Origin of the sequence: Bifidobacterium choloepi (genome assembly GCF_010667615.1) — a bacterium.
GTDB lineage: Bacteria > Actinomycetota > Actinomycetes > Actinomycetales > Bifidobacteriaceae > Bifidobacterium > Bifidobacterium choloepi.
On record NZ_VYSG01000003.1, the window covers coordinates 173,015 to 230,685 of the forward strand.

At 65.6% G+C, this 57,671-nt stretch carries 28 protein-coding genes (2 of these 28 running past the window's edge); 25 read left to right on the top strand and 3 right to left on the bottom strand.

The window, feature by feature from the left end; translation table 11 throughout:
- The 6 genes from F6S87_RS07240 to F6S87_RS07265 all read left to right on the top strand — a co-directional run.
- On the top strand, positions 1-907 hold the 3' portion of the coding sequence (locus F6S87_RS07240) for a prealbumin-like fold domain-containing protein (protein WP_163227984.1). The gene continues 3,557 nt to the left of window position 1, outside the view; 907 of the gene's 4,464 nt are visible here — the last part of the coding sequence; its start codon lies off the left edge, out of view; it ends in the stop codon at positions 905-907.
- A 373-nt stretch (positions 908-1,280) separates the two neighbouring features.
- A complete protein-coding gene (locus F6S87_RS07245; RefSeq protein WP_163227985.1) occupies positions 1,281-6,137 on the top strand; it encodes a SpaA isopeptide-forming pilin-related protein in 4,857 nt (1,618 codons plus the stop codon).
- Between the two features lie 787 nt (positions 6,138-6,924).
- The gene (locus tag F6S87_RS07250; protein WP_231129436.1) at positions 6,925-8,133 is read left to right on the top strand and encodes a class C sortase; all 1,209 of its coding nucleotides are present in this window, start codon (positions 6,925-6,927) and stop codon (positions 8,131-8,133) included.
- A gap of 170 nt (positions 8,134-8,303) precedes the next feature.
- Positions 8,304-8,576, top strand: a complete 273-nt coding sequence (locus F6S87_RS07255) for an ACT domain-containing protein (protein ID WP_163227986.1) — start codon at positions 8,304-8,306, stop codon at positions 8,574-8,576.
- A 69-nt stretch (positions 8,577-8,645) separates the two neighbouring features.
- On the top strand, positions 8,646-10,010 hold the full coding sequence (locus tag F6S87_RS07260) for a PFL family protein (protein ID WP_163227987.1): 1,365 nt from the start codon (positions 8,646-8,648) through the stop codon (positions 10,008-10,010).
- A gap of 326 nt (positions 10,011-10,336) precedes the next feature.
- Positions 10,337-10,972 (top strand): tRNA (cytidine(34)-2'-O)-methyltransferase, encoded by a 636-nt coding sequence (locus F6S87_RS07265; RefSeq protein ID WP_163228071.1) that lies wholly within the window; start codon positions 10,337-10,339, stop codon positions 10,970-10,972.
- 314 nt (positions 10,973-11,286) lie between these two features.
- Here the strand turns inward: F6S87_RS07265 and F6S87_RS07270 are convergent, their stop codons facing one another.
- Entirely contained in the window at positions 11,287-14,028 is a 2,742-nt protein-coding gene (locus F6S87_RS07270; protein ID WP_163227988.1) for a glycosyl hydrolase, read from the bottom strand.
- Between F6S87_RS07270 and F6S87_RS07275 the strand changes: the two genes are divergently transcribed.
- The 9 genes from F6S87_RS07275 (at position 14,027) to F6S87_RS07315 (ending at position 38,253) form a co-directional block, all read left to right on the top strand.
- Positions 14,027-14,242 carry a hypothetical protein gene (locus tag F6S87_RS07275; RefSeq protein ID WP_163227989.1) on the top strand — a complete coding sequence of 72 codons (216 nt, stop codon included), beginning with the start codon at positions 14,027-14,029 and terminating at the stop codon, positions 14,240-14,242. The two genes, F6S87_RS07270 and F6S87_RS07275, sit on opposite strands and share 2 nt — an antisense overlap.
- Positions 14,243-14,871: 629 nt before the next feature.
- Positions 14,872-16,056: an HhH-GPD family protein gene (locus tag F6S87_RS07280; RefSeq protein WP_231129437.1), complete on the top strand. Its 1,185-nt coding sequence runs from the start codon at positions 14,872-14,874 to the stop codon at positions 16,054-16,056.
- Between the two features lie 232 nt (positions 16,057-16,288).
- Positions 16,289-17,122, top strand: a complete 834-nt coding sequence (locus tag F6S87_RS07285) for a hypothetical protein (protein WP_163227991.1) — start codon at positions 16,289-16,291, stop codon at positions 17,120-17,122.
- A 373-nt stretch (positions 17,123-17,495) separates the two neighbouring features.
- The gene (rpoB, locus tag F6S87_RS07290; RefSeq protein ID WP_163227992.1) at positions 17,496-21,062 is read left to right on the top strand and encodes a DNA-directed RNA polymerase subunit beta; all 3,567 of its coding nucleotides are present in this window, start codon (positions 17,496-17,498) and stop codon (positions 21,060-21,062) included.
- Between the two features lie 100 nt (positions 21,063-21,162).
- Positions 21,163-25,218: a DNA-directed RNA polymerase subunit beta' gene (locus tag F6S87_RS07295; RefSeq protein WP_163227993.1), complete on the top strand. Its 4,056-nt coding sequence runs from the start codon at positions 21,163-21,165 to the stop codon at positions 25,216-25,218.
- A 478-nt stretch (positions 25,219-25,696) separates the two neighbouring features.
- Positions 25,697-30,559: a PD-(D/E)XK nuclease family protein gene (locus tag F6S87_RS07300; RefSeq protein WP_163227994.1), complete on the top strand. Its 4,863-nt coding sequence runs from the start codon at positions 25,697-25,699 to the stop codon at positions 30,557-30,559.
- 106 nt (positions 30,560-30,665) lie between these two features.
- The gene (locus F6S87_RS07305; RefSeq protein WP_163227995.1) at positions 30,666-35,366 is read left to right on the top strand and encodes a UvrD-helicase domain-containing protein; all 4,701 of its coding nucleotides are present in this window, start codon (positions 30,666-30,668) and stop codon (positions 35,364-35,366) included.
- 388 nt (positions 35,367-35,754) lie between these two features.
- Complete coding sequence (locus F6S87_RS07310; RefSeq protein ID WP_163227996.1) at positions 35,755-36,537, top strand: GNAT family N-acetyltransferase; 783 nt, start codon at positions 35,755-35,757, stop codon at positions 36,535-36,537.
- 219 nt (positions 36,538-36,756) lie between these two features.
- The gene (locus tag F6S87_RS07315; protein ID WP_407925117.1) at positions 36,757-38,253 is read left to right on the top strand and encodes an MFS transporter; all 1,497 of its coding nucleotides are present in this window, start codon (positions 36,757-36,759) and stop codon (positions 38,251-38,253) included.
- A gap of 171 nt (positions 38,254-38,424) precedes the next feature.
- Here the strand turns inward: F6S87_RS07315 and dapB are convergent, their stop codons facing one another.
- On the bottom strand, positions 38,425-39,180 hold the full coding sequence (dapB, locus tag F6S87_RS07320) for a 4-hydroxy-tetrahydrodipicolinate reductase (RefSeq protein ID WP_163227997.1): 756 nt from the start codon (positions 39,178-39,180) through the stop codon (positions 38,425-38,427).
- Positions 39,181-39,369: 189 nt separating this feature from the next.
- On the opposite strand from dapB, the gene dapA reads away from it, so the two are divergent.
- The 9 genes from dapA to F6S87_RS07365 all read left to right on the top strand — a co-directional run bounded on the left by dapA (position 39,370) and on the right by F6S87_RS07365 (position 55,693).
- Positions 39,370-40,275, top strand: a complete 906-nt coding sequence (gene dapA, locus F6S87_RS07325) for a 4-hydroxy-tetrahydrodipicolinate synthase (RefSeq protein WP_163227998.1) — start codon at positions 39,370-39,372, stop codon at positions 40,273-40,275.
- A 285-nt stretch (positions 40,276-40,560) separates the two neighbouring features.
- Complete coding sequence (locus tag F6S87_RS07330) at positions 40,561-42,678, top strand: ribonuclease J (RefSeq protein WP_231129438.1); 2,118 nt, start codon at positions 40,561-40,563, stop codon at positions 42,676-42,678.
- An 86-nt stretch (positions 42,679-42,764) separates the two neighbouring features.
- Positions 42,765-45,404, top strand: a complete 2,640-nt coding sequence (gene pepN, locus F6S87_RS07335; protein WP_163227999.1) for an aminopeptidase N — start codon at positions 42,765-42,767, stop codon at positions 45,402-45,404.
- A gap of 538 nt (positions 45,405-45,942) precedes the next feature.
- Positions 45,943-47,328 (top strand): phosphoglucosamine mutase, encoded by a 1,386-nt coding sequence (gene glmM, locus F6S87_RS07340; RefSeq protein WP_163228000.1) that lies wholly within the window; start codon positions 45,943-45,945, stop codon positions 47,326-47,328.
- Between the two features lie 148 nt (positions 47,329-47,476).
- The gene (locus tag F6S87_RS07345) at positions 47,477-48,139 is read left to right on the top strand and encodes a peptide deformylase (protein WP_163228001.1); all 663 of its coding nucleotides are present in this window, start codon (positions 47,477-47,479) and stop codon (positions 48,137-48,139) included.
- A gap of 413 nt (positions 48,140-48,552) precedes the next feature.
- Positions 48,553-50,019 carry a C45 family autoproteolytic acyltransferase/hydolase gene (locus F6S87_RS07350; RefSeq protein WP_163228002.1) on the top strand — a complete coding sequence of 489 codons (1,467 nt, stop codon included), beginning with the start codon at positions 48,553-48,555 and terminating at the stop codon, positions 50,017-50,019.
- A gap of 90 nt (positions 50,020-50,109) precedes the next feature.
- A complete protein-coding gene (locus tag F6S87_RS07355; protein WP_163228003.1) occupies positions 50,110-51,465 on the top strand; it encodes a C1 family peptidase in 1,356 nt (451 codons plus the stop codon).
- Positions 51,466-51,695: 230 nt separating this feature from the next.
- A complete protein-coding gene (locus tag F6S87_RS07360) occupies positions 51,696-53,945 on the top strand; it encodes an APC family permease (protein WP_163228004.1) in 2,250 nt (749 codons plus the stop codon).
- Positions 53,946-54,169: 224 nt separating this feature from the next.
- Positions 54,170-55,693 carry a S10 family peptidase gene (locus tag F6S87_RS07365; RefSeq protein WP_163228005.1) on the top strand — a complete coding sequence of 508 codons (1,524 nt, stop codon included), beginning with the start codon at positions 54,170-54,172 and terminating at the stop codon, positions 55,691-55,693.
- Between the two features lie 81 nt (positions 55,694-55,774).
- Here the strand turns inward: F6S87_RS07365 and F6S87_RS07370 are convergent, their stop codons facing one another.
- Complete coding sequence (locus F6S87_RS07370) at positions 55,775-57,355, bottom strand: hypothetical protein (RefSeq protein WP_407925118.1); 1,581 nt, start codon at positions 57,353-57,355, stop codon at positions 55,775-55,777.
- A 188-nt stretch (positions 57,356-57,543) separates the two neighbouring features.
- On the opposite strand from F6S87_RS07370, the gene F6S87_RS07375 reads away from it, so the two are divergent.
- Positions 57,544-57,671, top strand: partial view of a hypothetical protein gene (locus tag F6S87_RS07375; RefSeq protein ID WP_163228006.1) — the start only. It continues 1,588 nt past the right edge of the window; the window shows 128 of its 1,716 coding nt (coding positions 1-128); it begins with the start codon at positions 57,544-57,546; its stop codon lies beyond the right edge, outside the window.

Genomic DNA, 57,671 nt, shown 5'->3' on the forward strand with positions numbered 1-57,671 from the left:
CGCCTGCGAGCTCGACGACGACGGCGCCTGCGTGACGGACATCGACGGCACTCCGGTGAAGGTGGAGGTCGTGCCGTCGTCCGGCAGCGTGGACGTGGAGGTGACCAGGACGAAGCAGGTGTTCAACGTCACCGACCTCGAATACGTCTCCTATGCGGTGAGCACGGACAACTACTATTCACGGGGCTACGCCGTCTCGACGGTGGACAGCGGCACGACTGTCGCCGGGTCGACGATGACGATCAGCTTCTCGCGGACGACATACAACCCCAGCTGGAACTCGGCGTACCAGTACTTCATCGCCGTCAACGACGGCAACGGCTACCAGACCGTCGCCGAGGGTGCGTTCGACGCGTCGGCCAACGGGCTCGTCACGATGGAGGCGACGATTGACCTGACGGCCGACACCGAGGTCCTCGTCTATACTCCGGACGGTAGCTGGTCGGCCGGGGAACTCGCCGTCACGGTCGATTCGCCAGATGTGGGTGGTCAGACCGTCGAGCCGGACGAATCGTTCAGCCAGACGATCACGATCGACGCGGCGCACGGCTGGACGACGCTGCTCGAGACGCTGCCGCTTCTCGAAGTCGACGAGGACGCCGGCACGACGACGTACTACACGTACACGTTCGCGGAGATCGACGAGTCGGCGCTCGTGCGGTACGTCGACAACGAGAATGTCGTCGGCGGCACGGTGCAGATCATCAATTATTGGAACGATTCGCCCGACACTCCCGATACCCCGGACTCGGCCGCCTTCACGTTGCCGTTCGCCGGCGGCAACGGCGGCGACCTATGGCTGAGGTCGCTGGCGCTCGCCGGCATCGGCTTCACTGTCCTGCTGCTGGAACGCTACGTGCACGGCGAGCCCGCGGGCAGGCATGCCGCGGGGCGCGTACGGGCGTAACTGTTCCATCACACTCCCTCTTTAGAGGGAGTCGAAAACGCGCAGCGTTTTCGGTGGGAGTTCCCAGACCATATGTGGAATGCACTGAAGTCTGGTCACTCCCACCGGCTCGCCTGCGGCTCGCCGACTCCCTCTGAAGAGGGAGTTGTTGCGACAGTATTACTTATGTTGTCCACATGGCGCGCGAATTGTTTGCTTATGGTGAAAACGGGGGTATCTTGAAAACCATCACGGACCACGGGAGGTCGTGGTCAATCGTGTCTTTGGGTAGAGAAAACAGCGGCGCCGGATGGGGCTGACGAGAGCTGTCCAATGGGGAGCAGCGCCCGGATGTTCGGTGCCGTGAAGGGCTGAACTCGGGGGAGGCGTCACGATGAGGGGTGATAACGATTTCTTCCATGGGAATTTCTTCCGCAAGCCAACCGCAATGCATGCCGTGTCGGTGCTCACCGTCATTGCCATGACGCTGGCGGTGCTTGTCGGATTGCCGGTGGACGGGAAGGCTTACGCGGCAGAGACTACGACGGACCTGTCCAACATGATTACGCAGTTGAAAGTCAATGGACAGGATGTCACGAATTCGGCCACCTTCGATGTCACCAGCGGCCAAACCGTCACGATCGAGTTCACATTTGCCGAAAGTAACAGCTATCAGTTCAAGAACGGTGCTGTACTTACCTACGCGCTGCCGGAAGGATTCGTGCCGACTGATACCGACCTCCATCCCATGACGCTGGAAGTCACTTCGGATAAGGTTTCAATGTATGGCAGCACATGGCAGTTTGTGCAGCAGGATGATGGAACATGGGTGCTCGAAGTCACCATTGCCGACGAAAGTGGCTCGTTGCTTGACGACTGGGAAAGAGCCAACGACGCCGAGTTTTCCATCGAGGCCACCTTCACGCTGTCCGGTAGTGGGGGCGCCATTGACCTAGGTGGTGGCAAGACCGTCACCTTCAATGCCCAAGCGGGTACGCTGACCGGTACGAAGAACGCGTGGTATGACGCCGAGACCGGCATGGTGACGTATACGGTGGACGTGACCGTCAAGGGCGATGTCACGGATGTCGAAATCGTCGACACCATGCAGGGAACCGTGCTGAGTTACAACGGTGACGTGACTGTCGAGCCGGCTGGCGCAGTTACCTGTTCCGGTGATCAGGGATCTTCCACCATTACCTGCACTGCGGATTCGCTGTCCGACGGCGACACCTTCACGCTGACGTATACGGCCACTCTCGATAAGGAGGCGTATGCGCAGGCTCTTCAGGAGAATGATGGGTCGTCGTATGCAGTGTCACAGGCCAATGCCAATACAGTGACATTCACTTCCGACGATAATGAAGGAAATGTCGCGGAAAAGTGGTTGCCGGATGTCAATATTTCCTCGTCGGTTTCGAAATATGGCACGGTGGCATCGCAAGACGGGTCGACGTACACGATCGAATGGCAGGCCACCGTCAACAAGGAGATGCAGCTTTCGCTTGGCGGCACGACGATTACCGATACGCTGGCCAAGGGCACGCTTGCCAGCGATTTCACGATTGTCGTCACGGACGAGAACGGTACGACAATCAGGACCGATGATGCCAGTTCCGTGACGGTCTCCGGCAACACGTTTACCTATGACGTGCCCGAAGACGATGGAAACTACACCTATACGATTACCTATGCGTCGACGGTCGACGTCAAGGATGTCATTGGCAATGTCAAGGTGGAAAACACCATCGAAACCGATTACAGCCAGACCACTTCTTCCGTCGATGTCTCGAGCGATATCACGGTGAGCGATAACTGGGCTACGAAGAGTGGCGAACAAGATGGCGACACCATTGTCTGGACGATCTCGGTGGAGGTGCCATCGGCCAATGTCAACTCAGTCACGATCACTGACACGCTGCCGTTCCAGAGCGTGACAGCCTATGATGTCGTCGCGGAGACTCCTACCGTGACGTTAAGCGACGGCACGGTGTTGGTGGCCGGAACGGACTATACCTATGTGCCCGGTGAAGTGAATGCATATTATCCGGTGCAGTCCTTTACGATTGTCCTTACCGAAGAGGGCATCCAGAAAGCGCAGGGTTCCACCGTTACCGTGACTGTCACCACCATGACAGTGGACGGCGGAGAATGGACTGCCAATAGCGCCCACGTCAACAAGGCGGAAGCGGTCATCGGCGATAACGATGACAATGAAATCAAGAAGGAGCCCTCTGCGTCGGTCACGCCAAAGGACGGCGATGCCGATACCAGTGCCACCAAGATGCTGGTGGATGCAAGCGGTAATGCTACCGACAGTACTTCGCCGGCCGTCGTGGAATCCGACGGCATGCCGGTGTGGATTTTCCGCGTCATGGTGGACAGGGCGGCACTTGCCAATGAGACGATCGAAGTCGCCGATGTCCTGGGCAGTCTGCTGGAAGGTACTGACCTGACATGGGACGACTTCGAGCTTGTAGTGGATACCATCAATGGTGAGAACTATCCTTATGCCGCCGCTTACAACGATGATTATTCACGGTACGGTAACAACACAACCAGCCTGCAGACTACACGGTGGGTTGACGGCACGGGTGTTACTGAAGCCAATAGTCAGTATTTCCAGATGGATGACGAGACTGGCACGTTGACTATTGTGTTCCCCCAAAGCGGCAATAATAGTGTCTGGCCCTATTGGGATGGTCAATATAATGTGTATCCCTATGCCGGCATTGTCTACGCCATTCGACCGAAGAGCTTAGAAGTACTGTACAAGCTGATTCAACTGGCCGCCGATAATGACGGCACGTTGACCTTGACCAATACCCTCAATGAGGACGAGCCGGTGGAATTCACGTATCAGGTGGACACCATCGCCAAGTCGCTGACGACGGCGGCCGGAGGCACGACGTCGTCGACGGAGGCGGCACAGGGAATGACGGTTACCACCAAGGACGACGAGTATTCCACCGTATGGCTCTTCCGCGTCATGATGAACGAGGCGCTCATTCCCGAGGGAGGCATCACGCTGACCGATGTCTTCGACACGAGCCTGTTCAAGGTGCTGACAGCTGCCGATTTCGACGACGACAATCCTATGCCGGATTATTTGTCATCGGTGTATCGATTCATGTCGACGCCGGATGGGTATGAAATGACGGCGTCCGCGTCGGCCACGGACATCGGCGAACGAATTACCATCGACGCAGATGGCACCGTGCAGCTGAGTTTCCCGGACGAATCGTCCAGCTGGCCGGACGGCAATGGCCTCTATGTTGGCTATGTCTACGCCCTCGTGCCGGTTGACGACGATGCACTCGAGACGATTCGCGCCCTCGCGTCCAGCAACGACAATTTCGTCGCTGTCTTCACGAATGAATTGTCTTCCGGCAATGACGAAGACGGCCTCTCGACGACGGTGGACTTCACGTTCAAGGAAGGCGTGATGACAAAGGATGCTGACGTTGGCAATACCACTGACAGGCAGGTGACGTTCACGCTTGATGTCAACCCGAATGCACTGACTGTAGGGTCAACCGGATTCATCGACATTTACGATGACATGGAATGGAACTGCACGGACGAAGGCGCGTGCTCCGGTCTGCGATTCGACCCGTCGTCGGTGACGATTGTCGATGCAGAGACCGGCGAAGATCTCACTCCGCTAAGTGATGTCGACATGATAAGCAGCAGTTATGTCAAGTTCACGGTGCCGGATAGTCGTCATATCACGATTACCTATGTCGCCCGCATGATTGGCCAGTCCGAGAAAAAAGAGGGTGGCTCATACATGAGTTTTGCCAATACGGCATCGCTGCTCGGGTATGAATCGTCCTATGCGGAGAGCGACGTCGACGTGTCCTCCAGCCAGTCCGGCACGGCCGCGACGAAGTGGATGAAGCTGCTGAAATACGAAAACGGCGACATCCTCGAAGGCCTGGCCGGCGCGACGTTCGCGCTGTACGAGACGGATACTAATGGCAATCCGACCGGCGAACCACTCGCAACCGGTACGACTCTTGATGACGGTGTCCTCTGGATCGGTATCATCCCGGAGTCGTATGGAATGAAGGAAGAGGATGTCAACACCCTCTGGCCCGCAGAAGACCTCTACGCGAACACGTTGTATGCGCTAGTGGAAATTGAGGCGCCTGATGGATACGAGCTCGACTCGACGCCCATCCTCTTCAAGATGACCGCTGACGGTGATAAGTCGGGCAGCGAGACTTGGTTTGTCGGCGCAACGATGGCCGTGGAAAACCACAAGGGCGCGCTGAATATCCGGAAGGTGTCCTCGACCGATACGTCGACGAGACTGGCGAACGCGACGCTCTGCATCCGCGATGCCTCGATCACCGACTTGTCGGCGGCTCTCGGCGAAGACAAGACGCTCGCGGATCTTGTTGCAGACGGTTCTGTCTCGTGCGCGACGACCGGTGCCGATGGTCTGGCTGATTTCGGTTCGATCAGTGCAGGCAACTATATCCTGTGGGAGCAGAGTGCTCCTTCGGGATACCTGTTGAGCGGTACCGAATACGCCGTCACCGTGACGAGGAATACGGAGGAAATATACGACGGCGACGGCAATGTCAGCTACGAATATACCTACGAGACCACGGTCGATGGCTTGGACAAGGAGACGACAGATTCCGACAATGATGATGAGAATATCTTCGTGCTCACCAACCAGCCCATCGGACCGCTGTCCGTCTACAAGGTCGACGATGCGGACACGTCGGTAACGCTGGAAGGCGCGGTCTTCTGCGTCGAAGGCGACAATCAGGAGAAACAGTGCATGACGACGGAAGCGTCCGGATGGGGATCGTTCTCGTCGCTGGATCCTGGCCTCTACTGGCTGTGGGAGGAAACCGCTCCGAAGGGCTATGAGCCGATTCCGGGGAAGTGGATTCTCTATGTCGACGAGAACGGTGTCCCGTGGATTGCCGTATTCGACGCCGGCTCCGAGGAAGACTCCGATGCTGAAGACGTCGCCCTGGCCGATATTGATCCTGACGATCTTGACCTCCAAGAAGTCGCTACCACGGAGGGTGTCGGCTACACGTTCAAGGTCGCCAACACGAAGAGCGACAATGACGATGCCGACGTCACGCTACCGAATGCCGGGTGGTTCAATGACGGGTCGATGTGGATCCGGTCGCTGGCGCTCGCGGGAATCATGATGGCGCTGGTCATGCTCGACCGACGGCTCAACTGGGCAACCGGGGCGCGGCACGCGGCGGGGAAGGTGTGAGGTCTGGCCTTCTTCTTTGCTGGAGGGCTGCCGAATGAATCGGATCCCTCGCGGGGGCCTGCCGCCTCCGCTCGGGATCCGGCGTTCGGCGGGGCCGAACGCGTCGACCCTCAGCCTCGCTTCGCTCGGCAGCTCCCTTCCAGGGAGCTACTTCATGGTTCGGTTTCGTGGTGATCGGCAGGTTCGCGGAACTTGAGTTTGCGGACGCGTCGACCCTCAGTCGCCTTCGGCGACAGCCCCCTTCCAGGGGGCTTTTGCATGGTGGTGGGTTGCCTTTTCCCGGGAATCTTCTGTGATTTCACCGGACAGATAAAAATTGGGACTGTCCGGGTGGATTTGGGGGAATAATAGGGGGCAATTCCGGCCGCGGAATGGGAAATTGCAGGGATAAAAACGGCCGAAACCCCGGGCAGGTTTGACTGCAAAAAATTGGGGGAGAAAGGGGAGCGGCGCCGACGTTTTCGCCCTGTCGGCGCCGCTCCGGCCAGCCGAAAACCGATGAAAAAACGGCTGGTTGTTCCCTTCTTCTGTGTTATTCATTCATGGTAAGTCTCGGTGGGCTTGCCCAAGGCGGCTCAATCTGGCCAGTGATCGAATCGGTCGGATCGTCGCCGCAGGAAACATTAAAACTCGCCGACCTGTTTTTTGCACGGGAATCGTTCACTATTTTGCCGGTTCTTTACATCATTTTTTATGAAACTGTCGGGAGCGTGTGCAGATTGGGCCGGGACGCTCGGCCGGCCGGGCGTCGGCTGGTACGCTCGAAGCCAGACAGAAAGCGAGAACGATGGGCAACGGCAGCGACGACCTGAAACACGAACTGTTCGGCGACGATCCTTCCGCCGACACCGACGACTTTTTCGACACTCTTCACGATCCTTCCGACGATGCCCCGCGCGACGAAGGCGCCGGGGCGATCGGCGATGCCGGCGATGCCGCTACGGGCGGCGCGGGCGGCGACTCCGGCGATGGCACAGTGCCGCCGAGCTCCGGCGATCCCGGCAACTCCGACGGAGGCAACTCCGGCGACGGAGACCACCATGATGGCGGCGACGACGGCGAGATCGTGCCGGACGAATCGTCCAAGCAGCTCGACGCGACGCGGCGCAAGCATTCCAACACGCGCTTCTACCTGACGATCGTCGCGATGATCCTGTTGCTGCTCGTCGGCGTCGGGCTCATTCTCTATCCGTCGATCGCCGACGCGTGGAACCGACACGTCTCCTCGAAGGCGGTGGCCGGGTACGTTGAGGCCGTCGAGAACATGAGCACCGAGGAGCGCGACGCGCAGCTCGCCAAGGCGAACGCGTACAACGCGGCGCTTGTCGGTCGCGGCACGAGCCGGTTCATTCCGACGGACGCCGAGCACGAGGAGTACGAGTCGATCCTCGACGTGACCGGCACCGGCATCATGGGCTACGTGACGATCCCGAAGATTTCCGTGCGCGTGCCGATCTACCACGGCACGTCCGACACCGTGCTGCAGATCGCGGCCGGCCACCTCGAGGGATCGTCGCTGCCGGTCGGAGGGCCGTCCACGCACGCCGCCATTTCCGGCCACACCGGCCTGCCGTCGGCGCTGCTGTTCACCGGCCTTGACCGGCTCAAGGAAGGCGACACGTTCACGATCACCGTCTTCGACGAGGTGCTCACGTACGAAGTTTCCGAAATCAACGTCGTCGAGCCGACCGACGTCTCCGACCTCGAGATCAAGGAGGGCGAGGACCTCGTCTCGCTGATCACGTGCACGCCGTACGGCGTCAACTCGCATCGCCTGATTGTCACGGGGCACAGGATCCCGACGCCGACGGCCGACGATGCCGACCCGGGCATCGACCAGGCGCTCGTCAAGGACATCGCGATGATTGTCGCGGCGCTCGTCATCATCGGCGGCACCGTCGCGGCCATTTTCCTGCGGCGGCACTTCCGGCTGAAGAAGGCCGCGGAGGCGGCGGCCGGCCTGACCGGCGGCGGCAAGCACGCGGCGAGGAAGTGATCCGGACCGCCTCTCTTGATGTCTTGATGTCGCGAACCCGAGCCGCCGGCTCGGGTTCGCGACATCAGGAGAGGGCGCCTGAAAACTGGGTTTTTGGTATGGGGGAAGAATCGTTCCCCCTTTTTCCATATACTGAGGGGACGAACCGTAGCCTCTGAAAAGGGAGTGTCATGAACAAGGCCATCATCACCGTCGTCGGTCAGGATACCGTGGGCATCATCGCGCGGGTCTGCACGTACCTGTCCGGTCACAACACGAACGTCCTCGACATCTCCCAGACGATCATCCAGGGATATTTCAACATGATGATGATCGTCGATTACTCGGAGGCGGACGTGAGCTTCGAGACGATCGTCGGCGACCTCGAGGCGCTCGGCGAGGACATCGGCGTGCGCATCCGCTGCCAGCGCGAGGAAATCTTCACGAAGATGCACCGCGTGTGAGTCGCGGGAGTGTTCGCGACGGAAGAATCGTTCGAAATTTTCGCAAGTATTGAGTGAGGAATTTTTTCGATGCTGAATATCATGGAGGTCCACGAGACCAACCAGATGATCGAGCAGGAGAAGCTCGACGTCCGCACGATCACGATGGGCATCAGCCTGCTCGACTGCGCCAGCGAGTCGCTTGAGCGCACGTGCCAGAACATCTATGACAAGATCACGCGGCTCGCGAAGGACCTGGTGCCGACCGGCGAGGCCATCGAGCGCGACTTCGGCATTCCGATCGTCAACAAGCGCATCACCGTCACGCCGATCGCGCTGGTCGGCGCGAGCTGCTGCAAGACGTCGGCCGACTTCGTGCAGATCGCGCACGCGCTCGACCGCGCCGCGAAGAAGGTGGGCGTCGACCTGATCGGCGGCTACTCGGCCCTGGTGTCCAAGTCCATGACGCCGGCGGAGGAGCTGCTGATCCGCTCGCTGCCGCAGGCGCTGTCGGAGACCGACATCGTCTGCTCGTCGGTCAATGTCGGCTCGACGAAGACCGGCATCGACATGAACGCCGTCGCGATGCTGGGTCACGTCATCAAGGAAGTCGCCGAGGCAACTGCCGATAACGATTCGTACGGCTGTGTCAAGTTCGTGGCGTTCTGCAACGCGCCCGACGACAATCCGTTCATGGCGGGCGGCTTCCACGGCGTGACGGAAGGCGACGCCGTCATCAACGTCGGCGTGTCCGGACCGGGCGTGGTGTCGTCGGCGCTGGACGCGGCGCGCGGCAAGGACTTCGAGTTCCTGTGCGAGACAATCAAGCGCACGGCGTTCAAGATCACGCGCGTCGGCCAGCTGGTGGCGCAGGAGGCGTCGGCGCGACTGGGCGTGCCGTTTGGCATTATCGACCTGTCGCTGGCGCCGACGCCGGCCGTCGGCGATTCGGTCGGCGAGGTTTTGGAGAAGATTGGGCTCGCGCAGGTTGGTTGCCCGGGCACCACTGCAGCTTTGGCGATGTTGAACGACCAGGTGAAGAAGGGCGGCATCATGGCGTCCTCGTACGTCGGCGGCCTGTCCGGCGCGTTCATCCCGGTCTCGGAAGACAAGAACATGATCGACGCGGCGGCCTCCGGATGCCTGACGATCGCCAAGCTGGAAGCGATGACGTGCGTCTGCTCGGTCGGCCTCGACATGATCGCGATCCCGGGCGACACCCCGGCCTCGACGATTTCCGGCCTGATCGCCGACGAGGCCGCGATCGGCATGGTCAACCAGAAGACGACCGCCGTCCGCGTGATCCCGGTCGTCGGCAAGGGCGTGGGCGACATGGCCAACTTCGGCGGCCTGATGGGCTACGCGCCGATCATGCCCGTCAACACCGTCTCCTGCGAGGAATTCGTCAACCGCAAGGGCCGCATTCCGGCGCCGATCCATTCCTTCAAGAACTGAGGCCCCGGCCAAAGCTCCCTGGAAGGGAGCTGGCCGCGAAGCGGTCTGAGGGTCGACCGCCGATGTCGCCGAAGGCGACGAGTGCGCGCTGGAACGTGAGAAGTCCCGTACGACCCAAGTTCTACGGGACTCTTCAACTTCCAGCGCGTCCGCGTCGCTCCGCGACGACGGACGGTCGACCCTCAGCCTTGCTCCGCTCGGCAGCTCCCTTCCAGGGAGCTTCTTTCCTTGTGATGGCGCGGGAAGCGGAAGAATCGTTCAATACAGTCGGTATGATTCTGACGAACGAATCTTTCCTAGAAAGTGGCACAGTGAGCGAAGAGACAATGCCGGCGCAGAATCCGGAACAGCAGGTCGAGAAGATGTTCGAGTACGGCTACCGCAAGTCGAACTACGGACCGGACGAGCTCGTGACCGACGCGCACGGCAACCCGATTTCCGTCGTCGACGCGATGATGAAGCCGGAGGACGCCGCGAAGATGGAGACGTCGACGCCGCACCTGTGCTACTACTCGCCGCGCATCCCCGGCAACACCGGCTCCGCCATCCGCCTGTGCGCGGTGACCGGCAGCGTGCTGCATCTCGTCGAGCCGCTCGGCTTCAACCTGCGCGACACCAAGCTCCGCCGCGCCGGCCTCGACTACCATGACATGGCGCACGTCGTGCTCCACCCGAACTTCGAGAGCCTCGTCGAGTCGATGCCGAACTCGCGCATCATCGCGTTCACGGCGCACGCGACGAAGCTGTACACCGAGATCGAATACAAGCCGACCGACATCCTGCTGTTCGGTCCCGAGCCCGGCAACATTCCCGATCCGGTCGACATCATGTTCGGCCCTCACGTCGCCGAGCAGGTTCGCCTGCCGATGCGCCCGAGCCTGCGCTCGCTGAACCTCACCAATACCGCTTCCATTGCGCTCTATGAGGCCTGGCGACAGCTCGGTTTCGAAGGCGGCGAGTGAGCCGGAGCCGAGTCGGGGCTGGTTTGTCGCCGATTCAGCGCCTAACCGGTGCCTAAGCCGGTGCGAAGGTGACAAAATGGGACGCCGATTGCTCATGAATGCCCAAAATGGAGCAAATCCGCACGGGTGAGGGTGAATGGAAGGGTGGTCTCGGAGGGCGACCTCGCACTTTCCAGAGGGGCATTTGAGAAGTGCGAAGATTTACCCCTACTTTAAAAGAAAAACGGCGGAATTCCGCCGTTTTTCTTTTTGCCGGGACAGGAGGAACTTCGCATTTTCCAAATGCCCTTCTGGAAAGTGCGAAGTCGGTCCTATCAGTGCCTCAGCCTGAGGATCAGGAGGGCGCCGGCGGCTGCGGCAGCTAGGGCTATGACGAGGGCCATGACGACCATCGAGACCGGGGAGCCGGTGTTGGCGAGGGCGCTGGCCGGCGTCGTCGACTCCGTCGACGGGTCGGCGCTCGTGGCGGAGTCGCTGGACGTGCCGTCGGCCGAGGTGCCGTCGGTGATGCCGGTGGCCGAGGAGCCGTCGGTGGTGCCGTCGGCCGAGGAGCCGGTCGAGCCGGAGTTTCCAGTGGAGGAACCGCCGATGAGGGAGTCGTCAGTGCCGGTGGATGAGTCAGTCGAGCCGGTGGTGATCGGGCAGGTTGACGGGTCGACGGCGGTGATGTCGGCGTAGGTCGACGGGCGGGTAGTCGTCGACGCGACAGCCGCGGAGGGCGCATCGGCGCCGGACTCGTCGGAAGAGTCGCTGATGTCGGACTCGTCACTGGCGTCGTCTGCGGTTGCCGAGCTGTCGGCGACGTACGGGTCGCGCTCACCGGTCAGCGTGACGGCGTCGATGATCAGGTCGCCGGTGCGCGGGCGGTTGCCGCCGTTGTCGTTGACGTACAGCGCGAACGAGCCGACCTGGCTGAGCAGCTGCTGTGACGTCGAATTGCCGGCGTTCGCGGTGTCCCACGACGCGACCGTCCAGTCGGAGCCGTCGCCGTCGGCGTCGCCGAAGCTCAGCGTGACGAGGCCGCCGTCGGTGCCGGAGATGTCGGGATACGCCTCGAACGTGACGCCGCCGGCGTTGATCTGCACGACGAACAGGTGGTCCGACCCGTCCGGCTTCAGGTACATCTGCAGTGCCGAATACCCCGACCAGTCCTGCTTTGTCGAGTAGGAACGCTGGAAGCCGTTGTAGGACGGATAGCTGTCGAAGTCGTAGTGGAGGTCGCCGGCCTGCGAACCGTCGTCGGGCGACGTCGTCAGCGTGAAGCTCGCCTTCGCGGCATTGTTCGGAGAGTAGGCGGCCTGTAGCTCGGCGTCGGAATCGTAGCCGTCGAAGCTCTCGACGTCGGCGACGTCGGTGTCGGTGGCCGCGCCGAGCTTGACGGTGACGGTGCCGTTGAGGTCGGCAAGCTGGTTGCCTTCCGTGTCCGCGACGGCCGCCGTGAGCGCGAGCTTGCCGCCGTCGTCGGGGTCGATGCCGGCGGCGTCGAGATCGAGCGTGCCGGTCAGGTAGCCGTTGCAGACGTAGGAGAGCGTGATGTCGAACGATTCTTCCGTGGCGGCCGTGTTGGCGATGTCGGTGTTGTCCGTGCCGGTGCCGTTGGTGGTGGCGTCGAGGAGCGTGGCGGTGACGGTGGGCGGGTCGAGGTCGAGGTCCTCGGCGGCGATGTTTTCCGTCTTCACGCGGACCGTCAGGATATGGTGGCCGGTGGCCGGGTCGACGGTGATGTCGCGGGCGTTGTCGTCGTCGAATCGACTGCCGTCGGTCGGCGTGACGATGCGGGCGGACGCGACGCGCGCGGCGTTGGCGATGTTGTCGAGCGTGTCCTGGCCGACGGCGGCGGCCGTGTAGTCGACGTTGGCGGCCGAGGCCATCAGGTTGGCGTTGCTGTTGGCAAAGTCCACGAAGTCGGCCTCGCCGTCGCTGCCCTTCCACGGCGTGTAGGCCTGGAAGCCCGATCCGCTGCCGCCGAAGTTTGCCCATGTCATCATGTAGGCGACTTGCGGGACGTTCTCGGCGATCGCGTCGGCGAGCTCGCTGAAGAAGGCGGTGTCGAGGTCGCCGGTGCCGGATTCGTGGAACGCGCGGTCGCCGGATCGTCCGAATTCCGTCAGCGCGACGACCTTGCCGCGGGCGCTGGCCACATCCGAGATCATCTGCAGGTCCTTGATGACGGTGGCGATCCAGGCGGACGAATCGTTCGAACTGTTGTCCGTGTCGTAGTCGTCGTAGCCGAGGATGTCCACGAAGTCGTCGCCGGGGTAGGTGGCGAGGTAGTCGGTGGCGTCGCCGTTGAAGGTGCCGCCGGGGGAGTAGGCGAAGAGCAGGTTGTGGACGCCTTTCACGTCGCGCAGGTAGTCGACGATGTAGCGATAGAGCTCGATGTACTCGGCATTGCTCGCGTGCGTGGCGCCCCACCAGAACCAGCTGCCGTTGTTTTCGTGCAGCGGGCGGAAGATGATCGGGATCTGGGTGCCGTCGGCGCGGACGGCGTCGTTGGCGACGGCGGCGATGCCGTCGAGCATGGCGTTGAACGTGCCGGAGTAGTCGCCGCCCGGCAGGAGGTCGGCGACGACGGTGGTGGTGTCGGAGTAGTTGCCGCCAGTCGCCGGGTTGTTCCAGTGAGCCGAGAGCGTGACGATCGCGCCGTCGGCGTCGGCCTGGATGATGTCGTCGGCGAGGAGCTGCGCGTTCTGCGCCGTCGTGTTGTCGGAGACGCCGGGCTTCTCGTCGCCGGTCAGCGCGAGGCCGGCGTCCCAGCCCATGACGGCCGGATACTTGCCGGTCATTTCGTAGACGTCGCCATTGGTGGCGGTGCTGCTGATCGATTCGTCGATGGCGTGCTGCTGGCCGAAGCGCAGGCCGCCCTTCCCGGTCTGCTGGAGCTTGGCGAAGAGGACCTGGGTTTCCTCGGTGGCGTCGGGATCCGCGGTGGTCGGGGTGGTCGTGGTGTGGGTAGTGGCGGTGGTGGTTGTGGCGAGGGCGGTGGTCGCGGCGGAGGATGCCGCGGCGGTGCCGGAAGCTTCGTCGGCGCTGGCGATGTCGGCAGTGAACGTCATGGGCACGATCATACCGATCGCCACGATGGCCGCGACGGCCAGACTTTTCGGGCTGCGGCGCGGGGTGGCGGCGATGCGATTTTCGGGGAGGCGACGCGACGCGGAGCTGACGGTGGCGCGGCCGGAACGATGGTGCGGCGTGGAGCTGGTGGTGACATGGTTTTCTGGGAGGCGATGCAGCGTGAAGCTGGTGGTGCGATTTTTTGGACTGTGACGCAGGGCGAAGCCGGCGATGGACGGTGTCTTTGGATGACGGGGCTGGGTGGCGGAGGCGAATTGGATCGATGGCGATGATTGAGGCGCATTGTGCTGCGGTGATTGGGACGGATTTGACTGCGATGAGATGAACCGCTTCAGATAATTTCTCATGATGCCCTTCGTCCTCCTTGAGTTCGGGCGTTCTCTCTGAAATGGCGACGAAGATCGAAAAGTCTGCTGAATTCACTGAAATTGCAATGGTTGCAAAGGTGCTGCAATATAGTGAAGTAGTATCGGCCCTCCTCAGCGAGTCCCTTCGACTCCGTCGTCATTTGCGACGGTAATCGCTTAAACGCTTAAGTTCAAATCGGGGTCAGGATGTGGGTGGAAAGGCCAAAATGAGGATCATGTGGAGTTGAGACGAGGTCGTTTTGGAGCTCATACACGACTCAACATCGCACGATTTGAAAGGGCATTTGAAAAGTGCGAAGTTTCCAGCAGGCCGGGAATGGAAAGAATGGCGGAATTTCGCCATTTGCATTTTGAGGGTGGACAAGAAACCTCGCACTTTCCAAATGGCCATGCGAATCGTGCGAGGTCAGCTCCCATACTCACCCTACAATTGGCCGAATGAACGAGGTGAACATGGCCAGCAAGGGGAAAAATGCGCGCAAGACGCCAGTGTTGAGCGCCGAGGAGCGCGAGGCGGCGCTGGCGGAACGGCCGGCGGTGCAGCGCAGGCTGTTTGCGTGGTGGGACGTGGCGGCCCGCGACTTGCCGTGGCGGGATCTCGGCGAACCGGACGGCGAGCCGACGACGCCGTGGGGCGTGCTCGTTTCCGAGGTCATGAGCCAGCAGACGCAGATGAGCCGCGTCGTGCCGTACTGGCTCGCGTGGATGGAACGCTGGCCGGACGCGGCGGCGCTCGCGGCCGCGCCGAAGGCCGACGTCATCGAGATGTGGGGCCGGCTCGGCTACCCGCGCCGCGCGCTACGGCTGCAGGAATGCGCCAGGGTGGTCACCGACGACTACGGCGACCGCCTGCCCAACTCCTACGACGAGCTCGTCGGCCTGCCAGGAATCGGCGACTACACGGCGAGCGCCGTCATCAGCTTCGCCTTCCACGGCCGCATCGCCGTCATCGACACGAATATCCGCCGCGTCCTGAGCCGCCTGTTTCTCGGCAAGGAATCGCTCGGCGGCTCGACAACTCCCGTCGAGCGGTCCCTCGCCGAACTGCTGCTGCCGGAGGATGGGGGCGGTTCGCGCAATTCTTCCGTCGGCGGGCAAACCGGAATTTCGGTGAGGGAAGACGACCGGTGGCATTCCGCGAAGGATGGCCAATCCGGCTCGTCGACTGCCGCCGAGGATTCCGCAACGGATGGGCGTGTGAATCCCTCGACCCGCTGGAACCAGACGGTGATGGAACTCGGCGCGCTGGTCTGCACGGCGAAGAATCCCGACTGCGAGCACTGCCCGGTTGCCGACTGCTGCCGGTTCCTCGCGGCCGGCCGGCCCGGACTGGGGGAACGTCGCACGCGTCCGCGCCAGCGCTTCGAAGGCACGGATCGACAGGCGCGCGGCAAGATCCTGCAAGCGTTGCGCAATGCCGTCGGCGGCTCGGATGCGGCAACCGCGGCGGGAGACCCGGACTTGGCGGCTGCGGCAGGTGCCACGGACTCGGCAACCGAGGCCGGCGGCGTGGTTTCCTATGCCACGTTTGTCGAGCTGGTACCGGATGGGTCCCAGCTCGACCGCTGCCTCGCCAGCCTCGACGACGACGGCCTGATCGAGCTCCTCCCCGGCAAGAGCGCCCGCCTGCCGCAGTGAGCGTTGACGGCATTCGGCCGCTCGCCGATGGGCCTGTGTTGCTGGATGTCAACCCGAGTCCGGATCCCGGGTTTGTGACATCCGGCAAAACAGCTCGCCGTGTTGGGGGGGGGCTTCCGCTGGATGGTTTTCCACTGGACACTTTTCTGTTGAACGCCTTTCCGCTGGACTGTCGTGGCGGGGAGTTGTGCGGCGCATGGAAGAATCGGTCGACTGATTTACACTGGTGAGCATGGCGAACAGCAGCAACGGCAGGGGCTCCCGGAAGAACGGCGACGGGCGGCGGACGAACGACGCCCGCGGGACGGCGCGGAAGCCGGCGGCGCGGCCGTCCGGCAATGCTTCCGGCCGCGGCGCCGGCAAGATGTCCGGCAAGTCGGCGGCCCGGACTGCAGGCAGGAATGCCGGCAAGCCGGCCGGGGCCGGCGGCCGGGCGCCGGGCAAGGTGCGGCCGAAGAAGATGTCGAAGGAGAAGCGGGCGATGTACCGGCGGCGCAGGGCCGTCGTCGGGATCGGTGTCGTCGTCGTGCTCGTCGTGGCTGTGCTGTGCATTTACTCGTTGATCCGCGGGGCGTTCGCAATGCACGAGATCGCGTCGTCGGCGAGCGCGTACTCCATTTCGCGCGAATCGTCGGCGCCGAGCCCGAGCGCGACGAGCAACGTGCCGGACTGCTCGTCGAGCGACGTGCAGCTCAAGCTGTCCGCCGACAAGACGACGGTCGCCGTCGGCGGCACCGTCACGTTCACGGCGGAAATCGACTTCACCGGCAAGGAGACGGGTGGCTGCTTCGTTGACGGCGCGGACGATTCGCGCGTGCTCGTCATCAAGTCCGGCAACGACACCATTTACCGGTCGGACGCGTGCCAGGCGACGTACCGGCCGCTGCTGATGTTCAAGGATCAGGTCGATTCGCAGACGATGACGTGGAACACGAACTCGACCGGCGACACCTGCGTGGACGATTCGACCCTCCCGCACGTCAGCGCCGGCACCTATCAGGCCCAATTGACCCTCGTCGACAGTCCGGATGTCACCAGCAACACGGTCACGATCAGCGTGGAATAGGGGGAGCCGTCGCACTTTCCAGAGGGGCATTTGGAAGGTGCGAAGGTTTCAGGCGCGCCAAAAGCCGGTAAAGGGTTTCCTCGGGTGAAAAATATCCGGGTGACTTCGCACTTTTGGAATGACGCTCCGGAAAGTGCGAAGTGGGCCCCGGGAAAATCGGTCCGGGGCCCGGATGGTGGGCGCGACGCGCCGAAATACTTGACGTGTTGAAAAAGTCAGGTATAGTGTCTAGACTTTTGTCTTTGCGTATACGCATGTCATATAGCGGGCATGCCGACCGGAAGGAAGCGCCCGCAGACCGGCATATGGCGGCCGGCCACGCGCTTCTCAAGGACTGATAGACATCAACCTAGAGAGCGATAAGGAACGTCCATTGGCTGAAACTCAAGCTACGACGAACACCACTGAAATCATCGCACGGGCCGACCAGCACGACATTGACCTGCACAAGGCCTCCGACCGTGTGAACTTCGGCTCCATCCGCGAACCCATCGATGTGCCATACCTGCTGGGCGTGCAGACCGACAGCTTCGACTGGCTGATCGGCAACGAACGCTGGAAGCAGCGCGTCGAGGAAGACGAGGCCGCCGGTACGAACACCGTCCCGCACGTCTCCGGTCTCGACGAGGTGTTCCAGGAAATCTCCCCGATCGAGAACTTCGCGCAGACGATGTCGCTGACGTTCTCCGATCCGTACTTCGAGGAGCCGCGCCACACGGTCCAGGAGTGCAAGGAGAAGGACTACACCTACTCCGCGCCGCTGTACGTCAACGCCGAGTTCGAGAACGGCGAGACCGGCGAGATCAAGTCGCAGACCGTCTTCATGGGCGACTTCCCGCTGCAGACCCCGCACGGCACGTTCATCATCGGCGGCACCGAGCGCGTCATCGTCTCGCAGCTCGTGCGTTCCCCGGGCGTCTACTTCGACCGCACGCCGGATCGTTCCTCCGACAAGGAAGTCTTCGGCGCGAAGATCATCCCGAGCCGCGGCGCGTGGCTCGAGTTCGAGATCGACAAGCGCGACTTCCTCGGCGTGCGCGTGGACCGCAAGCGCAAGCAGTCCGCGATCGTCTTCCTGATGGCCATCGGCATGACGAAGTCCGAGATCGCCAAGGCCTTCGAAGGCTACCCGCTCGTCCTTGACGCCCTCGAGAAGGAGACCATCGACTCCCAGGACGCCGCGCTGACCGACCTGTACCGCAAGATCCGCCCGGCCGACACGGCCAGCCCGGAAGCCGGCCGCAACCTGCTCGACTCCTTCTACTTCAACACGAAGCGCTACGACCTCGCGCGCGTCGGCCGCTACAAGATCAACCGCAAGCTCGGCCTCGAGCGCGACTTCGACGACCGCTCGCTGTCCCGCGAGGACATCGTCGCGACTATCAAGTACCTCGTCTCGCTGCACGCCGGCCAGGCCACGTTCCCGGGCAAGCGCGACGGCGAGGACGTCGAGCTGCGCGTGGACGTCGACGACATCGATCACTTCGGCAACCGCCGCATCCGCCAGGTCGGCGAGCTGATCCAGAACCAGCTGCGCACCGGCCTGAGCCGCATGGAGCGCGTCGTGCGCGAGCGCATGACGACGCAGGACGCCGAGGCCATCACGCCGCAGTCGCTGATCAACATCCGTCCGGTCAACGCCACGATCAAGGAATTCTTCGGCACCTCGCAGCTGTCGCAGTTCATGGACCAGAACAACCCGCTGGCCGGCGTCACGAACAAGCGCCGCCTGTCGGCCCTGGGCCCCGGCGGCCTGTCCCGCGACCGCGCCTCGATGGAGGTCCGCGACGTGCACCCGTCCCACTACGGCCGCATGTGCCCGATCGAGTCTCCTGAAGGCCCGAACATCGGCCTCATCGGCTCGCTGGCGACGTTCGGCCGCATCAACCCGTTCGGCTTCATCGAGACGCCGTACCGCAAGGTCGAGAACGGCCACGTGACCGACGACGTCGTCTACATGACGGCCGACCGCGAGGTCGAGCACGTCATCGCGCAGGCGAACCAGGAGCTCGACGAGAACGGCAACCTGGTCGGCAAGCAGGTCCTTGTCCGTGACGCCGCCGGCGAGGCGGAGGATGTCCCGGTCGAGATGGTCGACTACATGGACGTCTCCCCGCGCCAGATGGTGTCGGTCGGCGCCTCGCTGATCCCGTTCCTCGAGCACGACGAGGGCCACCGAGCGCTGATGGGTACCAACATGCAGCGCCAGGCCGTCCCGCTGATCAAGTCGGAGCGTCCGCTCGTCGGCACCGGCGCCGAATGGCGCGCCGCCGTCGACTCGGGCGACGTCATCCTGGCCGAGAAGCCGGGCGTCGTCACCTACGTCTCCGCCGACATCATCCGCGTCATGAACGACGACGGCACGACGAGCTCCTACAAGCTCGCCAAGTTCCAGCGTTCGAACCAGACGACCTGCTACAACCAGGTCCCGCTGATCCACGACGGCGAGCGCGTGGAGGAAGGCACCGTCCTCGCTGACGGCCCGGCCACCGAGAAGGGCGAAATGGCCCTCGGCAAGAACCTCCTCGTCGCCTTCATGCCGTGGAACGGCTACAACTACGAGGACGCCGTCATCATCAGCCAGCGCCTCGTCCAGGACGACACCCTCTCCTCGATCCACATCGAGGAGTACGAGATCGACGCCCGCGAGACGAAGCTCGGCGCCGAGGAAATCACGCGCGACCTGCCGAACGTCGGCGAGGACGCCGTGGCCAACCTCGACGAGCGCGGCATCATCCGCATCGGCGCCGAGGTCGAGGCCGGCGACATCCTCGTCGGCAAGGTCACGCCGAAGGGCGAGACCGAGCTGACCCCGGAGGAGCGCCTGCTGCGCGCCATCTTCGGCGAGAAGTCCCGCGAGGTCCGCGACACGTCGCTGCGCGTGCCCCACGGCGAGACCGGCACCGTCATCGCCGTCAAGGAGATCACGCGCGAGGACGCCGAGGAGGACGGCGACGAGCTGCCGAACGGCGTTAACCAGATGATCCGCGTCTACATCGCCCAGCACCGCAAGATCACCCAGGGCGACAAGCTCTCGGGCCGCCACGGCAACAAGGGCGTCATCTCGCGCATCCTGCCGGAAGAGGACATGCCGTTCCTCGCCGACGGCACGCCGGTCGACATCATGCTCAACCCGCTGGGCGTCCCGTCGCGAATGAACCTCGGCCAGGTGCTCGAGCTGCACCTCGGCTGGATCGCGCACTCCGGCTGGGACATCTCGCTGGATCCGGATCTCGAGGCCGAGTGGAAGAAGTATGTGCCGAAGGGCGCCGAGAAGGGCGAGCCGGGCACGCCGGTCGCCACGCCGGTCTTCGACGGCGTGCGCCAGGAGACCCTCAAGGGCCTGCTGTCCACCACGCTGGCGGACCGCGACGGCAACAAGCTCGTCGGCGACGACGGCAAGGCGACGCTGTTCGACGGCCGCACCGGCGAACCGTACCCGAAGCCGATCTCGGTGGGCTACATGTACATGCTGAAGCTGCACCACCTCGTCGACGACAAGATCCACGCGCGTTCGACCGGTCCGTACTCGATGATCACGCAGCAGCCGCTGGGCGGCAAGGCCCAGTTCGGCGGCCAGCGCTTCGGCGAGATGGAAGTCTGGGCCCTCGAGGCCTACGGCGCGGCGTACACGCTGCACGAGATGATGACCACCAAGTCGGACGACGTCGACGGCCGCGTGCGCGTCTACGGCGCCATCGTCAAGGGCGAGAACCTGCCGCCGGCAGGCATCCCGGAATCCTTCAAGGTGCTGCTCAAGGAAATGCAGTCCCTGTCGCTGAACGTCGAGGTGCTCAACGCGGAAGGCGTGGCCATCGACATGAAGGACGAGGACGACGATCCTGTTTCGAACTCCAACGATCTGGGCTTCAACATCGGCGCCCGCCCGGACGCCGCCGCGAAGGCCGACCAGATCATGGACGAGCCTGAATACAAGTAAGTGAACATTGGTGGAGGAATCGTTCAAATTTTCAAAGAATTGAACGATTCCTCCGGCCGGAACTGTAGCGAAATTCGAAACTTAACAGACAGGAACAATAGTGCTGGACGTCAACGCATTTGACAAACTCAGGATTGGTCTGGCTACCGCCGACGACATCCGCGGCTGGAGCTACGGCGAGGTGAAGAAGCCGGAGACCATCAACTACCGTACCCTGAAGCCCGAGAAGGACGGCCTGTTCGGCGAGCAGATCTTCGGACCGACCCGCGACTGGGAGTGCGCCTGCGGCAAGTACAAGCGCGTGCGCTACAAGGGCATCGTGTGCGAGCGCTGCGGCGTCGAGGTCACCCGTAGCCGCGTGCGCCGCGAGCGCATGGGCCACATCGAGCTGGCCGCGCCGGTCACCCACATCTGGTTCTTCAAGGGTGTCCCGTCGCGCCTCGGCTACCTGCTCGGCATCGCGCCGAAGGAGCTCGAGAAGGTCATCTACTTCGCTTCCTACATGGTCACGTCGGTCGACGAGGAAACCCGTCACAACGACCTGCCGGACCTGCAGGACGAGTTCGACACCGAGGTGAAGAACCTCGAGCGTCGCCGCGACAACGAGATCGAGGAGCGCGCCAAGAAGGTGGAGGAGGACCTCGCGGCCCTCGAGGCCGAAGGCGAGGTCAAGGGCTCCGCGAAGACGAAGCTACGCAACGGCGCCGAGCGCGACATGGCGGCCATCCGCCAGCGCTACGACGACCAGATCGACCGCCTGAACCTCGTGTTCACGAAGTTCAAGTCCCTCAAGCCCGGCGACATGGAGAACGATGTCGACCTGTGGCGCGAGATGGAGGATCGCTACGGCGATTACTTCGAGGGCTGCATGGGCGCCGAGGCGATCAAGAAGCGCCTGCAGGACTTCGACCTCGAGGCCGCGGCCAAGGAGCTGCGCGAGGAGATCGAGACCGGCACCGGCCAGCGCAAGGCCCGCGCCCTCAAGCGCCTCAAGGTCGTCAACGCGTTCCTGACCACCGGCAACAAGCCGGAGGCCATGGTCCTCGACGTCATCCCGGTCATCCCGCCGGACCTGCGCCCGATGGTGCAGCTCGACGGCGGCCGCTTCGCGACGTCCGACCTCAACGACCTGTACCGCCGCGTCATCAACCGCAACAACCGACTGAAGCGACTGATCGAGCTCGGCGCCCCGGAGATCATGCTCAACAACGAGAAGCGCATGCTCCAGGAAGCCGTCGACTCGCTGTTCGACAACGGCCGCCGTGGCCGCCCGGTCACCGGCGCCTCGAACCGTCCGCTCAAGTCGCTCTCCGACATGCTCAAGGGCAAGCAGGGCCGTTTCCGCCAGAACCTGCTCGGCAAGCGCGTCGACTACTCGGGCCGTTCCGTCATCGTCGTCGGCCCGTCGCTGCGCATGCACCAGTGCGGCCTGCCGAAGCCGATGGCGCTCGAGCTGTTCAAGCCGTTCGTCATCAAGCGCCTCGTGGACCTCAACTACGCGCAGAACATGAAGAGCGCCAAGCGCCTCGTCGACCGCGGCGACGCCGAGGTCTGGGGCGTGCTCGAGGAAGTCATCTCCGAGCACCCGGTCCTGCTGAACCGCGCGCCTACGCTGCACCGACTCGGCATCCAGGCGTTCGAGCCGATCCTCGTCGAGGGCAAGGCCATCCACCTGCCGCCGCTGGCGTGCGCCGCGTTCAACGCCGACTTCGACGGCGACCAGATGGCAGTCCACCTGCCGCTGTCCGCCGAGGCGCAGGCCGAGGCCCGCTCGCTGATGATGGCGTCCGACAACATCCTGAAGCCGGCCGATGGCCACACCGTGACCATGCCGTCGCAGGACATGATCCTGGGCCTGTACTACCTGTCCACCGTCATCGACGGCGCGAAGGGCCAGGGCCGCGTGTTCTCGTCGCTCGACGAGGCGTACATGGCGCTCGACCGCCACGAGATCGACATGCAGGCCAAGGTCCTCATCCGCCTGCCGGAAGACTTCGTGCTGCCGAAGGACTGGAAGCCCTCGGAAGTGACCGTTGTCGACCCGGAGCCGGGCAGCCCGGACGTGGTCCACGAGGAGCGCTTCACCGACGGCACCGTGCTGTTCGCGACGTCGATCGGCCGACTGCTGTTCAACGAGACGCTGCCGGTCGACTACCCGTTCGTCAACGAGCAGGCGCCGAAGGGCAAGCTCTCGAAGATCGTCGACGACATCGCCACCCGCTACTCCACGCAGCAGGTCGCCGCGGTGCTCGACGCCCTGAAGGACCTCGGCTTCACGCGCGCCCCGTGGTCGGGCGTCACGATGGCGTTCTCCGACATCGTCGCCCCGCCGGATCGCCAGGAGATCATCTCCGGCTACGAAGACCAGGCCGCCAAGGTCAACAACCAGTACGAACTGGGCCTGCTGACCGAGGAGGAGCGTCGCCAGGAGCTCATCAACCTGTGGACCGAGTGCACCGACAAGGTCGCCGACGCCATGCGCGAGAACTTCCACGATGACAACAACGTGAACATCATGGTCCAGTCGGGCGCACGAGGCAACTGGATGCAGATCCGCCAGATCGCCGGCATGCGTGGCCTCGTGGCCAACCCGAAGGGCGAGATCATCCCGCGTCCTGTCAAGTCGAACTACCGCGAGGGCCTGTCGGTGCTCGAGTACTTCATCTCGCAGCACGGCGCACGCAAGGGCCTGGCCGATACGGCACTGCGTACGGCCGAGTCGGGCTACCTGACCCGTCGACTCGTCGACGTCTCCCAGGAAGTCATCGTCCGCGAGGAAGACTGCGGCACCAAGCGCGGCCTGCCGATGAAGGTCGCCGAGCGCGACGAGAACGGCAACCTCGTGCTGGTCAAGGCCGCCGACGGCGGTCCGTACTCGCGCCTGCTCGCCTCCGACGTCATCGACCCGGCCGACGGCAAGACGGTCCTGTACCACGCCGGCGACGCGCTGTCGATGGACGTCCTCAACGACCTCGTCGCCCACGGCGTCGAGGAAGTCAAGGGCCGCTCCGTGCTGACCTGCGAGTCGAAGCGCGGCGTGTGCGCGAAGTGCTACGGCTGGTCGCTGGCCACGAACAAGCTCGTGGACGTCGGCGAGGCCGTCGGCATCGTCGCCGCCCAGTCGATCGGCGAGCCGGGTACCCAGCTGACGCTGCGTTCCTTCCACTCCGGCGGCGTCGCCTCGGCTTCGGATATCACGCAGGGTCTTCCGCGTGTCACCGAGCTCTTCGAGGCGCGTACGCCGAAGGGCGAGGCGCCGATCGCCGAGTTCCCGGGCACGATCAAGGTCGAGGACACCGAGCGCGGCCGCCACGTGACGCTGACGCCGGACGACGAGTCCGTCGAGCCGATCACGTACCCGGTCACGCGCCGCGCGCCGATGCTGGTCAAGGACGGCGAGCACGTCGTCGCCGGCACGCAGCTCATCGAGGGTTCCGTGGATCCGAAGAAGATCCTGCGCATCCTCGGACCGCGCGCTGCCCAGATGAACATCGTGGAAGAGGTCCACAACGTGTACCGCTCCCAGGGCGTCGACATCCACGACAAGCACATCGAGGTCATCGTCCACCAGATGCTCCGCCGCATCACCGTCATCGACTCCGGCGACACCGACCTGCTGCCCGGCGAACTCGTCGACCAGCAGCGCTTCAAGGAAGCGTCGCGCGAAGCCGTCAAGAACGGCGGTCGCCCGGCGGCTGGCCGTCCGGAGCTGATGGGCATCACGAAGGCGTCGCTGGCGACCGACTCCTGGCTGTCCGCCGCCTCCTTCCAGGAGACGACGCGAGTCCTCACCGAGGCCGCGCTCTCCGAGAAGGAAGACGACCTCAAGGGCCTCAAGGAGAACGTCATCATCGGCAAGCTCATCCCGGCCGGCACCGGCCTGGCGCGCTACCGCAACGCGACGGTCGAGCCGGACAAGGCGATCCGCGACACGATCTACCCGAACTTCGGCCTGACGGAGAACGGCGACCTGAACACCGACTTCTCGGACGCCGACCTGTCCGACGTCGACTTCTCGTCGCTCGACTTCGGCGACCTGAAGCTCGGCGACGACTTCAACCCGGACGACTTCCTGAACGACAACGGCGGCCAGGGCGACTTCGGCGACGATCTCGGCAACCTCGGCGACGTCGACTTCGGCGACTTCAACGTCTGATCCGGTACGTCTGATCCGGTACGTCTGAGCCGGTAGCCGCGTAGTCGGCTGGCAGATACGACAAGGTGCCACGGGCCTGTTCTTCGGAACAGGTTCGTGGCACCTTTCGTCTTGGATGGTCCGCTTGCATCTGGATAGTCCGTTCGCCGCCCAGGTCGCGTGAGGCGATTGCCACTTCGGAATTGATGTTGACGATTCGCCCACGCCAGGCAGCTGCTTTCGTGGGGCAATTGACACGGAGGAATCGTTCCTGTCAATGAATCCACGCAAGGAAGCCGAAAGCGTGAGATGACTGCCAAAACGGGAGCGTCGATGGCGGCTGCCTCACGCTGGCGGCTTGTTGGCGTGAGACAACCGCCAGTTTCCGCCACGATTCGTCCATTCGCCCACGCTATGGGGCCCAAAGGCGCCTGTATTGGTTTGCGTCGGGGCTTCGCAACGGTAGGCTGGGGGACAGATTCTCACGGAAGGGGCCGGCATGGAGCGGACGACGACGGAGCGGCCGGAGGCGGCACGGGCGACGGAACAGACGACGGTGCTGGTGACGGGGGCGCCGTGCAGCGGGAAGACCGAGGCGGCGTACCGGCTCATGCTCGGGGAGATCGGCAGGCACGGCGAGAGCCGCGTCGTCATGTGCGTGCCGGACCGGCAGACGGCCGACCGGCTGTCCGACCGGCTGATCCGCGACCTCCACGTCGTCTCGCAGGCGCGACCGGTCACCACGCTCAACGCGCTCGCGTTCCGCATCGTCACCGACTACGGCAAGGCGACCGGCAAGCCGCTGCCGCGCCTGCTCAACGGCGCCGAGCAGGACGCGATGCTGCGCCGCGTGCTTGCGACGCACGTCGCCGAGGCCGAGCGCGGCGAGGCCGGCGACTGCGCGACGTGCCGGCTGCTGGCCGACTACTTCGCGTCGGCCGACTGGAGCCGCATCGTCCTCGACGGCAGTGTCTCCGGCGCGGCCGCCGGTTCCGCGAGCGGCGCCGGTGCCGCCGTCGGAGCCGCCGGGATGGCCGGAACGCCGGTGGCCACCGGCGAGTCGTCGCATGTTCGCGACACGGCGTCGATGTTCGTCGCCGGCATCAGCGACATGTTCGTCGACCAGTTGCGCGACATGCTCGCGCGCATCGACGAGACGTCGGGCGGCGACGGGCTCGACGAGGACGCGTTCCTCGCCGCCGTCGGCAACCAGGGCCTGCGCGGCGACCGGCTGCGCATCCAGTGGCGGCTCGCGTTCGCGCTGCGCCGCGAATACCTCGCCGCCGTGCGCCGCCGCTACCCGCACGAGTACCGGCTCGACGCGTCGCAGCTGCTCGCGCAGGGCGCGCACCTCGTGCGCATGCTCGCCGCCGGCGGCGACGGCACCGGCAAGGACTCCGCCGGTGCCGCGCCGTCCGGCTCGGCCGCCGGTTCCGCCATTGGCGGCACCGCTGACGGCACCATCGCCAGCGTGCTGCCGAAGGCCGTCATCGTCGACGACTTCCAGGACGTCACGCTGGCCGGCCTCGCGTTCCTCGAGGCGCTCGCCGACGCCGGCGTCGAGCTCGCGCTCGCCGGCAATCCGGACGAGTCGGTCCAGACATTCCGCGGCTCGTACCCCGACTTCCTGTTCCGCGAGGCGCGTCGCCGCCTGCGCGCCGAGCCGCTGCGGCTGCCGTACCGGCCGCTCGTCGACGGCAGCATCGGGAACGATTCGTCCGCCGAAACCACGGCCGAGACCACGGGCAACGCCGACGCCGCGGGAATCGTGCCAGACAATGCAGATGCCGACCGCACGCTGCTCATCGACGACCTGAAGGAGCAGGTGCGGCAGATGGAGGCGGCCGAGCGCGAGGGGTCGGCGGACGTGCTGCCGGAGGAGGAGCACGAGCCGACGATGCTCGAGACGGTCGCGGCGCGCGTCAGCCTGTCGATCGCGGCGCAGGAGCCGACCGACGTCGCGATGCCGAACCGGCCCGGCAAGATGCCGGCGTTCCCCGGCAGCTATCCGATCGCGCGGCTTGCCGACGACGATCCGCGCCGGCGCGACGGCACCGTGCGGGCGGCGCTCTACCGGTCGTCGCGCGAGCAGCTCGACGACATCGTCTGGCAGTGCAAGACGCTGCATCTCGACCCGGCGACGGCGACGCCGTGGAACGACATGGCCGTCGTCATGCACGACAACGCGGCCATTCGCGAGCTCGGCGAGCGGCTGCGGCGCGACGGCGTACCGGTGCGCTACTCGTCGGTCACGCAGCCGCTCGCCGACGAGCCGTTCGTCCGCGCGCTGTTCGCGCTGATCGAGCTCGCCGAGCTGCGCAACGACGGGCTGGCGAGCCGGCTGGGTTCCCCGGCAATGAAGAACGATTCTTCCGACGAAGGTGGTGCGCGGACTGCCGGCGCTGCCGTCCACCGCGGCATGACGATGCGGCAGCTCGCGAAATACGTGCGCACGCGCGTGCAGGCGATCGCCGAGAGCCCGCTTGTCGCCGCCGGCGCGACGAGGCATGCCGCCGGCGCGCCGCTGCGACCCGAGACGATCGACACGACGATGCGGTCCCTCGAGGCGCTGGCGTCGCTGGTCGCCGGCAACGAGCAGGCGACAGAGGCGGCCGGGACGACTGCCGAAGGAGCGCTCGTGCCGAAGCTCATCGGCGAATGGGACGACCTGAAGGCGACGCTGGCCGGCGACGAGGCCGACGCGGGCAACGACGGCGCGACCGTGACCGTCGACGAGTCATTGATCGACTCCGAAGCGGGGGAGAACGACCTGCCGTTCGGCCGCGACGCGATGCTGCTGATGCTCGCCGCAGGCGACGGCGCCATGACGGCCGACGGTACAGCCGACAGTGCAAGTGCAGCCGGCAGTGCCGCGGGCGGTGCAGCCGACACTCCGGAAAGCGACGTGCTCGCGGCGATCGAGGCGGTCGTCGGGTCGCGGTCGGCGGCGTCGCAGGCGGACGCCTACGCGCACCTGTGGAAGCTGGTCGGCGACGTCGCCGGCGAACTGCGCCGGCTCGACGATCCGGCGCCGCAGTATGCGCTGTTCGCGGCGTGGCAGGCGGCCGGTGTCGCCGAACGCTGGCAGGAGGAGGCGCTGTTCAACACGCCGGCGGGTCGCGCGGCGAACGACCGGCTCGACGTCGCGATGCGGCTGTTCGCCTACGCCGAGGGCGCCGCCGGCACGCCCGACGTCGACACGTTCATCGAGCAGGTGCGCCAGCTCAACATCCAGGCCGACTCGCTCGCGAAGACGGCGCCGGTCGACCAGGCCGTCACGCTGACGACGCCGGCCGGCGCCGCCGGCCGCCACTGGCCGGTCGTCTGGCTGCCCGGCGTGCAGCAGGGCACGTGGCCGAACCTCGCCACGCGCAACACGATGTTCGGCGGCGAGGACCTCGTCGACATCCGTCTCTACGGCACGCTCGACAGCGGCCGCGAAGTCGCGACCGGCCTGAAGGACCTCGCGCTGCGCAAGACGCTCGCCGACGAACAGAAGAGCCTGCTCGTCGCGCTGACGCGCGCGACTGCGCAGGTGCGCATCGGGGCGGTGCTGGACGATGCCGCCGTGCCGTCGGATTTCCTGTACGGCTACCTGCCCGAATGGTTCGACCGCGACCGCGACGCCGACCCGGACTCGAGGCAGTACACGATGCCGGGGCAGCTTCCCGCGAATGACAGCGAAAAGACCGGCGCCCTGGACGCGGACATGCGCGGACTGGTGGCCATGGCGCGAAGCATTCTCGCGACGGCGGATCCAGAGTCCCCGGAGGCTGTCGATGCGGCCCGGACGCTGGCATTGCTGGTGGCCAACGGCGTGACGGAAGCCAATCCCTCGACGTGGCCGTTCACGGACAATCGCGGCACCGTCGATGAAGTGACGCCTCCGGAACCGGAGGATGGAGCGCAAGCCGCTCAGGTCGGGGTGCCGACAGCCAGGTGGCCCGACCCGTTTGCGGCCGGCACCATTCATTCGCGCGGCGGCATGGCGGGCGAATCGTCCAGCCATGGTAGCGATGACACGGCGCACCGGCCGCGGATCGTGACCTTGTCGCCGTCGCAGGTGGACAGCATCTGGAATTGTCCGGTGTGCTGGATGCTCGACAAGCAGTTCTCGGGGCCGCAGGCGTCGAATGTCTCGTCGGATTTCGGCACGCTGCTGCACGCCGTCGCCGAGTTCGGCTCGGCGCAGGGCTACGACCGGCTCGAGTTCCTCGAGCGGGTCGACGCCGACGATGACGTGGAGGGCGTCACGAGCGAGACGCACGTCGAGCGGCGCGTCGACGAGGCGACCGACGGCATGTTCGACTACTACCGGACACTGCGCAAGGATCCGCTCGAGATCGACGACCTCGAGGAGCGCCATCGCATGGTCCGGCGCGACGAGCGCGCCCGCGACGCCATCCGCCATGTCGCCGAATACTTCGTGCGCGCGAACACGGCATCGTATCCGCTACGCAACACCGAGAACTTCTCCGCCGGCGTGCTCGAGGAGGTCGGCGACGAGATGCCGTTCGCGGCGCGCTTCTCGCTGCAGGACATCGCCGACGCCTACAACGCCGTGCCGCTCGTGCGGCAGCCGCTGACCGCCGCCAACATGCGCGCGCTGCTCGGTGTCTTCGTCGGCGCGCAGAAACCCGGCGACTGGCCGGACGGCATGGCCGACGACCTCGAGATCCGGCTGACCGGACGCATCGACCGCATGGAACGGCGGCGCGACGGCGACGGGGCCGAACACGTGCGGCTCGTCGACTACAAGACCGGCTTCAAGCCGGGCGCGGCCGTCACGTTCGACGACCTGCAGCTGGTCTGCTACCAGCTCGGCCTCGCGTTCCCGGAGAGCGCGCACCGGCGCGGCACGGCGGCGCTGGCCGCCATGCCACCGCTGTCCGGGGCGATGCTGTTCCACGTCATGGCCGACGAATTCCCGGCGCCATATGGCAGGACGGAGAAGACGATGGCGGCCGAATCGTACTTCCAGGAACCGCTGTTCCGCGGCGGTGCGCTCAACGTCATGCCGATGACGCCGCGCGCCGGCGTCAAGTCGATTCCCGCCGAGTTCCGCTCCGTCGACGTGCCGATGCCGGAAGGACTGAACGAACAGCAGTGGGCCGAGTTCATGCAGCTGTTCGGCCACAACGGCGACTCGATGGCGGCCTGGGCGCTCGCGATGATCGCGCGCGTGTTCTACGCGGCGGCCGCGAGCGTCTCCGACAGCGTCGTCGCCGAGCCGCAGGCCGGCCATCTGCTCTACTGCCAGCGCAAGTCGCCGCTGAGCAACGTTTGCCCGGCGTGCGGCGAGAAACTCGCGACCGTCTACGAGACGATCGAGAATCCGCACCGGCTCGGGTCGGGGCAATGACGGGCCGGAGCCGCTGCGTGAAACATGCGCGACGCGGCGTGAAACATCTGCACTATGCCGTGAACCACACACGACAAGCGTGAACCAGGACGGACAGGAAGCAAGCATGGTCAAGAAGACTCCGTCGCCCGAGCAGGCGACGATCATCGACGCCGACGTCGACGACGACATTCTCGTCGTCGCCGGCGCCGGCAGCGGCAAGACATTCACGATGACCGAGCGGATCATCCGGCTCATCAACTCCGGCGTGCCGCCGCAGCACATCCTCGGCCTGACGTTCACGAAGAAGGCCGCCGCCGAGCTGCTCGGCAGGGTGTCGGCCGCCGTCGCGAAGAACAGGAGCGGCAACGATTCGCACGACGGGAACGATTCTCACGGAGACGATTCGTACGGTGGCGGTTCGCCGTCCGGTTCCGCCGGCGCGGCCGCGAACCGCGACCCCGGCGCCGCGTTCCTGCAGCCGGACGTCATGACGTACGACGCGTTCTTCCAGCAGATCGTGCGCCAGTACGGCCTGCTCGTCGGCTTCGACCAGGGCGCCCAGCCGCTCAGCGAGGCCGGCGCCGCGCAGCTCATCGCCGACGTGCTCGACGAGCACTACGATCTCGTCATCGGCGCCGACGTCGACCTCGGCGCGATGGACACGATCATCTACGACACGCATGCGCTGTCCGACGCGATCGCGACGGCGATGATCGGCCCCGACTGCGACAGCTACGACGCCGCGATCCGGAAAATCCGCGAATGGGACGCCGCGTGGCTGGCGAAACTGAACGACGTCATCGGCGAGCGCGACCTGCCGATGGAACCGCCGGAGAAACCCCGCGTGCGGCCGGGCGCCACGCCGCCGAAACGCAAGGCGAAGGAGAGCGACGCCGCGTACGGCAAGCGGTACCGCGAATGGGAGGACAAGCGCGCGCTGCTCGACCATTACGAAGCCGACAAGCTCGAGGCCGAGGCGTGGAACCACGCCGGCGAGATGCGCGAGACGGTACGGAAGCGCGAGATCCTGCTCACGTTCGTGGAACTGTTCTGCCAGGCCAAGCGCGAGCGCCACATGGCCGAGTTCTCCGACTTCACCGTCGCCGCGCTGCAGCTCGTCACGCGCTTCCCGTCGATCGGCGCGCGCTACCGGGCCCGCTATTCGCAGGTGCTGCTCGACGAATACCAGGACACGTCCACGACGCAGGCGTCGCTGCTCGCCGCGCTGTTCCACGCGTCGCCGACCGACCGCAGCGCCATCACGGCCGTCGGCGACCCGTTCCAGTCGATCTACGCGTGGCGCGGCGCGAGCCCCGGCGCGTTCCGCATGCTGCAGGGCGCGCTGGACATGCCGGCCAACGAGGAGCCGCTGCCGATCTCGGTCACCAGGCGCAACTCGCGGCTCGTGCTCGAGGCCGCCAACAACCTCACGGCGAACCTGCGTGCCGTGCCGAAGCGCGAGGGCAGCGCGTCGACGAGCGAAGTCGACGTCAGGCCGCTGAGCACGGTGCCGGACGCGCCGCGCGGCACGCTCGGCGTGCTGTCGTACGTCACGTTCGAGCAGCAGCTCGACGGCGTCGTGCGGTTCTGCAAGCAGGCGATCTACGAACATCGCAAGCGCGTCGCCGCCGGCCTGCAGCCGGAAGGCAAGGCGCCGTACGTCGCCGTGCTGTTCCGCTCGAAGTCGGCGATGGGCGCCTACCGTCGCGCGCTCGAGGACGCCGGACTGAAGGCGCAGGTCGTCGGCTACTCGGCCCTGCTCGAACGCCCCGAAATCGTCGACATCGTCGCGTTGCTCAAGTCGGTCGCGTTCCACCGCGACGCGGCGCCGCTGCTGCGCCTGCTCGCCACGCCGCGCTACGGGCTCGACGCGCACGACCTGCGCGCGCTCGCCGCGCTCGCCGCCGGCGTCAACGACGACTACCGCTACCGCGTGCTCGCGCAGGCCGGCATCGTGCCCGCCACCGGCCCCGACGACGAGGAGATCCCCGTCGCCGACCGCCGCGCCGCCGTGCGCGAGCACCGCAACGAGGTGCCGAACGCGATCTTCCTGCCGGACGTCATGCTGCGCGACGACCTGCCGGCACTGCTCGCCGACAGCTTCGTCAGCCCGGCCGGCCAGCTGTCGATCCTGCGCTGCGCCGAGGCGATGCGTTCGGTCGCCGCGGCCCGCTACGGCTCGATCGTCGAGGCCGTCCGCGTGGCCGCCGAGGCGCTCGGCCTCGACATCGACGCCGTCGTGGCCGCGTCAATCGGCCGGGGCGAAGCAGTCGCCGAAGCCACGCGACTGAAGGCGCCGGTCGAATCGTTCATCCGGCTCGTCGGCACGTACCGCGACGAAATCGCCGGCTCCCAGCGGCCGACGCTCGCCGGCTTCCTCGCCTGGACCGACTCGATCGTCCGGCTCGACGACGACGGCGCCGACTACGCGCCCGACGAGACCGTCGACGTCGTGCTGCTGACCATCCACAAGGCGAAGGGCCTCGAGTGGGACGCCGTCGCCGTCGTCGACATGTCCCAGCGGCAGCTCGAGAACGGCGGACTCAAGGTGGCCGTCGACGATCCCGCCGACCTCGTCGTCGCGACGCCGGGCACCGGACTGCGCTCGCGGATGCGCGGCCACGTCGACGCCGCGCTGCGCGACGAGGCCGAACGCAGGCTCGACGACGACTACCAGCGCAAGATGGACGCCTACGACGCCGCCGTCGCCGACGGCAGGAAGGCACGCAAGCCGTCGGCGCCGAAGCTTAGGGACTCCGACATCCGCGAGGCCGGCGGCGCCGACTTTCTCGCGGCGGTGCGGCCGGCGGTGGCCGGGGGAGCGGGACACGATTCCTCCGCGGGAATCGTGCCCGAATGGCTGCCCGGCAACCAGACCGGCGACGTCCACGACCGCGACGACCGCGACGAGCTGTGGCACGACGTCATCCGCTGGACGCCGCCGACGTACGCCGAGTCGATCAAGTCGTGGCTCGACCTGCCGACTGAGGTACCGGCGCCGATCCGCGTCGACGCGGCGATCATGCCGAAGTTCCCGCCGGACATGGAGGAGGGCGAGGATCCGGTCGAGGCGCTCGAATCGTTCGACGGGATCGAGGCGATCGACGACGCCGTCCGCGGCACGATGCGCCCGTCGGCCGCGAAGGAGCAGGGGCTCACCGACGACGACATGGCGGCGTGGCCGCTGACGCAGGAGGAGGAGTACGGGCGCAAGGCGCACGCCGAGGAGCGACGGCTCATGTACGTCGCGCTGACGAGGGCGCGCTACGAGGCGCTACTGACGACGTCGGCGACGAACACGCGCACGCGCGACGTGCTGCTGCACGGCGGCACGGTGCCGGCCGGCACGAAGCCGTCGGCGTTCTGGGACGAGGTCGTGCTGTCGATGATGACGCCCGACGTCGCCGACGAACCGACGAACCTGAATGTTCCCGACGGCGACGAAGTCGCCGGCTGGTTCGCGGCGCATCCCGGCGAGCTGCCGCCGGCCGACGTCGTCTTCACGCCGGCGGCGCTCGGCTTGCCGACGCCCGACGGCTACTTCCGCGGCGTCGACGCCGCCGAGTTCGAGAACGCCGTCGTCGGCGACGCGTGGAACGCTCCGATCGACATGACGCCGGCGAGCGCCGGCATGCGCTGGCCGCTGCCGCTGTCCGCGCCGATCACGGAGGCGCTCGACCGGTCCGCCGACGACGTCCGCCGGCAGATGGCGGCGCTCGACGTCGTCGCGGCGGCCGCCGCGAGCGGCCTCGACGCGGCGCAGGCGAGCCGCTTCCTGCCGGCGAGCTGGCACGATTCGTCGTCTGGCGGGACGACTGCGGAAGCCGGCGCCGGAAGCGGAACGGACGCCGGGGCCGCGGACGGCATGCGGTCCGGCACCGGGACACCGACGCTGCTCGACCGCGCGATGCGGCTGCTGGCCGACCGCGACCTCGGGCCGGCCGCCGGCATGACGCCGGCGCAGGTCGACGCCGCCGTCGAGCGGATGGCGCGGCAGGCGCTGAGCCGCCAGCGGCTGACCGTCACGAAGCTGCAGGCGAGCTCCGGTCAGATGGAGGACGACAGGCGGCGCGAATTCTTCCGCGGCGTCGTGCGTCCGATCCCGACGGTCTCGTCGCCCGCCGCCGAAGCCGGCACCCGTTTCCACGCCTGGGCCGAACAGTTCCTCGAGGCGGGCACCGGTGACATGTTTGGCGGGCGGTTTATCTCCCGCGAGACGATGCTTGCCGATCTCGACGAAAAGCTTGTCCCGACTCCCTCCCCGGAGGGAGTCGGGGAGCGCGAAGCGCGACTCGGCCGGAGTTCCCGGGCGGACGCGGACCGCGAGCTGCTCGAGTGGGAGCGCCGGCTCGCGTCCTCGCGCTGGGCGCGTCGCCGGCTCCACGGCGCCGAGCAATCGATCGTCATGGAGGTGCGCGTGCCGACGGCCGACGGCGGCGTCAAGACGCAGATCATGCCCGGCAAGCTCGACGCCGTCTTCGTCGGCGGACTGGACGACGATCTGGACGGCACGCGGGCCCGGGAGCGCGGTGGCGGTGATGCGGACGAATCGTTCCAGTCAAGGCTGTTCACAATCGTCGACTGGAAGACCGGTCGCCGGCCGACGAAGCCGGCCGACATCGCCGCGAAGCTCAGGCAGCTCGACTACTACCGCCTGCTGCTGAGCGAGCAGACGGGCGTGCCGATCGAACAGGTCGACGCGGCGCTCTACTACGTCAGCGAGCCCGACGAATCCCGCCGCGAGCTGCGCGCGCTGCCGAAGACGAAGGCCGAGATCCTCGCCGACATGGCGCGCGGCATCCCGGACCTGTCCGACAACGACTGACCCGGTTGCGCCCCGGCGTGACAGCGTCCCGGCGTGACAGCGCCCCGGCGTGAGACAGCTGTCAACTTGTCTGCAAAACTGGCAGTTGCCTCACGCTGCCGTTGCCTACGCGTGAGGACATTGCCAAATCGACCCTGAAATTGGCGGGTGCCTCACGCTAGGTGGCCGTTAGCGTGAGGCACCCGCCAGCATTGGGTAATTCCTGTCAACTGTCTCACGCTCAGCGGCAAACCGGAACGCATGAAGCGGCCCGGAACGTCACATGCGACGGTCCGGAGGGGAGAAAGCGGTGAAATCTCGCGAGGAACATGACTAGACTGGGCGTCAACATGGGGGCGTGGGCCGCGGCATGGTGCCGCATTGTCGCATTGTCGAAAGGGGAGCAGCGATGGGCGCATGGGACGTGACGAATGGCTGGGATGACGGGTCGGTCATGTACCGGCCGGTGGAATGGGGCGACGTCGACGCGGTGGCCGACGCGTTCGAGGCGACGTGGCCGCAGCGGCCGCCGCTCGGCGGCACGCCGACGGGACTGCTGGTCTCGCGCTACTTCACGCTCCACTACTTCGCGCTGACGACGGAAGGCCGCGTCGGCCTCGTCGCCGGCGACGGCGTCGACGAGACGGTCGCCGGCACGCTCGACGACGAGGACTTCGCCGGCGTGACGCTCGTGCGCCGGGTCGGCCAGCCGCAGCTGTTCCCGCAGGCCGTCGCCGAAATGGAGGACCTGAAGAAGCTCATCGGGGCGAATCCGGCCGGCGCGGCGGCGCTGGCGAGAATGGAGCATTTCTTCGCGATCGAGGGGATGCTCGAGGCCGACAGCGACGTCGACCTGACGTCCGACACCGAGCTCGAGCTGTTCCTCGTCGGGCCGGCGGCGCGCGGCCGCGGCGTCGGCGGCGCGCTGTGGCGGCAGTTCCTCGCCGACCTGACCGATGCCGGCGTGCGCAACTTCTTCCTGCACACCGACTCCGGCTGCGACTACGCATTCTACGAACGGCATGGCCTGACGCGCGTTGCCGAACGGCTGCACGCCGACCATCCGGAAGACCTCGAGTTCCTCGGCGTCACCGGGCCGGTCGACGAGGGACCGCAGGAGGTTCCGCTGGCCGACGACCAGTTCATCTACCGCGGCGACGTGGCGCGGGTTGCAGGCGGCGCCGGCGCCTAGTATATTGGCCCGGGACGCGGCGGCTGCCAGGACTCGGCGGCAGGCGCGGACCCCGGCGACGAGGACCCCGGTAACGGCTCTCCGGCGATGAGGACCCCGGCAATGGCTCTCCGGCAACGACGGCCCCGGTCATAACGGCCGCCCGACCACGACGACATCGCGCGGCGGAAGCATGCGCGGCGTGCCGTGGCATCCAATCCGCAGGAGCGAGTAGGCCCCATGGCTACCCAGACCCAACCACAGCAGACCACGGTCGTCCGGGAACGATTCTCCCCGGACAATGTTCCGGACAATTTCCCGGACAACTCTCCGCAGAAGCGCGGCAAGTCGCCGTACGCCCGCATGTTCGCGCTGCCCGGCGCGAAGGCGTTCTGCGCGTCGGCGGCGCTCGCGCGTCTGCCAATCTCGATGATGAGCCTCGGCATCGTGCTGGCGCTCAACTACATGTACGACAACTGGACGATCGCCGGCGCGATGTCGGCGGCGTACGTGCTCGCCGTCGCGGCCGTCACGCCGCTGTACGCCCGGCTGTTCGACCGCTATGGCCAGAAACGCGTCGGCGTGCCGGTGCTCGCCATCCAGGTCGTCGTCATGTTCGCGTTCGCGTTCGCCGCGTTGTTCCGCGTGCCGGTCGGCGTGCTGTTCGTGCTCGCGATCGTCGTCGGCGCCACGCAGTTCTCGTTCGGCGCGCTCGTGCGCACCCGCTGGACGTACCTGCTCGAGCGCACCGGCCACGAGGACCTGATGAACACGGCCTACGCGTTCGAGGCCGCCGTCGACGAGATCGTCTACATCCTCGGGCCGATCCTGGCGGCGACGCTCGCGACGTCGTTCCATCCGGTGTCGCAGCTGTTCGTGCCGGCGGTGGCCGTGCTGGTCGGCGGCACCGTCTTCTTCTCGCTGCGACGCACCGAGCCGCCGGTCATGCGGATCGTCCAGCCGACGGCCGTCGCCGCCGACGACGTCGACGTCGCGCTCGCCCGCGGCGACTACGACGCCGTGGGCACGGCCGGGCGCCTGAAGGAACTCGGGCTGGAAGACAGGCAGGTCGTGCACCGGCCGGGAGACGGGAAGACGGCGGATGAATCGTCGCAGGCGGAACGATTCCCGCACGCCGGACGGCAGGCGGAACGCCAGGTGCGCAACGTGCTGCTGTACGCCGGCATCCTGCCGCTGATGCTGACATTCCTGATCTTCAACATGAGCTTCTCGGCGTTCGACGTCTCGCTGACGGCGGCGATGGAGGAGATGGGCGTCGCGCAGTTCCTCGGCCTGCAGCTCGCGATGATCGCGCTCGGCTCGTTCGTCGGCGCGATTGTCTTCGGCTCGCGCGAGCACCGCGGCTCCCACTGGCGCCGCATGGTCATCTGCCTCGTGCTGCTCGCGCTCGGTTTCGCGGCCATGCGCATGACGATGGACAACCTGATCGTGCTCGGCATCGTCGAGATCCTCGGCGGCTTCGTCGTCGCGCCACTGCTGGCGACCGGCAACCTGATCGTGCGCGACACGGTGCCGGAGGGCGCGCTGACGGAAGGCCTGAGCTGGCTGTCGACGGCGAACGCCGTCGGCACGTCGATGGGCTCGCTCGTCGGCGGCATGATCATCGACCACATCGACTCGCACGCCGGCGTGACGATGACATGGATCGTCGTCGCCGCCTCGATCCCGTTCGCCCTGCTTGGCTGGTGGATCGTCACCGCCAAGAACCGCGCGTAAATTCCATGTGCAAAGAGCCCCCTGGAAGGGGGCTGCCGAGCACAGCGAGGCTGGGGGGGGCGACTTACGGAGCGCAACCCCTCGCGTTCCGTAAGTCGACCCCTCGGCTCGCTACCGCTCGCCGATCCCCTTCCAGGGGATTACTTTGTCATGACACTGCAAGAAGAGAACTCACAGGTCGAGGAAGTTGGCAAGGCCGACGGTCAGGCCGGGGTAGTTGCCGGTGGACAGCTTGCGGACGGCGAGCAGGACGCCGGGCATGAACGATCCGCGGTCGAAGCTGTCGGCGCGGATGACGAGCTGCTCGCCGGCGTTGCCGAACAGGACTTCCTCGTGGGCGTTGAGGCCGCGCAGGCGCACGGCGTGCACGTGGACGCCGTCGACGACGCCGCCGCGCGAGCCGTTGTCGGACTGCGTGTTGTCCGGAACCGGGCCGAGGCCGGCGGCCTTGCGGGCCGCGGCGATGCCCTGCGCCGTGTGGATCGCCGTGCCGGACGGCGCGTCGACCTTGTCGGGATGGTGCAGCTCGATGACCTCGGCCGACTCGAAGTACGGCGCGGCGAGCGTGGCGAAGTAGTCGGCGAGGACGGCCGAGATCGCGAAGTTCGGCGCGATGAACACCGACTGGTCCGGACGCGGCGCGTCGTCGAGCGCGGCCTGCACCTGGTCGAGCTTGTCGTCGGTCCAGCCGGTCGTGCCGACGACGACGTTCACGCCCTGCCTGACGAGTGCCAGCACGTTGCCGAGCGTCACGGACGGCACCGTGAACTCGACGACGACGTCGGTATTCTCCGGCGTGATCTGCGACAGGTCGTCGCCGGCGTCGAGCGCCAGCGCCAGCTCGCAGTCGCCGGCCGCCTCGACGGCCTTCACGACATTGGACCCCATGCGGCCGGCCGCGCCGACCACGGAAACTCGAATCGTCATGTTCGTTCCTTCCGACGTACGTTCTCGAGTGCTGAATCGTTGCCGATTCTACCGTTTTCTCGCGATGTGGCGTCTGCCCATGTCACGAATCGGGGCCGGCGGCCCGGATTCGTGACACCACCGGGGTGACATGCTCGGGAGCGGAAAACAGTGGCGGGGTGGTCGGCGGTGACGAGTAGGTTGGGGGTCATGACTGACGGAACTATTCATCTGCTCGATCCGGCTCCATTCGGCCGCGTCCTGCCGGCCATGGTCACCCCGATGAAACCGAACGGCGACGTCGATTTCGACGCCGCGCAGGCCATCGCGCGGCAGCTGGTCGCCGACGGGTCGGACGGCATCCTGGTGAATGGCACGACCGGCGAATCGCCCACCACGCACATGGAAGAAAAGGTGGAGCTGGTCAAGGCCGTCAAGGAGGTCGTGGACGTGCCGGTCATCTCCGGCGCCGGATCCAACGACACCGCACATACCGTGCGAATGGTCGAACAGACGCAGGAAGCGGGCGCCGACGCGGTGCTCGTCGTCTGCCCGTACTATTCGCGTCCATCCCAGGAGGGCATCTTCTGCCACTATCAGGCCGTCGACGAGTCGGCGACCAAGCCGATCATCGTCTACGACGTCCCGAGCCGCACCGGCGTGAAGATCCAGCTCGAAACCTACGAGCGCCTCGCCGAACTCGAGCACGTCAAGGCCGTCAAGGACGCCACCGGCGACATCGCCGGCGCCGTGCGCAAGCGGCTGAACACCGGTCTCGCCTGGTATTCCGGCGACGATTCGCTGTTCCTGCCGTTCCTGTCGATCGGCGCCGTCGGCGTCATCTCGGTGGTCGCCCACGCGGCCGCCGCGCCGATGAAGCGACTCGCCGAGGCGTTCGACGCCGGCGACATCCAGACGGCCCAGCAGATCGCCGTCCAGATCGCCCCGGCCATCGAGGCCGTGAACGGCGACGGCTTCCAGGCCGTCATGGCCAAGGCCGCCCTGCACGAGCGCGGCCTGCTCGACTGCACCGAGATGCGCCTGCCGAACATCGGCCCGAACGCCGACCAGCTCATCAAGGTCCGCGAGGGCCTGAAGAAGGCCGGCCTGCTGTAAGGGACGATTCGGAACGATTCGTTACGATTCGTCCGGGCGGCTCGCGCTTCGCGCTCGCCGACTCCCGCCGGAAACGCTCCGCGTTTTCGACTCCCTTCAGGGAGGGAGTGGACTCCCACCGGAAACCGCACGCGGTTTCCGACTCCCTCCAGGGAGGGAGCGGGACGGGAGAATTCCGCCGGTCGCGAGCGCAGTTGGCATTTGCCCGCGAAATGCATTGGGATGGATTCATCAAGACCCAGCCGCGGCACAGGCCGTGGCACCAAGAGAATCCAAGAAAAACAAATGAACAATAGGAACAACAATGACGCCGCCGACCAGGCGGCCGTGGCCGCCGCGGCGGTCGACACCCTCGACGCGCTGACGGCCGGCGACGATTCGTCCGCCACGACGAAGCGCGGACGCAAGTCGTCGTCCACGAAGTCGGCGACGAAGTCCACGCGCGGCACGAAGTCGGCGAAGTCCGGCGAGAAGGCCGAGAAGACCGCGTCCCGCTCGTCGAAGTCGTCCGCGAAGTCCGCGAAGACGACGAAGGCCGCGAAGGATTCGGCGAAGGAATCGTCCAAGTCGTCGACGCGCGGCTCGAAGTCGACGAAGTCGACCAGGACGTCCTCGAGGACCTCCGCCAAGTCGGCGAAGGGCTCCAGGACGACGAAGACCCGCGAGATCGTCGCGTCGTCGACGAAGGATCCGGCCACGCTCGTCGCGCCGCCGAAGTACCGCAAGGGCTCGATGCGCATCGTGCCGCTGGGCGGCCTGGGCGAGATCGGCCGCAACATGAACGTTGTCGAGTACAACGGCCACATCCTGCTCATCGACTGCGGCGTCCTCTTCCCGGAGGAGGAGCAGCCGGGCGTCGACCTGATCCTGCCGGACTTCAACTACATCAAGGACCGCCTCGACGAGGTCGAGGCACTCGTCCTCACGCACGGCCACGAGGACCATATCGGCGGCGTGCCGTACCTGCTGAAGCTCCGTCCGGACATCCCGCTGATCGGCTCCAAGCTGACGCTGGGCTTCGTCGAGGCGAAGTGCAAGGAACACCGCATCGAGCCGGTCATGCACGAGGTCACCGGCCGCGACAAGATGAAGGTCGGCCCGTTCAACCTCGAGTTCATCAACGTCACGCACTCGATCCCGGACGCGCTCGCCGTCTTCGTCAAGACGCCGGCCGGCTCGCTCATCGACACCGGCGACATCAAGCTCGACCAGCTGCCGCTCGACCACCGCATCACCGACCTGGTGGAGTTCGGCAAGCTCGGCGAGCAGGGCGTCGACCTGCTGATGATGGACTCGACGAACGCCGAGGTCCCGGGCTTCGTCAAGCCGGAAACCTCCATCGGCCCGGCGCTCGACCTCGCGTTCGCGCAGGCCACGCGCAAGATCATCGTCGCGAGCTTCTCGAGCCATGTCCACCGCGTCCAGCAGGTCGTCGACGCCGCCCACAAGTACGGCCGCAAGGTCGTCTTCGTCGGCCGCTCGATGGTGCGCAACATGTCGATCGCCGCCGACCTGGGCTACCTGCACCTGCCGGAGGACACCGTCATCGACCTGAAGCAGGCGAAGGACTATCCGGACAACAAGCTCGTCTACATGTGCACCGGCTCGCAGGGCGAACCGATGGCCGCCCTCGGCCGCATCGCCGACGGCAACCACCGCGACATCACGATCAACGAGTTCGACACCGTCATCCTCGCCAGCTCGCTCATCCCGGGCAACGAGCACGAGGTGTACAAGGTCATCAACAAGCTCGTCCAGCTCGGCGCCCGCGTCGTCAACCGCGACAACGCCGCCGTCCACGTCTCCGGCCATTGCAACGAGGGCGAGCTGCTGTACATGTACAACATCGTCAAGCCGAAGGCCGCGATGCCGATCCACGGCGAGAACCGCCACCTCGTCGCCAACGGCTTGCTCGCCGTCAAGACCGGCGTCGACCCGCAGAACGTCGTGCTCGCCGAGGACGGCGACGTCGTCGACCTCTACCACGGCCAGGCGGCCGTCGTCGGCTCGGTGCCGTGCGGCTACGTCTACGTCGACGGCGACTCGGTCGGCGAGCTGTCCGACGACGAGCTCGAGAAGCGCCGCATCCTCGGTTCGGAAGGCTTCGTCTCCTGCTTCGCCGTCGTCGACACCGACGCGCGGGAAGTCATCAGCGGCCCGAAGATCTACCTCAACGCCGTCGCCGAGGACGAAAGCGAGTTCGAGAAGGTCCGTCACCAGATCGTCGAGCAGCTGCGCGACGCGATGATGAGCGGCACGAAGGACACGCACAAGCTCCAGCAGCTCATGCGCCGCACGCTCGGCGGCTGGGTCGCCCGCCAGCTGCACCGCAAGCCGATGATCGTCCCGGTCGTCGCCGACGTCGCGGCCGACATGGACGACATGCTGTCGGAAAACGACTGACATCCGTCATCGAAATCGATGAATTTGAACGATTCTCCCCGACGGGAGAATCGTTCGACATTATTCAGCAAGGAAGAAGGGAAACCATGCCGGGAGCAAATCTCACCCGGACCGAAGCCGAGGCCCGCAAGGCCGTCGTTCTCGGACCGATCACCTACCATGTCGATCTCGACCTGACGCAGGGACCGAAGAACTTCCTGTCGACGTCGACCGTCGAATTCGGCGCCGTCGAGGGCGCGAGCACGTTCCTCGACCTCATCGCCGACGACGTGACCGCCATCGAACTCAACGGCGAGCAGCTCGACGTCGAGAAGGCGTACGCCGACAGCCGCATCGAGCTGACGGACCTCAAGGCGCAGAACACCGTGACCGTCACGGCGAACTGCCAGTACTCAAACACCGGCGAGGGCCTGCACCGCAGCGTCGACCCGTCCGACGGCAACATCTACCTGTACACGCAGTTCGAGGTGCCGGACGCCCGCCGCGTCTACGCCGTCTTCGACCAGCCCGACCTGAAGGCCGTGTTCAACTTCACCGTCGTCGCGCCGGAAAGCTGGATCGTCACGTCGAACATGGCGCCGGCGACGACGTTCGACCTCGACCAGCTCACGCAGCCGGGCACGCTCGGCGACCACGCCGCCGAAGCGACGAAGAAGTGGCAGTTCGCGCCGACGCCGACGATGAGCTCCTACCTGACGGCGATCTGCGCCGGCCCGTACGCCGAATGGCACACCGAGTACGCCAACGAGGACGGCCGCACCGTCCCGATGGCCCTCTACTGCCGCCAGGCGCTCAAGGACGCGCTGGACAAGGACGCCGACTACCTCTTCGACATCACGAAGAAGGGCTTCGCGTTCTACGCGAAGACGTGGGGCGTGCCGTACCCGTACGCCAAGTACGACCAGATCTTCGTGCCGGAATACAACGCCGGCGCGATGGAGAACATCGGCATGGTGACCATCCGCGATTCGTACGTCTTCGAATCCAAGGTGACCGACGCGCTCGCCGAGCGCCGCGTGGTGACCGTCCTGCACGAGCTGGCCCACATGTGGTTCGGCGACTACGTGACGATGAAGTGGTGGAACGACCTGTGGCTCAACGAATCGTTCGCCGAGTTCATGTCGACGCTGTGCACGGCCGAGGCGACCGAATGGAAGGACGCCTGGGCGACGTTCTGCTCCGGCGAGAAGAGCTGGGCCCTCAACCAGGACCAGCTGTCGACGACGCACCCGATCGTCGCGCCGATCAACGACCTCAATGACACCTACGTCAACTTCGACGGCATCACCTACGCCAAGGGCGCCTCCGTCCTGAAGCAGCTCGTCGCCTACGTCGGCCGCGACAAGTTCTTCGAGGGCATCAACCACTATCTCAACCGCTACGCGTACTCGAACGCGACGCTCGACGACCTGCTGCACGAGCTCGAGGAGACGAGCGGCCGCGACCTCGGCGCGTGGAGCAAGCAGTGGCTCGAGGAAGCCGGCATCAACACGATCACGACCGACCTCGGCGTCGACGACGACGGCGTGATCACCGGCCTGGCGCTCGAGCAGACCGCCCCGACCGACCACCCGGTGCTGCGCACGCACGCCCTCAACGTCGGCTTCTACAACGAGGATCCGTCCACGCCCGACGGCACCGGCAAGATTGTCCGCACGGACGAGATCTCGCTCGACGTCGCCGGCGCGAAGACGCTCGTCGAGGCCGCAGCCGGCAAGCCGCGCCCGGCATTCCTGCTCACCAACGACGACGACCTGACGTACACGAAGCTGCGCTTCGACGTCGACTCGCTCGACTTCGCGAAGAAGAACCTGTACCGCTTCGACGACGCGCTCGCCCGCGCCGTCATCTGGCTGGCGCTGTGGGACATGACCCGTGACGGCGACCTGCCGGCCCGCGACTTCATCGACACGTCACTCGCCGCGCTCGCCACCGAAACCGAGTCGACGACGTTCCGCTACGCGCTCGCCGAACTGTCGACGACGGTGTGGCACTACACCGACCGCACGCAGCGCGCGGCCATCGCCTCCGAAGTCGCGGCCGCGCTGTGGAAGCTGGCCGCCGCCGCGCAGCCGGGTTCGGACCAGCAGTTCCAGCTCGTCGGCTCGTACCTGACGTACGGCGTCGAGGGGGACGAATCGTTCGCGAAGAACGTGCGCTCGCTGCTCGACGGGTCGTTCGCGCTCGACGGCCTGACGATCGACAACAACTTCCGCTGGCAGCTCGTCCACGCGCTCGTCGCCGTCGACGCGATGACCGACGACGAGGTGGACGCCGAGCTCGCCAGGCGCGACACGACCGAGAACCGCCAGTTCATGTACGGCGCGAAGGCCGCCCGCCCGACCGCCGACGCGAAGGCGTGGGCGTGGGACCAGGCGCTGCACCACGACGAGCTGACGAACAGCCAGCTCGAGGAAGTCGCCGCCGGCTTCTCCGGCACGCCGGACGAGTCGCTCGCCAACCAGTACGTCTCGCAGTACTTCGACGTGCTCGACTGGATCTGGAAGAACAAGACGTTCCACATGGCCGAGACGCTGATCGGCGACCTCTACCCGGTGTACGCCGCGCCGTCCGCGCTGGTCGAGGCCGGCGACAAGTGGCTCGCCGACCACCAGGATGCCGACAACGCCCTGCTGCGCATGGTCAAGGCCAACGTCGAGTCCAGCCACCGCACCCGCATGGTCAGCGACTTCAACACGAGCCTGCACGACGACCTCGATAAGTGATCAGCAAGGTTAAGCGATAAGTAAGTATGGTCTGGCCCGCCTGGGCAATCCAGGCCGACCGACCTGGTCGTAACGAAAGCTGGAAGAAAGGTGCCGTCTGGAAGTTCCCGGGCGGTACTTTTCTTCCAGTTTTTTGCGTGAACTGGAAGAAAGGTGCCGCCGGAAGGCCCATGGACGTGACTTTTCTTCCAGTTGGGCCGTGGAGCTGGAAGCGAGGTCATGTTTGGAGGGGCCTGGGCATGACCCTGTTTCCAGTTAAGCCGCGGAGCTGGAAGCAAGGTCATGTTTGGAGGGGCCTGGGCATGACCCTGTTTCCAGTTAGGCCGCGGAGCTGGAAGCAAGGTCATGTTTGGAGGGATCTAGGCATGACCTTGCTTCCAGTAGGGCGGAGAAGCTGGAAGGGAGAGTCGGTACCGAGGGGCCGGGAGATGACTTTCTTTCCAGTTTGTCGGACGAATCGTTCTGTTTTCAGGCAAAGAACAGACGACGGAGTAGGATGAGGGCAGACTGAGCGAAAATTTCACAGTAGGGACTGACAATGCCACGAATGTTTGGAACGGATGGGGTTCGCGGGCTTGCGAACCGTGACCTGACGGCGCAGCTGGCGCTCGACCTCGGCGACGCCGCCGTGCGGGTGCTCGGCGACGATTCCGCGCCGACCGACCAGCCGGAAGGCCGCCACCGCGCGCTGATCGGTCGCGACACCCGCGTCTCCGGCGACTTCCTCGCCTCGGCGCTGGCGGCCGGCATGTCCGCCGGCGGCTTCGACGTCATCGACGCCGGCATCATCCCGACACCGGGCGTCGCGTACCTGACGAGCGTGCTCAACGTCGAGATGGGCGCCGTCATCTCCGCCTCGCACAACCCGATGCCCGACAACGGCATCAAGTTCTTCGCGCGCGGCGGCTTCAAGCTGCCGGACTCGAAGGAAGACGAGATCGAAGCCGTGCTCGGCGAGGACTGGGAGCGTCCGACCGGCGCCGGCGTCGGCCGCGTCAGCCACGACACCGTCACCGCGACGAACCTGTACATCGACCACCTCGTCTCGACGATCGCGCCGATCGGCCCCGACAAGGTGCAGCCGAAGCCGCTCAAGGGCCTGAAGATCGTCGCCGACTGCGCGAACGGCGCGACGTCCGTCGTCGCTCCGGAGGCCCTGCGCCGCGCCGGCGCCGACGTCATCGTCATCAACGCGTCGCCGGACGGCTACAACATCAACAAGAACGCCGGCTCCACGCACCCCGAGCAGCTGCAGGCCACCGTCAAGGCGACCGGCGCCGCGCTTGGCGTCGCGTTCGACGGCGATGCCGACCGCTGCCTCGCGGTCGACGAGGACGGCAACCTCGTCAACGGCGACCAGATCATGGGCATCCTCGCCCGCGCGAAGAAGCGCCAGGGCAAGCTCAACCACGACACGCTCGTCGTGACCGTCATGAGCAACCTCGGCCTCAAGCTCGCGCTCGACAAGATGGGCATCAAGACCGTCGAGACCGGCGTTGGCGACCGGTACGTCCTCGAGGAGATGCTGCGCGGCGACTACTCGCTCGGCGGCGAGCAGTCCGGCCACGTCATCAACCGCGAGTTCGCGACGACCGGCGACGGCACGCTGACGGCGCTGACGCTGTGCAACGAGGTCGTCCAGTCCGGCAGGAGCCTGAAGGAACTCGCCGCCGACTTCCCGCAGCTGCCGCAGACGCTGATCAACGTGCCGAACGTCGACAAGCTCGCCGCGAAGTCGAACGAGGCCGTCCTCGCCGCCGTCGCGGCCGAGGAGGCGCTGCTCGGCGACACCGGCCGCGTGCTGCTGCGCGCCTCCGGCACCGAGCCGCTCGTCCGCGTCATGGTCGAGGCCGCCACGCAGGAAATGTCGGACGAGGTGTGCGCGCGGCTCGCGGAAGTCGTCGCCACCGAGCTCGCGCTGTAGGCTCCCGGGAGCTTACTTGTCTTGATGTCACGGACCCGAGCCGTAAGCTCGGGTTCGTGACATCTTGAAATTGTGCACGATTCATGCGATTCTCCGCGAGCGAGAATTCACGGGAACCCAAGAGATTACGAAAGAGAACGGACTGACGATGTTCAAGAAGAACGGCAAGGTCGACATGGAACTCAACCGCGACGTCGAACGGTTGCTGCACGGCTGCAAGGACGGCATCCTGCCGATCGTGCAGGCCGGCGAGCCGGTGCTGCGCCAGCAGACGGCCGCGTACGCCGGCCAGCTGAGCGGCCACACGTTCAAGAAGCTGATCGAGGCGATGCGCAAGACCATGCTGGCTGCGCCCGGCGTCGGCCTGGCGGCCACGCAGATCGGCCTCGGACTCGCGTTCGCCGTGCTCGAGGACCACGCCGACGAGGACGACATGGACGATCCGCGCGAGTTTGCCGAGTTCCCGTTCCACGTCATCGTCAACCCGAGCTACGAGCCCGTCGGCGACGAGACCCGCGAATTCTACGAGGGCTGCCTGTCCGTCGAGGGCTACCAGGCCGTCCGCCGCCGCTGGCTCGACATCGTCGCCCGCTGGGACGACGAGGACGGCAAGCACCACGAGGAGCGCCTGCACGGCTGGCCGGCCCGCATCTTCCAGCACGAGACCGACCACCTGTCCGGCGAGCTCTACATCGACAAGGCGATCATCCGCTCGCTGACCTGCGACGACCTCCTCGTCGACTACTGGTCCGAGAACCCGGTCCCCACCGAAGCCGCCGAGGAGCTGGGCTTCGAGCTGAAGGAACAGTGATTTCCGCTTCCGGTGCCCCCGGGCACCCTTTTCCCTTCACGCCACAATCCCGTGATCCGGTCACAATCCTGTGATCCGATCACGGGATTGTGACATGAAGGGGCCGGGCTTGAGTGCCGTTGCCTTTGGATGTCACGCATGTGGATGTCGCGAACCCGGGCCGCCGGCCCGGGTCCGCGACATCTTTCTTGTTTTGGTTGAGGTCTGGAGGGTGGACCGGGCGGAGGAGGGGTGGGTTTTGGTTGTCTTGATCGGGACGGATGTAGCAGGTGATCGGGGCAATGTTCGGTGGATTGGCGCCGTTTTTCCCGAGGGCGTGAGGTTTTCTCCGCGCGGGGGAATTATTCCGGAATCCGGGATTAGGGGGTGTATTTTTCCGTGCAGTAGGACAACTTACTGCGAAGGAGTGATTCATGACTGAATCAACCCAATCCAGTGCCGCCGACAAGGAAGCAACGCCCGCGACGACATCCGCCGGACAGGCCACGCCGGCAACACGGACCACACCGGCCACGAAGCCGGCGCTGACCGACAAGCAACAGGCCATCCTGGAGAACGCCTCGAAGGAGGAACTCAACGGGTGGCAGTACATCCATGTCAAGGGCGAACCGTACGAGATCGGCTTCCAGCACGGCTACCTGCTCGTCGACGAGTTCCGGGACGCCATCCGCGTGTACAGGCACATGACGGAGGAATCGTTTGGCATGACCTACGACTTCTTCGTCGACGCGGCCGTCAGGATGCACAAGCCGATCATCGAGCGCGACTTCAAGGAATACTACGACGAGATGCAGGGCATGGCCGACGGCTTCACGGCCGGCGGCTTCCCGACCACGCTCGACGACGTCATCGGCTGGAACGCCTGGATGGAAATGACCGGCTACTGGTGGCCGCAGGTCGCCAGCCAGTACACGAACAACCCGCCGGCCAGGACGAGCCACTGCACCGGCTTCGTGGCCACCGGCTCCGCCACCGTCGACGGACGCCCGGTCATCGCGCACGAAAGTTTCGACGAATTCTGGAGCGGCCAGTACTTCAACGTCTGCGAGGTCATCGAGCCGACGCACGGCAACACGATCAAGATGCAGACGGTCCCGGGCTACATCGCGTCGATGATGGACTTCTACGTCACGTCCGCCGGCCTCGGCGTCACCGAGACCACGCTGGCAGGCTTCGTCGGCTACGACACGACGAAGGCGCCGGAGTACGTGCGCGCCCGCAAGGCGACACAGTATGCGAACTCGATCGACGAGTGGATCGGGATCGAGGACAAGGACAACAACGGCGGCTACGCGAACATCTGGATGCTCGTCGACACGAAGACCGGCGAGATCTGCCGCTTCGAGGAAGGCCTGAAACACCGCGAGGTCCTCAAGACGACCGACGGGTACTTCTACGGCTGCAACGCCGCCCACAACCCGCAGATCCGCAACCTCGAGTGCGTCGACAACGGCTACAACGACGTGCGCCAGCAGACCGGCGCCCGCCGCGCCCGTCTGGAGCAGCTGCTGCCGGAAGTCAACGGCCAGATCGACGACGACATGGCCAAGACGATCCTCGCCGACAAGTTCGATCCGTACCTCGGCTACGAGTGCGCGAGCTCGCGCGACATCTGCGCCCACTACGACGTCGACCCGCAGTACTTCGCCGACGACCCGTCGGCGGTCTGGAACATCCCGTTCTATCCGGCCGGGTCCGTCGACGGCAAGTGCGCCGACGCGAACGACATCGAGCACCTGCGCATGTGGGGCATCTTCGGGCGCGCCGACGGCGAACCGTTCGACGCCGAACGCTTCATGAAGCAGCATCCGCAGTGGAACTGGCAGGAAGGCTACCTCAAGAGCCGGCCGAGCCAGCCGTGGACGCTGTTCGCCGAGTGACCGGCGCGCTTCGCGCCTCCCGGCTCCCTCCGAAGAGGGAACGACAAAGAATTTCCAAGCATATCCAGTCAATCAAGGGAAGGAATTGGCATGGAACTTACCAAACAGGACCTCGCCGCGATGGCGTCGTCCTACCGCGAGCACACCGCCCAGCACATCGCCGAGCAGGCCGTCAAGAACAACGGCATCAACGCCTCGAGCGAGCGCGAGAACGTCGTCGTGAGCAAGAACAACTTCGTGTTCTCGATCGACGTCGACTCCGAGGCCGTCGCCAACCAGCAGCAGTCCGGCCGCTGCTGGATGTACTCGGCGCTCAACCTGATGCGCTTCCACATCGAGAAGGACCTCAAGCTCAAGAAGGGCAGCTTCGAGCTGTCGCAGAACTACAACTTCTTCTACGACAAGCTCGAGAAGGCGAACTTCTTCATGGAGCAGATCGTCAAGTACGCCGGCAGCGACCTCGACGACCGCCGCATCGACTTCCTGCTCGCCACGCCGCAGCAGGACGGCGGCGACTTCGACCCGATCGTCGAGCTCGTCGAGAAGTACGGCGTCATGCCGCTGACCGCGATGCCGAACACGAAGGTCACCGAGAACACGAGCGAGCTCAACGCCGTCATCAACAAGATGCTGCGCCAGGACGCGCAGGACCTGCGCGACCTCGTCGCCGAGCGCACCCCGGACGGGAAGATCCGCGAGGCCCGCATCGCGATGCTCAATGACATCTACCGCGTGCTGGCCGTGAGCTTCGGCGAGCCGCCGGAGAAGTTCGACTTCGAGTACCGCGACAAGGACGACAACTACCACGTCGACCGCGGCCTGACCCCGCTCGAGTTCTACCGCAAGTACGTCAAGCTCGACCTCGAGGACTACGTCGGCGTCATCAACCTGCCGCTCGAGAGCATGCCGTACGGCAAGATGTACACGATCGACATGACCGGCGAGGTGCTCGGCGCCAGGCGCGACCTGCACTACCTCAACGTCCCGATCGACGTCATGAAGCAGGCCACGATCGAGCAGCTCAAGAGTGGCGAACCGGTCTGGTTCGGCTGCGACGTGACGCAGGATTCCGACTTCCAGAAGGGCATCATGGCCCTCGACCTGTACGACACGCAGTCGATGTTCGGCATCAAGTACACGCAGGACAAGGGCGAGCGCTTCCTGTACAACCAGTCGCTGCCCACCCACGCCATGCTGATCGCCGGCGTCGACCTGGACGCCGACGGCAAGCCGGTGCGCTGGAAGGTCGAGAACTCGTGGGGCACCACCGCGCACGGCAAGCCGGTCGGCCACGAAGGCTACTTCATCATGGACGACTCCTGGTTCGACGAGTACAACTACGAGGTCGCCGTGCACAAGGAGTACCTGCCGGAGGAGTACCGCAAGGCGCTGGCCACCGAGCCGGAAGTACTGCCGTACTGGAACACCTTCAACCCGGTGCCGTGATTCCTTCCCTGCAATGGCCGGAACGGTTCGGTACCCGGGCGTAGTCGCGCCGTTCCGGCGATAATTCCATACGATTCTCGCGTCGCACCCGGACGCGGGAATCGTGCTCAATTCCATCCATCCGTCGAAAAATGATGTAGTACAGGAAAATATTTATTGTCCCAATCTTTTCGACGGCACTGGCAAGCAACGATATAACCTCCAGGAACAAGAAAAAGCGGGGTATGACGATGAGCAGTGCATCATCGACAACAGTGAGCGGTGGCGCGTCGGGTGGCGTGACCAAGTCCACCGCAGCCGGCGGCAAGGCCGGCAAGATCAAGCAACCACGAGGAAAGCAGGCGGCCGGACTGTCGACGATGGCGCTCGCGATGATGAACGTGACGATTATCGCCGGCCTCGCCAACGACGTCCAGCAATCGTTCTACGGCCTCGCCTCGGTGACGTACTTCGTCATCGGCGGCCTGCTGTTCTTCCTGCCGACCGGCCTCGTCGCCGCCGAACTGGCGAGTGGCTGGAGCCAGCGCGGCGGTATCTTCCGATGGGTCGGCGAAGGCATCGGCACGTTCCCGGCCATCGCCTGCCTGCTGATTCTCTGGTTCCAGACGACGTTCACGTTCGGTTCCGGCATCCCGTCGATGACGGCGACGATCGGCTTCTTCACGACGAAGTACGACTGGGCCGTCTGGTTCGCCGAGAACTCGCATTCGTGGAAGATCGAGCTGCCGATCATGTGCTGCTGGCTCGCCTACTACTGGATTGTCTGCTGGCTGGCGACGAAGGGCGTCAAGGTCTTCTCGAAGATCGCGAAGTACGGCGTCATTCTCGGCACGTTCCTGCCGCTGTCAGTGATGACGATTCTCGCCGTTGTCTGGCTGTGCGAGGGCCATACGCCGGCCATCTCGATCAATGCGGCCGGCTTCGTGCCAAAGTGGGCCGGCATGAGCTCGCTGGCCATGGTCGCGGGCGTGTTCTTCTCCTACGCGGGCATCGACATGAACGCCGCACACATCAAGGACCTCAAGCACCCGAACAAGCAGTATCCGGCCGCCATCTTCATCTCGATGATCCTGTGCATGCTCATCTTCATCGTCGGCACCGTCATCATCGCGATCGTCATTCCCGAGAAGCAGATCAACCTGCTGTACACGCTGTACGCGACGTACCGCGACCTCGGCGCCGCGATCGGCTTCCCGGACCTCTACCTCGTGTTCTGCTGGCTCGGCATGCTCAACAGCTTCGCCGCGCTGATCACCAACCTCGCCGGCCCGTCGTACATGCTCGGTCAGGCCGGCCGCTCCGGCTTCCTGCCGAAGGCACTGCAGAACAACAACAAGCACGGCATGCCGTCGCGCCTGATGTACGTCCAGATGGCCGTCATGACCGTCATCGCGTTCATCGTGTTCCTGCTGCCGAACGTCGAGGGCTTCGTCGAACTGATCACGCAAGCCATCACGATCCTGTACATGGCGTACTACGTGCTGATGTTCGTCGCCTTCCTGCGGCTGCGCTACACGCAACCGAACAGGCCGCGCGGCTTCAGGGTGCCGGGCGGCAAGGTCGGCGCGTGGATCGTCGCCGGCATAGGCATCGTCGCGGCGACGTTCGGCATTGTCATCGCGTTCTATCCGCCGAGCCAGCTGGAAGCCGAAGTCGGCTCCGGCTTCACCTACGACGCGATCATCATCGGCCTGCTGGCATTCGTCATTCTCGCCTGCGTCGTCATCTACCGTCTGTCCCGCAAGCGCAACTGGGTCGATCCCTCCAACGAGTTCGCCCCGTTCACCTGGCAGATCGAAGGCCTGAAGAAGCCGGGCAAGGTGCTCTCCAACGTCCCGACCGCCGTCATGTCGGAAGACCAGAACCCGATGGGCATGCCGATCAAGCATCCGTACGATCCGAACGAGCAGATCGACCTGCCCGACAGTGCCAAGGATCCTGTCGGCCAGGCCAAGGCGGCGGCCGACCTGATCGCCAGGAAAGGCATCACGCTGCCGTCCGAACCGGCCAAGGCGATCATCGCGTCGCCGAACGTCAACGTCGTCAAGGCGATCACGTACGCGGCGCCCGAACCGGCTCCGACCGTCGCGACCGTCGGCGGCAAGCTCGACGACGGCATCGCCGTCACCGTGCCGCGGGCTTCCGCCGAGGCGATCGCCGCCCAGCCGATTCCGGCCGACCTCGCCGCCGACGAGCAGTCGGCGATGGCGCAGGCCGCGCTCGCCAAGCAGACCGCGCATGACGCGCTCGTCGAGGAGGAGGCCTACGAGCAGCAGGCCGCCGCCGACGAGGCGCTCGCCAAGGCGCGCCAGGCCGTCAAGGCCGACGCGGCCGCCGCCGCCCAGGCCAAGGCTGCCGTCGACGCTGAACAGGCCCAGCTCAGGCAGGCCTCTGATCAGCTGGCTCCGTCTCGGACGAAGGCCCATCCGACGCAGGCCCAGCCGACTCACGGCAAGCATGCCGGCACGCCGGAACAATAACCGAATCCTTCCTCCTCTCCTCCCGGGGGATCTTCCCGGATGTCACGAACCCGAGCTTGCAGCTCGGGTTCGTGACATCCGGGAAGAGAAGCAAAAAACAACAGTAGGGAGGAGCGAATCATTTTTGCTTCCCCGGTTTATTCCTTCGGGGAAGCGCCACGTCCATCACGGATGAATCGTCCTACTATCGGGGCGAACACAGCCATTTCGAAAGGAAGCAACACATGGCTGACGATACCAACGAAACGAAGACCTGCGCCTGCGGGGCGGAGTGCAAGTGCGCGGCGAAGGCCGCGGCCAAGCCGGAGGAGAAGGTGCCGGCGACGGCGACGAAGGATTTCACGTGGCACGGGCCCGACGGCGAGACGATCGACTACACGGCGACGGCCGAGATGATCCCGATCTGGGACGACGACCGCAAGCTGATCGGTCACATGTTCATGCTCTCGCAGGTCGCGAACGGCGACCGGTACGCCGACAAGGACGACCGGCCGGTGACGTTCTGCTGGAACGGCGGCCCCGGCGGCGCGTCGAACATGGTGTGCATCGGCGGCCAGGGCGCCGTCCGCGTGCCGACGCAGGGCGAGAAGCACCTGCCGAACGACACCCCGATGGAAGACAATCCGTACACGCTGCTGCCGAGCTCCGATCTCGTGTTCATCGACGCGCTCGGCACCGGCTACAGCCACGTCGACGCGAACTACGACGCGAAGAAAGTCTGGGGCGTCGACGGCGACGCCGACGCGTTCGCGCGCGGCATCATCGCCTGGCTGACGGCCCACAAGCGCTACGACAGCCCGGTGTACCTGTATGGCGAATCGTACGGCACGATGCGCAACGCCGTCGTTTTCCGAGTGCTGGGTGAGAAGGGCTACGGCGTCCACGGCGTCATCGAGCAGTCGACGATCCTCGACTACGATCCGGTCATGCCCGGCAACGATGCCTACTACATGGGCATGGTGCCGGTGTACGCCGCCACCGCGAACTACTTCGGCAAGGCCGGCGCCGGCGTCGACAAGTACGAATGGTTCCAGAAGGCGTGCGACTGGGTCAACCACACGTACGCGCCGGCGATCGTCCAGGGCGACATGCTGCCGGCCGACGAGATGAGGGACGTCGCCGCGCAGATGAGCGAGCTGGTCGGCCTGCCGACCGACTTCCTCGTCGAAAAGGGGCTGAGGATCGAGCTGGACACGTTCCGCAAGAACCTGCTCAAGGACGAGGGCAAGACGCTCGGCCGCTACGACACCCGCTTCACCACGTACGCCTATCAGGACGTCCAGGGCGACAACGAGTTCTACGCCGGCGAGGATCCGTCGTACGACGGCATCAACGCCGCCTACGTCGACGCCTACATGAAGTACCTGCACGACGAGATCGGCTTCGAGGGCTATCCGAACTACGAGGCGCTGTCGATGAAGGTCAACATGGACTGGAACTGGACACACACCGCCCCCGGCACGATGGGCCCGGCCCAGGTGCCGAACGTCGCCTACGACATGGCCACGGCCCTGCGCCGCAACCCGACCGCGCGCATCCTGTTCTTCGGCGGCATCCACGACGCGGCCACGCCGTTCTGGAACGTCATGCACGACATGTCGAAGCTGTTCCTGCCGCAGGCGCTCAAGGACCAGATCGAATATCACGTCCACTCGAACGGCCACATGGCCTACGCCGACGAGGACGCGATGAAGCAGATGGCGCCGGAGCTCAAGGCCTTCTACGCTAGGAAGCACGTCGCCGCCTGACGGCATGGCTGTTCCGATGTCGCAAGCCCGAGCCGGTAGCTCGGGTTTGCGACATCTTCTTTTTGGGGCGGGTCTGCGGGCCTACCATCCCCGCCGCGTGTGCTTGCCGCCGACGCCGGCCTGGCCGTCGGGTCCCCACGGACCCTGGCCGTGATCGCGCAGCCACGCCAGCTGGTTCTTCATCGCGACGAGCATGATGTGGGCGTCCTCGAGGCCACGGTGCTGTTCGCCGGCGGCGGCGCCGAGCGCGCCCTGCCGCCGCGCGTACGCCTGCAAGGTGTTGTCGCCGTACGGATGCTCGTCGGAGCGCACGGCTCCCGGATCCCAGAAGCGGCTCATCGGCAGCGTGTCGAGAATGGTCACGCGGCCGTCGCGGTACGCCTCCGCGTACCCCTCGATGTTCGCCAGGAAATACTTGTGCTCGAACGTCGCGTTGTGCGCGACGTACGGCATCGCCGTCAGCCGGTCGAGCAGCCCGCGCTGCGCCGCCGGATAGTCGTCGAACGGCTTGAGCACGCCGGTGCGCCGGCGGTCGTCCGCCGTCGTCCACGCCGCCGGACCCATCGCCGAGACGTCGAGGCCGGTCAGCCTGCGGATGAACGGGTTGCCGAGCCAGGCGGCCCCGGCGGGCACGCCGAACATGTTGCGCCGCTGGTCGTAGGCGTCGGACGGCCCGTAGTCGCCGTCGGCGAAGTCGTCGGCCGCGTGGCCGCTGGCGCCGTAGATCGCCGCCGGCTCGCCGTCCGGCCCGCTGCCGACCGGCGACGCCATGTCCATTGTCTCGAAGCCGATGTCGATGACATAGTCGCGGAACTGGCTGACGCCGGTCGTCTCGATGTCGATGCCGAGCACCGTGCCGACGTCGCGCCCCGGCAAGTACTGCCGCCGCCACGCGTCGTCGCTCTTCGGCTGCGGCTTCGGGACGCCTGATCCGGACGCCGCTCCCGTCGTTGCCCCCGTCAGGGTGCCCGCCGTCTCCTCGCTGTGCGACGCCGCCGTCACGTGCTGCACCGACCCGCGTTCCCACGCGCGCTGCGACCTGCGCTGCCGGTCGCGGTCGTGCCTCCGGTTGCGCTTGCGCTGCTCGGCGACGACATCGCTGCGGTCCTGCACGTCGTCGAGTTCGGTCTCGCCGGCCGGATCGAGCACGGTGACGGTCGTGAATCCGCGCCGCTCGCTGTGCGCCGTCCACCGTCCCTCGCGCTCGCCGAGCCGCACGAGCATGCCGATCTCGTCGTTGAGCCGCCGGTTCGCGTACGCGAGCGCCCGCGGCAGCCGGTAGCTGTGGATCGCGCGGTCGAAATCGCACATGAACACCTGCGTGCATAGCTCGAGCACCGCCTCGACGCGCGTGCGGATCCGCAGGTCCTCCGCCAGCGCCCGGTGCGTGTCGGCTTCCGTCGGCGGAATCGTTCCATTATTGCCGGACGATTCTCCCGCGCGAATCGTGCCACTGTCATTGACCGCCTCCGCGAGCAGCGCCGACCCGACGCCGATGCCGCCGGCGAGGTCGAGACCGCCGATCCAGTCCCAGTCGATGACCTTCCCGTCGGCATCCCGCGTCATCTGCGACGCCCACTGCACAATGTCCCCGAGCGCCTCCCGCTGCCACGGCACCGCCGCGCCGCCGGAAGCCTGTCCGTCCAAAGTCGTGTAAGCCATGCACCCATGATAGCCGTCCATTTTCCGGTATCCCGTGCAGGCAAAATCCTCCGGAAGGGGATTATTTAGTGTTCAGAAAAGCCATCGGCGGGAATGAAACGGGATGGTGGGCGGTTGGGCGAGCCAGTACGCTAGGAAACGAACCCGCCGCCGACCGGTTCGGCGGCGCAAGCGAAGGAGAACGGGCGATGGTCCGACACACACCCCGCACGGCGGACGCCGACAGCCGCGACGAACGCCGCCGGGTCGACGCGCCGAACAATGCACCGCACAATCCGAAGGAGCATCCGCAGGTGGATTCGCAGAACAAGTCGAC

What these genes read in the sequence shown, in the direction of transcription:
- F6S87_RS07360 (WP_163228004.1), top strand. Translation starts at nt 51,696, where the DNA reads ATGAGCAGTGCATCATCGACAACAGTGAGCGGTGGCGCGTCGGGTGGC.
- F6S87_RS07355 (WP_163228003.1), top strand. Translation starts at nt 50,110, where the DNA reads ATGGAACTTACCAAACAGGACCTCGCCGCGATGGCGTCGTCCTACCGC.
- pepN (WP_163227999.1), top strand. Translation starts at nt 42,765, where the DNA reads ATGCCGGGAGCAAATCTCACCCGGACCGAAGCCGAGGCCCGCAAGGCC.
- F6S87_RS07310 (WP_163227996.1), top strand. Translation starts at nt 35,755, where the DNA reads ATGGGCGCATGGGACGTGACGAATGGCTGGGATGACGGGTCGGTCATG.
- glmM (WP_163228000.1), top strand. Translation starts at nt 45,943, where the DNA reads ATGCCACGAATGTTTGGAACGGATGGGGTTCGCGGGCTTGCGAACCGT.
- F6S87_RS07365 (WP_163228005.1), top strand. Translation starts at nt 54,170, where the DNA reads ATGGCTGACGATACCAACGAAACGAAGACCTGCGCCTGCGGGGCGGAG.
- F6S87_RS07345 (WP_163228001.1), top strand. Translation starts at nt 47,477, where the DNA reads ATGTTCAAGAAGAACGGCAAGGTCGACATGGAACTCAACCGCGACGTC.
- dapA (WP_163227998.1), top strand. Translation starts at nt 39,370, where the DNA reads ATGACTGACGGAACTATTCATCTGCTCGATCCGGCTCCATTCGGCCGC.
- F6S87_RS07300 (WP_163227994.1), top strand. Translation starts at nt 25,697, where the DNA reads ATGGAGCGGACGACGACGGAGCGGCCGGAGGCGGCACGGGCGACGGAA.
- F6S87_RS07265 (WP_163228071.1), top strand. Translation starts at nt 10,337, where the DNA reads ATGCCGGCGCAGAATCCGGAACAGCAGGTCGAGAAGATGTTCGAGTAC.
- F6S87_RS07260 (WP_163227987.1), top strand. Translation starts at nt 8,646, where the DNA reads ATGCTGAATATCATGGAGGTCCACGAGACCAACCAGATGATCGAGCAG.
- F6S87_RS07245 (WP_163227985.1), top strand. Translation starts at nt 1,281, where the DNA reads ATGAGGGGTGATAACGATTTCTTCCATGGGAATTTCTTCCGCAAGCCA.
- F6S87_RS07370 (WP_407925118.1), bottom strand. Translation starts at nt 57,355, where the DNA reads ATGGCTTACACGACTTTGGACGGACAGGCTTCCGGCGGCGCGGCGGTG.
- F6S87_RS07275 (WP_163227989.1), top strand. Translation starts at nt 14,027, where the DNA reads ATGGGCACGATCATACCGATCGCCACGATGGCCGCGACGGCCAGACTT.
- F6S87_RS07280 (WP_231129437.1), top strand. Translation starts at nt 14,872, where the DNA reads ATGGCCAGCAAGGGGAAAAATGCGCGCAAGACGCCAGTGTTGAGCGCC.
- F6S87_RS07255 (WP_163227986.1), top strand. Translation starts at nt 8,304, where the DNA reads ATGAACAAGGCCATCATCACCGTCGTCGGTCAGGATACCGTGGGCATC.
- F6S87_RS07250 (WP_231129436.1), top strand. Translation starts at nt 6,925, where the DNA reads ATGGGCAACGGCAGCGACGACCTGAAACACGAACTGTTCGGCGACGAT.
- F6S87_RS07305 (WP_163227995.1), top strand. Translation starts at nt 30,666, where the DNA reads ATGGTCAAGAAGACTCCGTCGCCCGAGCAGGCGACGATCATCGACGCC.
- F6S87_RS07270 (WP_163227988.1), bottom strand. Translation starts at nt 14,028, where the DNA reads ATGACGTTCACTGCCGACATCGCCAGCGCCGACGAAGCTTCCGGCACC.
- dapB (WP_163227997.1), bottom strand. Translation starts at nt 39,180, where the DNA reads ATGACGATTCGAGTTTCCGTGGTCGGCGCGGCCGGCCGCATGGGGTCC.
- F6S87_RS07350 (WP_163228002.1), top strand. Translation starts at nt 48,553, where the DNA reads ATGACTGAATCAACCCAATCCAGTGCCGCCGACAAGGAAGCAACGCCC.
- F6S87_RS07315 (WP_407925117.1), top strand. Translation starts at nt 36,757, where the DNA reads ATGGCTACCCAGACCCAACCACAGCAGACCACGGTCGTCCGGGAACGA.
- F6S87_RS07285 (WP_163227991.1), top strand. Translation starts at nt 16,289, where the DNA reads ATGGCGAACAGCAGCAACGGCAGGGGCTCCCGGAAGAACGGCGACGGG.
- F6S87_RS07330 (WP_231129438.1), top strand. Translation starts at nt 40,561, where the DNA reads ATGAACAATAGGAACAACAATGACGCCGCCGACCAGGCGGCCGTGGCC.